Annotated in this window: 58 protein-coding genes and 4 tRNA genes (2 of these 62 cut by a window edge); 27 read left to right on the forward strand and 35 right to left on the reverse strand. The window is 70.7% G+C overall.

The window, feature by feature from the left end:
- Both AB0A69_RS16755 and AB0A69_RS16760 read left to right on the forward strand, forming a co-directional pair.
- On the forward strand, positions 1-89 hold the final stretch of the coding sequence (locus tag AB0A69_RS16755) for a DUF6463 family protein (protein WP_361421476.1). The gene continues 367 nt to the left of window position 1, outside the view; only the last 89 of its 456 coding nucleotides appear in the window; the start codon falls outside the window, past its left edge; it ends in the stop codon at positions 87-89.
- A 200-nt stretch (positions 90-289) separates the two neighbouring features.
- Positions 290-2,317, forward strand: coding sequence for a PIG-L family deacetylase (locus AB0A69_RS16760; RefSeq protein ID WP_361421688.1), 2,028 nt, complete (start codon positions 290-292; stop codon positions 2,315-2,317).
- A gap of 100 nt (positions 2,318-2,417) precedes the next feature.
- Here the strand turns inward: AB0A69_RS16760 and tuf are convergent, their stop codons facing one another.
- The 6 genes from tuf to AB0A69_RS16790 form a co-directional block, all read right to left on the reverse strand.
- Entirely contained in the window at positions 2,418-3,611 is a 1,194-nt protein-coding gene (gene tuf / locus AB0A69_RS16765) for an elongation factor Tu (protein WP_361421479.1), read from the reverse strand.
- A 148-nt stretch (positions 3,612-3,759) separates the two neighbouring features.
- Positions 3,760-5,886, reverse strand: coding sequence for an elongation factor G (gene fusA / locus AB0A69_RS16770; RefSeq protein WP_355361794.1), 2,127 nt, complete (start codon positions 5,884-5,886; stop codon positions 3,760-3,762).
- 38 nt (positions 5,887-5,924) lie between these two features.
- Complete coding sequence (rpsG, locus tag AB0A69_RS16775) at positions 5,925-6,395, reverse strand: 30S ribosomal protein S7 (protein ID WP_031076642.1); 471 nt, start codon at positions 6,393-6,395, stop codon at positions 5,925-5,927.
- 2 nt (positions 6,396-6,397) lie between these two features.
- Positions 6,398-6,769 (reverse strand): 30S ribosomal protein S12, encoded by a 372-nt coding sequence (gene rpsL, locus AB0A69_RS16780; protein ID WP_003948652.1) that lies wholly within the window; start codon positions 6,767-6,769, stop codon positions 6,398-6,400.
- 356 nt (positions 6,770-7,125) lie between these two features.
- Positions 7,126-8,136 (reverse strand): hypothetical protein, encoded by a 1,011-nt coding sequence (locus AB0A69_RS16785; protein WP_361421483.1) that lies wholly within the window; start codon positions 8,134-8,136, stop codon positions 7,126-7,128.
- A 174-nt stretch (positions 8,137-8,310) separates the two neighbouring features.
- Positions 8,311-8,796, reverse strand: a complete 486-nt coding sequence (locus AB0A69_RS16790) for a helix-turn-helix domain-containing protein (RefSeq protein WP_361421486.1) — start codon at positions 8,794-8,796, stop codon at positions 8,311-8,313.
- 210 nt (positions 8,797-9,006) lie between these two features.
- Between AB0A69_RS16790 and AB0A69_RS16795 the strand changes: the two genes are divergently transcribed.
- From AB0A69_RS16795 to AB0A69_RS16805, 3 genes are all read left to right on the forward strand, one after another.
- Complete coding sequence (locus tag AB0A69_RS16795; protein ID WP_361421489.1) at positions 9,007-9,387, forward strand: WhiB family transcriptional regulator; 381 nt, start codon at positions 9,007-9,009, stop codon at positions 9,385-9,387.
- 181 nt (positions 9,388-9,568) lie between these two features.
- Entirely contained in the window at positions 9,569-10,378 is an 810-nt protein-coding gene (locus AB0A69_RS16800; protein ID WP_361421492.1) for a hypothetical protein, read from the forward strand.
- Positions 10,375-10,608, forward strand: a complete 234-nt coding sequence (locus AB0A69_RS16805; RefSeq protein WP_361421495.1) for a hypothetical protein — start codon at positions 10,375-10,377, stop codon at positions 10,606-10,608. The genes AB0A69_RS16800 and AB0A69_RS16805 overlap by 4 nt, the downstream gene beginning before the upstream one ends.
- An 83-nt stretch (positions 10,609-10,691) precedes the next feature.
- Here the strand turns inward: AB0A69_RS16805 and AB0A69_RS16810 are convergent, their stop codons facing one another.
- Positions 10,692-10,985 carry a hypothetical protein gene (locus AB0A69_RS16810; protein ID WP_361421498.1) on the reverse strand — a complete coding sequence of 98 codons (294 nt, stop codon included), beginning with the start codon at positions 10,983-10,985 and terminating at the stop codon, positions 10,692-10,694.
- Positions 10,986-11,336: 351 nt separating this feature from the next.
- On the opposite strand from AB0A69_RS16810, the gene AB0A69_RS16815 reads away from it, so the two are divergent.
- From AB0A69_RS16815 to AB0A69_RS16830, 4 genes are all read left to right on the forward strand, one after another.
- Complete coding sequence (locus AB0A69_RS16815) at positions 11,337-11,738, forward strand: hypothetical protein (protein WP_361421501.1); 402 nt, start codon at positions 11,337-11,339, stop codon at positions 11,736-11,738.
- Between the two features lie 146 nt (positions 11,739-11,884).
- A complete protein-coding gene (locus AB0A69_RS16820) occupies positions 11,885-12,469 on the forward strand; it encodes a phage tail protein (RefSeq protein WP_361421504.1) in 585 nt (194 codons plus the stop codon).
- A 146-nt stretch (positions 12,470-12,615) separates the two neighbouring features.
- Complete coding sequence (locus tag AB0A69_RS16825; RefSeq protein ID WP_355361775.1) at positions 12,616-12,906, forward strand: hypothetical protein; 291 nt, start codon at positions 12,616-12,618, stop codon at positions 12,904-12,906.
- Between the two features lie 65 nt (positions 12,907-12,971).
- Positions 12,972-13,307 carry a hypothetical protein gene (locus AB0A69_RS16830; RefSeq protein ID WP_361421691.1) on the forward strand — a complete coding sequence of 112 codons (336 nt, stop codon included), beginning with the start codon at positions 12,972-12,974 and terminating at the stop codon, positions 13,305-13,307.
- A gap of 44 nt (positions 13,308-13,351) precedes the next feature.
- Here the strand turns inward: AB0A69_RS16830 and AB0A69_RS16835 are convergent, their stop codons facing one another.
- Positions 13,352-13,777 (reverse strand): DUF3592 domain-containing protein, encoded by a 426-nt coding sequence (locus tag AB0A69_RS16835; protein WP_361421508.1) that lies wholly within the window; start codon positions 13,775-13,777, stop codon positions 13,352-13,354.
- Between the two features lie 55 nt (positions 13,778-13,832).
- On the opposite strand from AB0A69_RS16835, the gene AB0A69_RS16840 reads away from it, so the two are divergent.
- The 9 genes from AB0A69_RS16840 to AB0A69_RS16880 all read left to right on the forward strand — a co-directional run bounded on the left by AB0A69_RS16840 (position 13,833) and on the right by AB0A69_RS16880 (position 21,650).
- Complete coding sequence (locus AB0A69_RS16840; RefSeq protein ID WP_361421511.1) at positions 13,833-14,519, forward strand: hypothetical protein; 687 nt, start codon at positions 13,833-13,835, stop codon at positions 14,517-14,519.
- Between the two features lie 21 nt (positions 14,520-14,540).
- Entirely contained in the window at positions 14,541-15,611 is a 1,071-nt protein-coding gene (locus AB0A69_RS16845; RefSeq protein ID WP_361421513.1) for a hypothetical protein, read from the forward strand.
- A gap of 51 nt (positions 15,612-15,662) precedes the next feature.
- Positions 15,663-16,922 (forward strand): hypothetical protein, encoded by a 1,260-nt coding sequence (locus AB0A69_RS16850; RefSeq protein ID WP_361421516.1) that lies wholly within the window; start codon positions 15,663-15,665, stop codon positions 16,920-16,922.
- Positions 16,909-19,281 carry a hypothetical protein gene (locus AB0A69_RS16855; RefSeq protein WP_361421519.1) on the forward strand — a complete coding sequence of 791 codons (2,373 nt, stop codon included), beginning with the start codon at positions 16,909-16,911 and terminating at the stop codon, positions 19,279-19,281. Before AB0A69_RS16850 ends, AB0A69_RS16855 begins: the two co-directional genes overlap by 14 nt.
- Positions 19,278-19,514 carry a hypothetical protein gene (locus AB0A69_RS16860; RefSeq protein ID WP_361421522.1) on the forward strand — a complete coding sequence of 79 codons (237 nt, stop codon included), beginning with the start codon at positions 19,278-19,280 and terminating at the stop codon, positions 19,512-19,514. The genes AB0A69_RS16855 and AB0A69_RS16860 overlap by 4 nt, the downstream gene beginning before the upstream one ends.
- The gene (locus tag AB0A69_RS16865; protein ID WP_361421525.1) at positions 19,511-20,161 is read left to right on the forward strand and encodes a hypothetical protein; all 651 of its coding nucleotides are present in this window, start codon (positions 19,511-19,513) and stop codon (positions 20,159-20,161) included. Before AB0A69_RS16860 ends, AB0A69_RS16865 begins: the two co-directional genes overlap by 4 nt.
- A gap of 96 nt (positions 20,162-20,257) precedes the next feature.
- Positions 20,258-21,151 (forward strand): peptidoglycan-binding protein, encoded by an 894-nt coding sequence (locus tag AB0A69_RS16870; RefSeq protein WP_361421528.1) that lies wholly within the window; start codon positions 20,258-20,260, stop codon positions 21,149-21,151.
- A 12-nt stretch (positions 21,152-21,163) separates the two neighbouring features.
- On the forward strand, positions 21,164-21,400 hold the full coding sequence (locus tag AB0A69_RS16875) for a hypothetical protein (RefSeq protein ID WP_361421531.1): 237 nt from the start codon (positions 21,164-21,166) through the stop codon (positions 21,398-21,400).
- Positions 21,387-21,650, forward strand: a complete 264-nt coding sequence (locus AB0A69_RS16880) for a hypothetical protein (RefSeq protein ID WP_361421534.1) — start codon at positions 21,387-21,389, stop codon at positions 21,648-21,650. The genes AB0A69_RS16875 and AB0A69_RS16880 overlap by 14 nt, the downstream gene beginning before the upstream one ends.
- Positions 21,651-21,724: 74 nt before the next feature.
- Here the strand turns inward: AB0A69_RS16880 and AB0A69_RS16885 are convergent, their stop codons facing one another.
- From AB0A69_RS16885 to AB0A69_RS16925, 9 genes are all read right to left on the reverse strand, one after another.
- Positions 21,725-25,624 carry a DNA-directed RNA polymerase subunit beta' gene (locus AB0A69_RS16885; protein WP_361421537.1) on the reverse strand — a complete coding sequence of 1,300 codons (3,900 nt, stop codon included), beginning with the start codon at positions 25,622-25,624 and terminating at the stop codon, positions 21,725-21,727.
- 129 nt (positions 25,625-25,753) lie between these two features.
- Positions 25,754-29,239 carry a DNA-directed RNA polymerase subunit beta gene (gene rpoB / locus AB0A69_RS16890; RefSeq protein WP_355366724.1) on the reverse strand — a complete coding sequence of 1,162 codons (3,486 nt, stop codon included), beginning with the start codon at positions 29,237-29,239 and terminating at the stop codon, positions 25,754-25,756.
- Between the two features lie 527 nt (positions 29,240-29,766).
- Positions 29,767-30,156 (reverse strand): 50S ribosomal protein L7/L12, encoded by a 390-nt coding sequence (gene rplL, locus AB0A69_RS16895; protein WP_361421541.1) that lies wholly within the window; start codon positions 30,154-30,156, stop codon positions 29,767-29,769.
- Positions 30,157-30,270: 114 nt separating this feature from the next.
- Positions 30,271-30,801, reverse strand: coding sequence for a 50S ribosomal protein L10 (gene rplJ, locus AB0A69_RS16900; RefSeq protein WP_361421544.1), 531 nt, complete (start codon positions 30,799-30,801; stop codon positions 30,271-30,273).
- Positions 30,802-31,192: 391 nt separating this feature from the next.
- Positions 31,193-31,915, reverse strand: coding sequence for a 50S ribosomal protein L1 (rplA, locus tag AB0A69_RS16905; protein ID WP_361421547.1), 723 nt, complete (start codon positions 31,913-31,915; stop codon positions 31,193-31,195).
- A gap of 79 nt (positions 31,916-31,994) precedes the next feature.
- A complete protein-coding gene (gene rplK, locus AB0A69_RS16910; RefSeq protein WP_003956479.1) occupies positions 31,995-32,429 on the reverse strand; it encodes a 50S ribosomal protein L11 in 435 nt (144 codons plus the stop codon).
- A gap of 160 nt (positions 32,430-32,589) precedes the next feature.
- Positions 32,590-33,483: a transcription termination/antitermination protein NusG gene (nusG, locus tag AB0A69_RS16915; protein WP_361421551.1), complete on the reverse strand. Its 894-nt coding sequence runs from the start codon at positions 33,481-33,483 to the stop codon at positions 32,590-32,592.
- Positions 33,484-33,560: 77 nt separating this feature from the next.
- On the reverse strand, positions 33,561-33,839 hold the full coding sequence (gene secE / locus AB0A69_RS16920; protein WP_355366709.1) for a preprotein translocase subunit SecE: 279 nt from the start codon (positions 33,837-33,839) through the stop codon (positions 33,561-33,563).
- A 102-nt stretch (positions 33,840-33,941) separates the two neighbouring features.
- Positions 33,942-34,014 (reverse strand) — tRNA-Trp (locus tag AB0A69_RS16925).
- A 194-nt stretch (positions 34,015-34,208) separates the two neighbouring features.
- Here AB0A69_RS16925 and AB0A69_RS16930 point away from each other — a divergent pair.
- On the forward strand, positions 34,209-35,435 hold the full coding sequence (locus AB0A69_RS16930; RefSeq protein ID WP_361421555.1) for a pyridoxal phosphate-dependent aminotransferase: 1,227 nt from the start codon (positions 34,209-34,211) through the stop codon (positions 35,433-35,435).
- A gap of 134 nt (positions 35,436-35,569) precedes the next feature.
- Entirely contained in the window at positions 35,570-36,601 is a 1,032-nt protein-coding gene (locus AB0A69_RS16935) for an adenosine deaminase (RefSeq protein ID WP_361421558.1), read from the forward strand.
- 21 nt (positions 36,602-36,622) lie between these two features.
- Here AB0A69_RS16935 and AB0A69_RS16940 read toward each other — a convergent pair whose 3' ends face one another.
- The 6 genes from AB0A69_RS16940 to AB0A69_RS16965 form a co-directional block, all read right to left on the reverse strand.
- Positions 36,623-37,717 (reverse strand): UDP-N-acetylmuramate dehydrogenase, encoded by a 1,095-nt coding sequence (locus tag AB0A69_RS16940; RefSeq protein ID WP_361421561.1) that lies wholly within the window; start codon positions 37,715-37,717, stop codon positions 36,623-36,625.
- 85 nt (positions 37,718-37,802) lie between these two features.
- Positions 37,803-38,231: a MaoC family dehydratase gene (locus tag AB0A69_RS16945; protein WP_361421564.1), complete on the reverse strand. Its 429-nt coding sequence runs from the start codon at positions 38,229-38,231 to the stop codon at positions 37,803-37,805.
- Between the two features lie 7 nt (positions 38,232-38,238).
- Positions 38,239-38,691, reverse strand: coding sequence for a MaoC family dehydratase N-terminal domain-containing protein (locus tag AB0A69_RS16950; RefSeq protein ID WP_356645128.1), 453 nt, complete (start codon positions 38,689-38,691; stop codon positions 38,239-38,241).
- Between the two features lie 95 nt (positions 38,692-38,786).
- The gene (gene rpmG, locus AB0A69_RS16955; protein WP_003948671.1) at positions 38,787-38,951 is read right to left on the reverse strand and encodes a 50S ribosomal protein L33; all 165 of its coding nucleotides are present in this window, start codon (positions 38,949-38,951) and stop codon (positions 38,787-38,789) included.
- A gap of 93 nt (positions 38,952-39,044) precedes the next feature.
- Positions 39,045-39,117, reverse strand: a tRNA-Met gene (locus tag AB0A69_RS16960).
- Positions 39,118-39,163: 46 nt separating this feature from the next.
- Positions 39,164-39,236 (reverse strand) — tRNA-Thr (locus AB0A69_RS16965).
- A 269-nt stretch (positions 39,237-39,505) separates the two neighbouring features.
- On the opposite strand from AB0A69_RS16965, the gene AB0A69_RS16970 reads away from it, so the two are divergent.
- The 3 genes from AB0A69_RS16970 to AB0A69_RS16980 are packed head-to-tail and all read left to right on the forward strand — an operon-like array spanning position 39,506 to position 41,944.
- Positions 39,506-40,741: an amidohydrolase family protein gene (locus AB0A69_RS16970; protein ID WP_361421568.1), complete on the forward strand. Its 1,236-nt coding sequence runs from the start codon at positions 39,506-39,508 to the stop codon at positions 40,739-40,741.
- A gap of 34 nt (positions 40,742-40,775) precedes the next feature.
- Positions 40,776-41,432 (forward strand): SDR family oxidoreductase, encoded by a 657-nt coding sequence (locus AB0A69_RS16975; protein WP_361421571.1) that lies wholly within the window; start codon positions 40,776-40,778, stop codon positions 41,430-41,432.
- Complete coding sequence (locus AB0A69_RS16980) at positions 41,429-41,944, forward strand: GyrI-like domain-containing protein (RefSeq protein WP_361421574.1); 516 nt, start codon at positions 41,429-41,431, stop codon at positions 41,942-41,944. The genes AB0A69_RS16975 and AB0A69_RS16980 overlap by 4 nt, the downstream gene beginning before the upstream one ends.
- 68 nt (positions 41,945-42,012) lie before the next feature.
- Here AB0A69_RS16980 and AB0A69_RS16985 read toward each other — a convergent pair.
- Positions 42,013-42,094: transfer RNA gene (locus AB0A69_RS16985), tRNA-Tyr, on the reverse strand.
- Positions 42,095-42,267: 173 nt separating this feature from the next.
- On the opposite strand from AB0A69_RS16985, the gene AB0A69_RS16990 reads away from it, so the two are divergent.
- The 3 genes from AB0A69_RS16990 (at position 42,268) to AB0A69_RS17000 (ending at position 44,080) form a co-directional block, all read left to right on the forward strand.
- Entirely contained in the window at positions 42,268-42,756 is a 489-nt protein-coding gene (locus AB0A69_RS16990) for a YajQ family cyclic di-GMP-binding protein (RefSeq protein WP_361421577.1), read from the forward strand.
- A 146-nt stretch (positions 42,757-42,902) separates the two neighbouring features.
- Positions 42,903-43,409, forward strand: coding sequence for a methylated-DNA--[protein]-cysteine S-methyltransferase (locus AB0A69_RS16995; RefSeq protein WP_361421580.1), 507 nt, complete (start codon positions 42,903-42,905; stop codon positions 43,407-43,409).
- The gene (locus AB0A69_RS17000; protein WP_361421582.1) at positions 43,406-44,080 is read left to right on the forward strand and encodes an alpha-ketoglutarate-dependent dioxygenase AlkB; all 675 of its coding nucleotides are present in this window, start codon (positions 43,406-43,408) and stop codon (positions 44,078-44,080) included. Before AB0A69_RS16995 ends, AB0A69_RS17000 begins: the two co-directional genes overlap by 4 nt.
- A 14-nt stretch (positions 44,081-44,094) precedes the next feature.
- Here the strand turns inward: AB0A69_RS17000 and AB0A69_RS17005 are convergent, their stop codons facing one another.
- The gene (locus AB0A69_RS17005) at positions 44,095-44,364 is read right to left on the reverse strand and encodes a GlsB/YeaQ/YmgE family stress response membrane protein (protein ID WP_361421585.1); all 270 of its coding nucleotides are present in this window, start codon (positions 44,362-44,364) and stop codon (positions 44,095-44,097) included.
- Positions 44,365-44,450: 86 nt separating this feature from the next.
- Between AB0A69_RS17005 and AB0A69_RS17010 the strand changes: the two genes are divergently transcribed.
- Positions 44,451-45,665 carry an amino acid permease gene (locus AB0A69_RS17010; RefSeq protein ID WP_361421588.1) on the forward strand — a complete coding sequence of 405 codons (1,215 nt, stop codon included), beginning with the start codon at positions 44,451-44,453 and terminating at the stop codon, positions 45,663-45,665.
- A 242-nt stretch (positions 45,666-45,907) separates the two neighbouring features.
- On the opposite strand, the gene AB0A69_RS17015 is transcribed toward AB0A69_RS17010, so the two are convergent.
- From AB0A69_RS17015 to AB0A69_RS17060, 10 genes are all read right to left on the reverse strand, one after another.
- The gene (locus tag AB0A69_RS17015; protein ID WP_361421591.1) at positions 45,908-46,300 is read right to left on the reverse strand and encodes a YccF domain-containing protein; all 393 of its coding nucleotides are present in this window, start codon (positions 46,298-46,300) and stop codon (positions 45,908-45,910) included.
- Positions 46,297-47,160, reverse strand: coding sequence for a zinc metalloprotease HtpX (gene htpX, locus AB0A69_RS17020; RefSeq protein ID WP_361421593.1), 864 nt, complete (start codon positions 47,158-47,160; stop codon positions 46,297-46,299). Before htpX ends, AB0A69_RS17015 begins: the two co-directional genes overlap by 4 nt.
- Positions 47,161-47,311: 151 nt before the next feature.
- Complete coding sequence (mscL, locus tag AB0A69_RS17025; RefSeq protein WP_361421595.1) at positions 47,312-47,770, reverse strand: large conductance mechanosensitive channel protein MscL; 459 nt, start codon at positions 47,768-47,770, stop codon at positions 47,312-47,314.
- 40 nt (positions 47,771-47,810) lie between these two features.
- Complete coding sequence (locus tag AB0A69_RS17030; protein WP_361421598.1) at positions 47,811-49,349, reverse strand: NADH-quinone oxidoreductase subunit N; 1,539 nt, start codon at positions 49,347-49,349, stop codon at positions 47,811-47,813.
- On the reverse strand, positions 49,346-50,923 hold the full coding sequence (locus AB0A69_RS17035) for an NADH-quinone oxidoreductase subunit M (RefSeq protein WP_361421601.1): 1,578 nt from the start codon (positions 50,921-50,923) through the stop codon (positions 49,346-49,348). Before AB0A69_RS17035 ends, AB0A69_RS17030 begins: the two co-directional genes overlap by 4 nt.
- A 3-nt stretch (positions 50,924-50,926) precedes the next feature.
- Positions 50,927-52,927, reverse strand: a complete 2,001-nt coding sequence (locus AB0A69_RS17040) for an NADH-quinone oxidoreductase subunit L (RefSeq protein ID WP_361421604.1) — start codon at positions 52,925-52,927, stop codon at positions 50,927-50,929.
- Positions 52,924-53,337, reverse strand: a complete 414-nt coding sequence (nuoK, locus tag AB0A69_RS17045; RefSeq protein ID WP_361421607.1) for an NADH-quinone oxidoreductase subunit NuoK — start codon at positions 53,335-53,337, stop codon at positions 52,924-52,926. The genes AB0A69_RS17040 and nuoK overlap by 4 nt, the downstream gene beginning before the upstream one ends.
- Entirely contained in the window at positions 53,337-53,945 is a 609-nt protein-coding gene (locus AB0A69_RS17050; RefSeq protein WP_361421610.1) for an NADH-quinone oxidoreductase subunit J, read from the reverse strand. Before AB0A69_RS17050 ends, nuoK begins: the two co-directional genes overlap by 1 nt.
- Positions 53,942-54,586: an NADH-quinone oxidoreductase subunit I gene (locus AB0A69_RS17055; protein ID WP_361421613.1), complete on the reverse strand. Its 645-nt coding sequence runs from the start codon at positions 54,584-54,586 to the stop codon at positions 53,942-53,944. The genes AB0A69_RS17050 and AB0A69_RS17055 overlap by 4 nt, the downstream gene beginning before the upstream one ends.
- Positions 54,586-55,057, reverse strand: partial view of a complex I subunit 1 family protein gene (locus AB0A69_RS17060; RefSeq protein ID WP_361421616.1) — the 3' portion only. 497 nt of this gene lie beyond the right edge of the window; the window shows 472 of its 969 coding nt (coding positions 498-969); the start codon falls outside the window, past its right edge; its stop codon occupies positions 54,586-54,588. Before AB0A69_RS17060 ends, AB0A69_RS17055 begins: the two co-directional genes overlap by 1 nt.

Consider the following 55,057-nt stretch of genomic DNA (forward strand, 5'->3'; position numbering starts at 1 on the left):
GGCGGGACCGTGCGGCGCTGTCGGCACCGGAGCGCCGGGAGAGCCCTGAGGGGACCCGCCCCGCCCCAGGCAACCCCGCCCCCCGATAATCCGTCTAACCGACCGCGCGGCGCGCGGCTCCGCACCAGCCCCGCCGCCGCGATCGGGGACGACGTAACGCAGGCGGGGGCACCGCTGCGGGGGAAGCGGACGGGGAGCACGGCAAGTGAACGAGATACGGGGGGCGGGGCTGCGCCCTGCCATCGGGCGGGTGGCGACGAACGTGCGGCGGCGCGGCGTTCTGGCCGGCATGGCCGCCATCGGGGCGGCGGTCGCCGCCGGGGTCACCGGGTGCACCGTGCCCACGCCACGGCGCAGCGGGCCCACGGCCGATCCCGCGCCCGGGATGCCGATCACCAGCTCGCGGCGCGCGCAGCTGATGCAGATCGCCGCACACCCGGACGACGACCTGTACTTCATGAACCCGGACACCCAGCGGATGGTCGACGCCGGTGTCCCGCTGGTCTCCGTCTACGTCACCGCGGGCGAGCACGACGGCAAGAACCACATCCCCGGCCGCAAGGACATCCCCGCCGACAAGTCGGCGTACTCCTCGGCCCGGCACCAGGGGCTGCGGCAGGCGTACGCGCGGATGCTGGGACTCGACACGTTCACGCCGTGGCAGAAGGGCGTCCTCACCCTCCGCGGCGACCGGCGCGCCGAGATCAACACGCTGACCCACGGCAACCGCCGCGTCGAGCTGGTCTTCCTCAACCTCGCCATGCACGCCCCGCGCCGCTGGATGGCGCTCCCCAGCCTGTGGCACGACCGCCAGTTGGGCCTGCGGACCGTCGTCGCCGACGACTCCCCCGTACGCAAGGCCGACGACTACGACTACGACCGGCTCATCGACGTGCTCGTCGGGCTCATGGAGCAGTACCGGCCGACCGTCATCCACACCCTGGACCCGGATCCGGACATCCAGCACAGCGACGAGAAGACCCGCAAGAAGGACTCCGAGCAGCGGGGTTACTCGGACCACGCCGACCACACCGCCGTCGCCTCCTTCAGCTGGGCGGCCATGATCCGCTGGGTCGCGCACGCGACGGGGGACGGCGGCGCGATACCGGCCTTCGTGACGACGTCCTTCCGGGGCTACTACAACCGGCACTGGCCCAAGAACCTCCCCGAGCCCGTGCTGCGCGAGAAGGCCGCGCACCTCGTGCCGTACGGCGGCGACCCGGACTGGCAGTGCGGCAACAGCGGCGGCTGCGGCGACTACAGCGTCGGCGGCGTCCGCCCCCTCACCAACAAAAAGGGGTGGGTGCGGGCCACGCACTACCGCTACCCGGACCCCGGGCCGGTCGTCGTCACCGAGCCCGACGGACGGCTCGCCGTGTACGGGGTGCTCGGCCTGCGCGCGGTGCGCTGGCACGAGACCGCGCGCGGCAGCGGCCAGTGGGGCGAGCCGGACGACCTCGGCGGCGGGCCGCTCGCGCCCGGCCTCGGCTCGGCGGCCCTCAAGGACGGGCGGCGGCTCCTCTTCGGCCTGCGCTTCGCGGCGCTCGGCGGGCACGGCGGCCCGAACAAGCGCGAGATCGTGGTGCTGGAGCAGCGCACGCCGGGTGGGCCGTTCCTCCCCTGGCGCGGGCTCGGCAACCCCGAGCACGGCGACGACCGCGGGCGCCGGCTCGGCGTCCCGGTGGCCGTCACCGACGGCGGCGACCGGGTCCACCTCTTCGTACGCAACGCGGACAAGGGCGTCAGCACCCGCGTCCGGGAGCCCGACGGCAGCTGGGGGCCCTGGCGGGACCTCGGCGGCGAGGAGATCCAGGACGGCCTGGCGGCCGCGGCGGACCGCACCGGGCGCGTCCACCTCTTCGCCACCGCCCGCGACACGATCCACCACTGGGCGCAGACCGCGCCGGGCGGGCGGGTCACGTTCCGCCCGGACAGCGGTCTGCCCGCCTCCGGCGATCCGCTGGCGGTGGCGGCGGCGCCCGACGGCGGCCTGGAGCTGTACTACCGCGCGCCGACCAGCGAGAAGCTGACGGCGGTACGCGTCGACGGCGCGGCCCCGACCCGTATCGCCTTCGACGGGTACGGGCCCGTCGGCGCCGTCGCGACCCCCGAGGGGCCGGTGCTGGTCGGCAAGGACCTGCGGGGCCGCGTCCGGATCCGCACCGGCGGCGGACGGCTGTCCACCCGTACGCAGGGGGCCGTGGCCCTGGAGTCGGCGACGCTGCACGCCCACCGCGAGCACGGCGTCGTCGCGATCGGCCTCGGCGCGGACGCCCACCCGTGGACATGGGCGCCGGAGCCGCGTACCGAAGGCTGAGCGCCCAGCGCCGGATACGCCGAAGGGCCCCGCACCTCTCGGTGCGGGGCCCTCGGCTTGCAGCAGCTCTGCGACGAGCTACCAGGTCAAACCGTCAAAGTTACTTGACGATCTTGGTGACCTGGCCGGCGCCGACGGTCCGGCCACCCTCACGGATGGCGAACTTGAGGCCCTCCTCCATGGCGACCGGCTGGATCAGCTGGACGGACATGGAGGTGTTGTCGCCCGGCATGACCATCTCGGTGCCCTCGGGGAGGGTCACGACGCCGGTCACGTCCGTGGTACGGAAGTAGAACTGCGGGCGGTAGTTGTTGAAGAACGGCGTGTGGCGGCCACCCTCGTCCTTGGACAGGATGTAGGCCTGCGCCTCGAACTCGGTGTGCGGGGTGACCGAGCCCGGCTTGATGATGACCTGGCCGCGCTCGACGTCCTCGCGCTTGATGCCACGGAGGAGCAGACCGACGTTCTCACCGGCCTGGCCCTCGTCGAGCAGCTTGCGGAACATCTCGATGCCGGTGACCGTGGTGGTGGTCTTCTCGGTCTTGATGCCGATGATGTCGACGGTCTCGTTGACCTTCAGGACACCACGCTCGATACGGCCGGTGACGACCGTACCGCGACCGGTGATCGTGAAGACGTCCTCGATCGGCATGAGGAACGGCTTGTCGACGTCGCGCTCCGGCTGCGGGATGGCCTCGTCGACGGCGTTCATCAGGTTGAGGACCGACTCGGCCCACTCCGGGTCGCCCTCGAGCGCCTTCAGCGCCGAGACCTTGACGACCGGCAGGTCGTCGCCCGGGAACTCGTACTCGGAGAGGAGCTCACGCACCTCGAGCTCGACGAGCTCCAGGATCTCCTCGTCGTCCACCATGTCGGCCTTGTTCAGGGCGACGACGATGTACGGAACGCCGACCTGGCGGGCCAGGAGCACGTGCTCCTTGGTCTGCGGCATCGGGCCGTCGGTGGCGGCGACCACGAGGATGGCGCCGTCCATCTGGGCCGCACCGGTGATCATGTTCTTGATGTAGTCCGCGTGACCCGGGCAGTCGACGTGCGCGTAGTGACGCGACTCCGTCTGGTACTCGACGTGCGCGATGGAGATGGTGATACCGCGCTGACGCTCCTCAGGAGCCTTGTCGATCTGGTCGAAGGCCGAAGCCTCGTTCAGGTCCGGGTACTTGTCGTGCAGCACCTTGGTAATGGCGGCCGTGAGGGTCGTCTTACCGTGGTCGATGTGACCGATGGTGCCGATGTTGACGTGCGGCTTAGTCCGCTCGAACTTCGCCTTCGCCACGGGGGTCCTCCTGAGAGTGGTTCTGGTACGCCTTACTCATCGGCGCCAGGTGATCTTTGCTGGGTGGCCACCCGCCGGGAACTCTGCCTCGGGTTCGGGGCGGAGCCCCGGCGGATGGTGTCAAGCCTAAAGCGTGAACCGGTGAGAGTTACTCGCCCTTGGCCTTCGCGATGATCTCCTCGGCGACGTTCCGCGGAACCTCGGCGTAGGAGTCGAACTGCATCGAGTAGCTTGCGCGACCCGAGGTCTTGCTGCGGAGGTCGCCGACGTAGCCGAACATCTCCGAAAGCGGCACCAGGCCCTTGACGACCCGGGCGCCGGCCCGCTCCTCCATGGCCTGGATCTGGCCACGGCGGGAGTTGATGTCACCGATGACGTCGCCCATGTAGTCCTCGGGCGTGGTGACCTCGACGGCCATCATCGGCTCGAGGAGCACCGGGGACGCCTTGCGCGCGGCCTCCTTGAAGGCCTGCGAACCGGCGATCTTGAAGGCGAGCTCGGAGGAGTCGACCTCGTGGTAGGCACCGTCGAGAAGCGTGACGCGGACGCCCGTCATCTCGTAGCCCGCGAGGATGCCGAACTGCATGGCCTCCTGGCAGCCGGCGTCCACCGAAGGGATGTATTCCTTCGGGATGCGGCCACCGGTGACCTTGTTGACGAACTCGTACGAGGCGTCGCCGCCCTCGATCGGCTCGACCGCGATCTGCACCTTGGCGAACTGACCGGTACCACCGGTCTGCTTCTTGTGGGTGTAGTCCACGCGCTCGACGGCCTTGCGGATCGTCTCACGGTACGCGACCTGAGGCTTGCCGACGTTGGCCTCGACCTTGAACTCGCGCTTCATGCGGTCGACGAGGACCTCGAGGTGAAGCTCGCCCATACCGCCGATGACGGTCTGGCCGGTCTCCTCGTTGGTGTGCACCTGGAAGGAGGGGTCCTCCTCCGCGAGACGCTGGATGGCGACACCCAGCTTCTCCTGGTCACCCTTGGACTTGGGCTCGATCGCGACCTCGATGACCGGGGCCGGGAAGTCCATGGACTCCAGGATGACCGGGGCCTTCTCGTCGCACAGCGTCTCACCGGTCGTGGTCTGCTTCAGACCCATGACGGCGATGATGTCGCCGGCGCCCACCGACTCGATCTCCTCACGCTTGTTCGCGTGCATGCGGTAGATCTTGCCGATGCGCTCCTTCTTGCCCTTGACGGAGTTCAGCACCGAGGTGCCGGACTCCAGGCGACCGGAGTAGATCCGGACGAAGGTGAGCTTGCCGAGGTGCGGGTCGCTCATGATCTTGAACGCCAGCGCCGACAGCGGCTCGTCGTCGGACGGCTTGCGCTTGACGACCGTCTCCGCGTCCTTGACGTCGTGGCCCTCGATGGCCTCGATGTCGACGGGGGAGGGGAGGTAGCGCACGACCGCGTCGAGCAGGGGCTGGACACCCTTGTTCTTGAACGCGGTGCCACAGAACACCGGGGTGACCGTGGTGCCGGTGCCCTTGCCGGAGGCGATGGTGATACGGCGGATCGCGGCGTACAGCTGCTCCTCGGACGGCTCCTGGCCCTCCAGGTACAGCTCCATGATCTCTTCGTCGTTCTCGGCGACGGTCTCGACCAGCTTGCCGCGCCACTCCTCGGCGGCCTCGGCGTGCGTGGCCGGGATGTCGACGATGTCGTACATCTCGCCCTTGGCGGCCTCGGCGGACCAGACCAGCGCCTTCATGCGGACCAGGTCGATGACGCCCTTGAAGTCCGCCTCGGCACCGATCGGGAGCTGCATGACGATCGGCTGCGCACCCAGGCGGTCCGAGATCATGTCCACGCAGCGGTGGAACTCGGCGCCCGTACGGTCGAGCTTGTTGACGAAGCAGATACGCGGAACGCCGTAGCGGTCCGCCTGACGCCACACGGTCTCGGACTGCGGCTCGACACCGGCCACACCGTCGAACACCGTCACGGCGCCGTCGAGGACGCGGAGCGAACGCTCCACCTCGACGGTGAAGTCGACGTGACCCGGGGTGTCGATGATGTTGATGGTGTGATCGACGTCCTCGAGCGACCAGTGGCAGGTCGTCGCGGCGGACGTGATCGTGATGCCGCGCTCCTGCTCCTGCTCCATCCAGTCCATCGTGGCGGCGCCGTCGTGGACCTCACCGATCTTGTACGAAACGCCGGTGTAGAACAGGATCCGCTCGGTGGTGGTCGTCTTGCCCGCGTCGATGTGGGCCATGATCCCGATGTTGCGGACCCTGGCCAGGTCAAGCGAAGTGGTAGCCATAAGGCTTCAGTCTTCTCTCGGTCTCGATGTGGGTGCGACTACCAGCGGTAGTGCGCGAAGGCCTTGTTGGACTCGGCCATCTTGTGCGTGTCCTCACGCTTCTTGACCGAAGCACCGAGGCCGTTCGAGGCGTCCAGGAGCTCGTTCATGAGGCGCTCGGTCATGGTCTTCTCGCGACGGGCGCGGGAGTAACCCACGAGCCAGCGCAGCGCGAGCGTGGAGGCGCGACCGGGCTTGACCTCGATCGGCACCTGGTAGGTGGCGCCACCGACACGGCGGGACTTGACCTCGAGAGACGGCTTGACGTTCTCGAGGGCGCGCTTCAGCGTGATGACCGGGTCGTTGCCGGTCTTCTCGCGGAGGCCTTCCATGGCGCCGTAGACGATCCGCTCGGCGGTGGAGCGCTTGCCGTTCAGCAGGATCTTGTTGATGAGCGAGGTCACCAGAGGAGAACCGTAGACCGGGTCGATGATGACCGGGCGCTTCGGGGCGGGGCCCTTACGAGGCATTCTTACTTCTCCTTCTTGGCGCCGTAGCGGCTGCGGGCCTGCTTGCGGTTCTTGACACCCTGGGTGTCGAGCGAGCCGCGGATGATCTTGTAACGAACACCCGGCAGGTCCTTCACACGGCCACCACGCACGAGCACGATGGAGTGCTCCTGCAGGTTGTGTCCCTCACCCGGAATGTAAGCCGTGACCTCGATCCCGCTGGTCAGACGCACACGCGCGACCTTGCGGAGGGCCGAGTTCGGCTTCTTCGGGGTGGTCGTGAACACACGCGTGCAGACGCCGCGGCGCTGAGGGGAACCCTCGAGTGCGGGCGTCTTGTTCTTCTCGACCTTGTCCTGCCGGCCCTTCCGGACCAGCTGCTGGATCGTAGGCACTACTTCTCCGGTTTCTGTGTGCCGTGTAGTAAAGCTAACCTGGAACGTTGCCGACCCACGCGGTCGGGTGTGTCGAATACTGCGGACTTCCGCCGCGAGGCGGAAATGGGCGCAGATTGCGGTGGCCGATGCTCGACTCGCCGTGCGGTTGAGGACACGCACAGGAGCCCAGGCACACCCCAGGCACAAGGTCTGAGCGTACCTACCGTATGGACCTGGGTCAAAACAAATGACCTCGCCCGCCGGGCCCCGACCGCCTGCGCGAAAGCGCCTCGCCTCGGCGTCCGCCCGAACCCCGGTCCCGGCCGCCGGCCCGGCTGTGGGCGCGGGCGTGGGCGCGGGGGCTGCGCGCCGCCTCAGGGGTGGTCGCCGGGCCTCCGGCGGCGCGCCGGGAGCCGCGGGATCGTGGGGACGCGGGAGCTGCGCGACTTGGCGACGAGCTTGGGCGCGGCGGCCGCGGTACGGGCCTGGTCCGCAGCCTGATCCTGCGCATCGGCCTGGCGCTGCGGGCCCTCGCGGGTCGCGGACTCGGCGGCGGGCCGGCGCTGCGGGCCCTCGGCGGCGCGTGAGCCGGCGGCGTCTTGGCCCTGCGGGTGCTCGTTGGTGCCGGGCGCGTTCCCGTCCGGGGGCGGGCGGTGCGCGTCCTCGACGGCGTCCGACGGGGGCGGGACCTGGCCCTGCCCGTTCTCGCGGGGGTGCGGGCGCGGTGCGGCCGGGGCCTGGCGCTGGGTGGGGGGCTCGGCGGCGGGCGGGTCGGCCGGGGCCTGGCGGGCCTGGCGGGCTGGGCGGTCGCGAGGGTGCGCCGCCGCGTCCTCGCTTGTTGCGCGCGAGCGCGAAGCGGGCGAAGTGGGCGGAGAGACCGGGGCCGGGTCCCTTCCGGCGTCGCCGGACGCGCCGCCGCGCCCCCTCGGCCGCCGGGAGGCCGACGCGCTCGCCTCGGCGCCGGGGCCCGGGGACTCCGGGCCGGTTTCCGGTCGGCCCCCGGCGGACTCGTCGTCCGCCGCCGGGTCCTCGCCCTGGGGGAAGGGGATGACCGCCGCCTGGCCCGGCGTGCGGCCGACCAGCCGCAGGCGGCGGGTCTGGGCGATGCGGCGGGCCTCCTCCAGGACGGGTTCGTACTCGTCGGCGGCGTCGCGCCAGCCGTTGACGTACGCCTGGAACTCTCGGCGCGCCAGTTCCTCGCGCAGCAGCACGACGACCTCGTCGGGCGCGTGCCCCTCCAGGTAGCGACCGAGGGCGGCGAGCAGGGCCGGCAGGTCGGCGGCCGGTTCCGGAAGTCCGCGTACGGGGCCCCTGGCCCTGGTCGGCCCCGCCTCGTCGTCGCCCGGGTCGCCGGTCGGCCGGGAGCACCCCTCGCCCTCGACCATGACACTCTCTTTCGCAACCCGTCGCCGTTTCGGTTCCGCCGAAGACGCCGGTTCACGCTCCGCGCCGGCGACGCCCATACCTACGGCGGTGCCCCCGGAGGCTCGGCCGCCGCCGGGGCAATGAGCCTGCGAAATCGTGGGGACAGGCGCGAACAAGCTTACGAGAAAGCGGAGTCAGGCCTCGCGGACACCCTTCGCGTCCGCCTGCCGGGCCCCTGGGTGCCCCTCGCGCTCGGGGCGGCCGGCGGGCCACTCGGGGAGGAACTGTCCGGCCACCCGGATGAACATGTCGCGCTGGTCGGGCGGGATGCCCAGCCCGGCCGCGGCCTGTTCGAGGGTGAGGGCGGGGGCCGCCGACTCCTCGGCGGGCGGCACGTCACCGGACAGGCCGGGCAACGGCAGGTCCTCCTCGGTGAGTCTGCCGGACTTGATGAGCATGTCGCGGACCGGGACGCGCAGCACGTGGGCGAGGCGGCGCATGGTCTCCAGGTCCGGCATGCTCTGCCCCTGCAGGAGGCGGGTGATGGCCGCCCGGTGCACGCCGGCCTCGTCGGCGAGGCGGGATTTGCCACCGCCGCGCGGGCTGTCGATGTCGTACCCCTGCCGCCGGATCACCCCTTCGATCCAGGCCGTGAACTCTTCCAGTTCGCTGACGGACATGGGTACGCCCTCCCTTCGAGGCGGCCACCAGACTATCGCGCTTGCGCGCACTGGTTGCGCGCTTACACGCACGCAATTGTGAAGATTGCGTCGAGAAGTGGGTACGCCCCCTTTCACTTTTAGTTGCGCGCTCGCTCGCAACATGTCAGTGTGCTGCCTCGCAACATACGTTTCGCTCAAGCGTTCGCAGTGCATCAGGGGGCCACCGTCATGTCCGTACCGCCGTTCAACGCCCGTCCGTCGTCGTCATCGTCCGCCGCGGAGCTGCGGGAGTTCCTCGGGTGGCGGATGGACGCCGCCTGTGCGGGGCTGCCGCCGCAGGTGGTCTTCGCCCGGCGGCCGGCCGACGCGGCGCCGGCGCTGCGGGCGTGCGCGCGCTGCCCTGTGACGCGGGAGTGCGAGGAGGCCGTGGACCCCGCGCGTACGTGGTTCGACGGCGTGAGCGCCGGGCGGCTGTGGCACAACGGCCGGCCCGTGGACCTGAACCGGGGCAACCGTGCCCGCGCCCAGGGCGGCGCCCGTGAGGCCGAGGCCCTCGCGGCGGGCCCCGAGGACCACCGCATGCCCCCGCTCGACCAGGCCGCCGCCTGACCTCCGCCGCCGCGCAGGCCCCGCACGTACGTACACCACACGCCGCCGGTACGGCCGGCACCACCGGTACGGCCGGCACCACCGGGCCGGCAGCCACAGTCACTCACCACGTCCGCCACCGTCGTGTCGGCGGCCGCTCCACGTCGGCGCTCTCGCGGCGCCCCGCAGGAGGGAGCACTCCATGTCCGTCAGCCAGCCCACCACCCTCACCACCACCGCCGACGACGCCACCGCCGGCGTCGTACGGGATGCCGCACTGTGGACCGCCATGCTGGTCCGCCAGTTCCCCGAACTGCTCACCGAACTGGCGCCGTCGCCGAGCCGCGGCGGCGCGCCGACCCGTGACCGCCCGGCCCCCGGGGCCGCGCAGCTCGCCGCCCGCGCCGCCCGGCTGCGCGCCGAGCGGCAGGAGGCGCTGCTGAACGAGCAGCGCCACGGCCTGTCCGTACCGGGGCACGTCGCCTCCCCCATCCGCCTCCACGTGTCCGACGCGATCCGGGACATCACCGACGGTGTGGTGGAGCTGGAGGAGGCGGTGTACGACCGGCTGGGCCTGGGCCGGCCGCGCCGGGCCGACGTCGCGCAGCGGCTGCGGCGGATCACGGAGCTGCTCGGCCGCATCGGCTCCGACGCCACGCTCGCCGTCCACGTACGGGACGAGATGCGCCGCATGGCGAGGCGCTGCGCGCGGGAGCTGGGCGAGGCGGAGACGGTGGTGCGCGTGTCCGGGCGCTGCCCGTGGTGCGACTCGGTGTCGCTGCGGGCGTTCCCGACGAGCCGGGCCGTGGTGTGCGTCAACCCCGGGTGCCGGTGCGGTCTGCCGGACTGCGACTGCGTGAGCGACCCGGCGTTCCGGCACCTGTGGGCGGAGGACGCCTGGCAGCAGCTGGCCGAGGCGGCGGAGGGCGGCGTGGCGGAGATCGCCGCCCGCATGGAGGAGACGGCACCGGCGGCGGCGGCCGCGGCGGTGCGCGACGGAGGGGCCCGATGAGCCGTACGCCGATCACGTCCCGGATCCCGGTCCCGGCCGGAGCCGCGCTCGTCACCGGGCAGCTGGCCGCGCAGGAGGCGGGGGTCGTGCCCACCACCATCCGCAAGTGGGTGCAGCTCGGGCACCTGTCCCCCGCGGGGCGGCAGGGCAGGGCGCAGCTCTACCGGCTGGAGGACGTCTTCGCCGCCGAGCGCTCCGCGCGCCGCAAGCCGCGGCCGGTCCAGGCCTGAGCACGCATGACGACGCCGGGGCGGCCACTTCCTCAGAGGAGTGGTCGCCCCGGCGTCGTCGTGCGTATCGACGTATCGAGAGGTCAGCCGCGTTCCGCCGTGTCCGGCGGGCTGGGGATGCGCACCACGGACGCGTGCTGCACCTGCTTCGCGGGGGCGGGTGGCTCCGGGCTCAGCGTGGCCACCGCCTCCTGCCAGCCGCTGGAGAAGCCGCGCAGCTCGGCGTCGACCGTGAGGCGCGCGCCGACCTTGGCGATGACGGAACTGAGGGCGCGGCCGACCCCTCCGGTGTACGTCCCCGCCGCGGCGCTCTCCACGGCGACCTCGACGACGGCGGCGGCGACATCTGCCAGTCGGTCCTGCGAGCTGTTCCTCATCGGCCTTCACCGCCGGCGGCCCGCCCGCTCCTCGTGTTCGTCTCCTGCACGCCCCACCACTCCTCACTCCCGCCCGGGTGCTCCGTACCTTCCGCGTCCGCGTCCGCTCGTCCGCTCGACCCTGCTCCTTGCTCGAACTTATGTTCGGGTTAGCGAGCGTAGCGCAGATGAGGGGGGTCGCGGCGGACATACGGAGCGCGTCCCCCCGCAGCCGGGGGGAAGTTGGTTGCGGAGGCCGCGGGCCTCGATCACACTTGGAGCAGCGGCAGAGCTGCGCCCTCCACCAGGGCGGCGGTCCTGCCGCTTCGTGTTTTCCCGACTCTCCGACTCTCTCCTGAAGGGAGCGTCCATGTGAGCCCTCTCGCCTTCCCGGACGCGGAACGACTCGTGGTCGACCACCTGAAGAACCGGGCGGAACTGGCCGGTGTCGTGGTCGACAATCGGCCGCCCGCCGGGTTCGACGGCACCCAGAAGGCCGTCCTCGTCTCCCGCGTCGGCGGCGCCTGGGTGGACGACCTCCACCTCGACCAGCCGCTGCTCGACCTGGAGGTCTACGGGCCGGACAAGACCGCCGCCCACACGGTGGCGCTCACCGCGCGTGCCGCGCTGCTCGAAGCCGCCGGAACGGTGTACGGCGGCGCCTCCGTCACCGAGGTGGCCGAGGCGGACGGTCCGCGCTGGCTGCCCGACTACAACCGGCCGAACGGCAACCGCTACCTCTCGACGGTCCGGATCTCGATCCGCCCCGCGTAACCGGCCCGCGCAACCGGTCCGTACCGCGGGCCGCACCGCACCGGCACACCCCGCCGCGCGTCCCGCGCGGCCCACGAACAGGCCCTGTCGCACCCGCGGCGGGGCCTTCGCCATATCCCGCACCACCCTTCACCTGAGGAGTTCCCATGCCCGCCAACAACGGCAACCAGATCCGCGTCGCCGGCACCGGCCGCATCCTCGTCGCCGCCGCCGGCCCCACCGGCCCGGCCGCGCCGAAGCACACCGCCGACGAGTGGGTCACCGGCTGGACCGAGCTCGGCTACACCAGCACCGACGGCATCAAGTTCAACAAGAAGGACAAGATCGACCCGGTCGACACCTGGCAGTCGGTCAGCCCGGCCCGCTTCATCTACTCGGACCGCGACCTGACGGTGAAGTTCCAGCTCCTGCAGTTCAACAAGGACACGCTGCCGTTCTTCATGGGCGGCGGCTCGGTCACCCCGGTGACCGCCACCGGGGCCGTCGACACCTACTCGTACGCCATGGGCGCCGAGCCGCAGAAGGACGAGCGCCAGCTCGGCATCGAGTTCAAGGACGGCTCGGACGTCACATACCGCTTCATCGTCCCGCGCGGCCAGGTCACGGAGACCGAGGAGATCGGCCTGACCCGCACCGGCGCGCTGAAGCTCGGCATCACCTTCACCGCCCTCGCGCCCGAGGGCAGCTCCACGCTGGCGACCTGGATCATGAAGGACAAGTCGTACGCGTAAGGGCGCGGCGCTCCCCCGGCGCCCGCCCCTCCCCCACGCCGGTGTCCGGCGCGCGGTCCCCTGTGGCCGCGCGCCGGGCGCCGGCGCCTTCGTTTCCCCTCCCCCCTCCCCCCTCCCCCATCCCCCATCCCCAAAGGAGCCCACGCATGTCCTCCTTCAACGTCAACGCCGCCCGCGCCCAGCGCCTGGAAGCACTCGGCCGCGCCTGGAGCTTCGAGCTCGACGACCAGACGTTCCAGCTGCCGACCGAGCTGTCCCGCTCCACCGCCCGCAAGCTGCGCGAGCTCGACGACAACGACGTCGACGGGCTGCTGCGGCTGCTCCTGGGCGAGCAGCAGTACGCCCGCTTCGACCGCCTGGAGGTCACGATGCAGGACATCGCGGCCATCCTGGAGGCGTACGGCAAGGAGACCGGGCTCGGCCTGGGGGAAGGCTGAGCCTCGGCGTGCTCGTCGAGGAGCACGCCGAGGCCCTGGAGGCCGACCTGCTGCGCCACTACGGCGTGGACCTGCTCGACTGGCACCGCGGCCGGCTCTCCTCGCGCCGGCTCGCGGTGCTGGTCCGGCACATGCCGCGTGACAGCGCGCTCGCGCGCGCGACGCACGGCGAGGCGGCGGAGTGGGGCGTGAGCGACTACCTGCTCGCCGCCGCGGTGGACCATCTCGCCGAGTCCAACTGGATGTTCGCCACGGTCAACCAGGACGAGGACGCGGAGCCGCTGGAGTACCCGAAGCCGGTACCGCGGCCCGACGACGGCGACGGCGGGGAGGCCGAGGAGTCCGCCCCGCCGGAGGTCGTCGGCCCGACTCCGGAGGAGATCAGCCGCTTCTTCGCCTGACCCGGCCCGATGCGGTCCGCGGCCGCCGGGCAACCCGGTGCGCGTCAGCTCTCGAACATCCCGACGGCCAGAAAGGCGCCGCCGAGAATGCCCAGGACGAGCTGCACGAAGAGATAGGCGCCGATGCTCACACCCGCCCAGGGGACCGGGCGCCTCAACTCGTACTGAGTGCGCGAACGCTTCGGGCGCTTCGGGTCGTAGACCACGGACACCTTCCGGCCCCGCTCCGGGACCGGAAGGGGATAGGGCTTCTGCCGGTATTCGTAATGCGACATCCCGGCGCTGTCGACATAACGGTACGCGCACGCCCAAAGGCCGTTGTTCCGGAAGGCGCGATCGCACGTCGCTTCCACCGGCACCCCCTTGCGGCGCAAGCGCAGGTGCACATAGAGCGAAGCCGCGGCCACGGGCGCGACGACCACGGCGGGCGCAAGCAGCAGAAGCCATGCGATCCACGGTCCGACGGACATGGTCTCCCCGAGGAAACGGCGGGCGTCAACCTCCCGCAACGGAAATAGAGGAAAAATGCCGCAACAAGGATCAGATAAACCGGTACTCGGCACCCCGCCATGGATCGATCCCAATGAGTCGCTGCGCTACAAGGAGATGTACCGCGAGCTCAGCCACACTGTCAACGGCTTGGCCACGAGTCTGGCCGTCATCAAATTCGACGTCACAGCGCTCGCCCTGGGGCTCACCGTGGTGAAGGCGGATTTCACGCTCTTCAAGGTGGACGAGAAGGGCATGACCTTCCGCGGAAAGCAGATCGCCACCTTCCCGTGGGCCGACCAGAAAAAGCACCTGGAAAACCGCATCGAACAAGCGGAGAGAACGGAACACAGGAAACTCAAGGCGCTCAACGAGGAGGTGGAGAAGCTCAAGGCGATCCGTCAGCGCGTAGATGAGAAGAACACCGAGGCACGGGCGTCGAAGGACAAGACCGTCGTCTACGAGACGCGCGCCGAACTGAGCAAGCTGATGCGCGATGCGGAGCGCACCGAAAAGCGCATACGCGAGAAGGTGGCCGAACTCGGCAAGACGAACGCCTTGCAGATGAAGCTCAACCGGATCAAGGAAATGGAGAAGAAGGCGGAAGAGGCCCGTAAGAACGTGGCGACGGACGCTCGCAAGACTCGGTCGGAAATGAACGGCCTCATACGCGAGATGCGCTCGGTACAGAACGGACTGCGCAACTTGTCCGGCTCCCTCTGATCAGGAAAGGTGGCACCCGACGTGTCATTGACCAGCAAGCTGCGCAGTGCGGCTTCGGCGACCCAGCGGTTGTCCCAGGTACTGGCGCAGGGCGGCAAAGCCGTCTCCGGCATGAAGACTTCGGCCCAACAGGGCACCGCCGCCGTGGCGAAGCTGCGCGGCGGCGCCGACAAGGCCGGCTCGTCCCTCGGCAAGCTCCGCACCTCCGCCAACAACGGCAACAGCGCCGTCGGCAAGCTCCGGACCGGCCTGAACAACGCCAACACCTCCTTCGGCAAGGCCAAGGGCGGCACCGACAAGTTCAAGACCTCGCTCGACAAGCTCAAGGGCTCCGCCGACAAGGCGAAGAACGCCCTGCGTGACGTCAAGCGCCAGGCGGACGCCGTCGAGAAGTCCGTCGGCAAGGCCGGCAAGAACGCGGACAAGACCGGCAAGACCATGGGTGGCGGGCTCACCAAGGGCCTCAAGGGCGCGAGCCTGGCGCAGAAGGGCCTCAACCTGGCCATGGCGGCCAGCCCGTTCGGCCTCATCATGACGCTGCTCGCCCCGCTCATCGCCAAGTTCGTCAACGTCGACAAGATCGTCTCCGTCGTGACGAAGGGCTTCAAGGCCGGCATGAAGGCGATCCAGAGCGCCGTGTCCACGGCGATCGGGGTCATCACGCCGATCCTCAAGGGCGTCGGCAACGTCATGCTCGCGCCCTTCCGGGCCTTCGCCACCGCCATCAACACGATCATCGGCGCGCTCAACGGCTTCAAGGTCTCGATCCCCAGCTGGGTGCCGAAGTTCGGCGGCAAGAGCTTCTCCATGAACCTGCCGAAGATCCCCGTCCCCCACCTCGCCAAGGGCGGCATCGTCCAGCCCCGCAACGGCGGCACCCTCGCCGTGATCGGCGAGGCCGGCGAGCACGAGGCCGTCATCCCGCTCAGCAAGCTGGAGCGCATGATCGGCCCCGGCGGCGGCCGCGCCCAGATCGCCCGGCTCGCCGAGGCGGTCGAGCGGCTCGCCGACCGGCCCGTCCACGTCCAGGTCGACGGCCAGACCATCGCCCGCGCCGTCATCGCCGGCCACCGCCAACTCGCCCGCCGCTAGGTCGTGTCCGCACGGCACCGGTAGTCACGACCAAGGAAGGAGGCACGTCCCATGCCAAGGAATCTCTGGGTCGGCCTGCCCGGACAGCTCCGGGAGATCAGCCAGGCGGCCAGCGCCTTCGAACGCGGCGCGGACCTCGGCGTCTCCCAGTTCACCTCGCTCAGCGGTCAGATCACCACGATCGCGCCCAAGCGCGCCCCCCGCCGGATCAAGCTCAGCTTCGACCGGCTCTCGCAGGACGACGCGACGCACCTGGACCGGCTGGCCCGCCGCATCGACGGCCCCGGCCCCGTCGACCTGCTCGACCCGGTGGCCCGCAACCTGCTGGACCCGCTCCAGGCGGAGGGGCGCATCGCGACCACCAACCCGTACAACGTCTGGTACACCTCCGTCAGCGGCAGCGGCAAGCTCGAGCTGTCGACGGCCGCCGGGGCACAGCCCCAGACGTACGTCTGGAAGGCGGAGACCGCCACGGCGCAGCTCAACTGGCAGCGCCGGCCCCGAGCCGGCTTCCCCGTCGTGCCCGGCATGCGGGTGCGGTTCACCCTGCCGAAGTCGTGGCGGGTCGGCCCCTGCGCCACCCGCCTGCACTGGCGCGACGCCGCGGGCACCTACCTGTCGTCCGCGGCCGACACCGGGCACACCCTCGTGGCGACGGTCCCGGCGGGTGCCGCCCTGGTCACTCCGTCGGGCGTCGCGGGCGAGATCGGGACGTACGGTCTCGACGGCGCCGTCCTGACCATCGACGACGACCACGTGCCCACCGCCCCGGTGAACCTGCTCTCCGCCGACCAGGCCGCCGGCAAGGGCGCGCTGACGCAGTGGTCGGCGACGGGCGTCACCCTGTCGACGGACGCCTCGGGGTACGCGGTCGCCTCCCTGGCCGCGTCCACCGCCGGAACGCTGACCTTCGTCAACGGCACCCAGAAGGGGCACGCGCTGCCGCCGGGAGCGGGACTGGTCGGCCTGGTGCTGCCCGCCGCGGTCCGCACCCGCGCCCAGAGCTGCGCGCTCACCTTCCACGACACCGCCGGCGCGGTGCTGGCGACCGTCACCGGCTGGGCCCCGGCGGCCGTGCCGGCCGGCGCCACCCACGTCTCGGCCACGGTGTCGTTCGCCTCGGCGACCACCGCGTTCCAGTCGCGGATCGGCCCGGCGAAGCTGCTGCACATCGACCCCACGGTGCCCCAGCTGCCGGGCGACGGGTGCCCGGTGATGGCCGTCACGGCCTTCACCGACTCCCCGGCCCGCCCGCTGCCGTACCGCAACGTCTCCATCGAGCTGGCGGAGGTGGCCGGTGCGAGCAACTGACGAGAAGCTGACCGGCACCCTCCAGTCCGGCTCACGCGTCGCCCACCACACCACCCGCCTCGGCGGCCAGGACGTGTCCGAGCAGGTCCAGTCCTGGCAGCTGGAGCGCAGCTACAGCACCGACCTGCCGGACGCCATGCGCGCGTTCTCCGGCAGCTCGTCGGCGCAGCTGCAGCTCCAGCTGTCCGGCACCGGCGGCAAGTCGGCGCCCGCGCTGTACTCGCCGTGGGCGCCGCGCTCGACCGGCGACATCGCCCGTCCCGGCCAGTCCGTGGTCCACCAGTACGGCACCGACGCCGGCGTCCTGCCCGCCTTCCGCGGCACCCTGCGCAACCGGTCCGCCGCCTCCGGCACGGACACCGTGCAGCTGACGGCGCTCGACGGCGCGGAGCGGCTGCACGGGCCCGCGGAGCTGCCGAGGCCGTACGCCGGGTTCTACTGGCGGCGTCCGATGGCCACCGCCACCTGGTGCGTCGACGAGCTGCTGCGGCAGGCCGGCGTCCACTCCTGCCCGCCGCCGCGGTACCCGGAGTTCGACCCGGCCGCGCCGCTCACCCTGGTGTACGCCTCGCTGCACGGCGGGTTCGCCGCGACCTACGGCCAGCCCGAGGTCGTACCGGATCCGCGGCACTACAGCTGGACCCGGCAGGGCGCCCCGCACGAGATGGCACTCGTGCCGCACGCCGCCGCGCCGGACACCAACGCGATGACCGCCACCTGGTTCCCCCGCAGCCGGGTCACCGTCCCCGGCAGTCGGCTGTTCGCGGAGGCCTGGGTGAACAGCGCGGTCGGCTTCGGCAGCACCGTCGCCCTGGAGCTGGACCTCAACCGCACCGGCACCCAGACCGGCCGGCTGCGGATCGCCGTCGACTTCTCGACCGGCCAGGTGTTCATGCACTCCGGCACCCGGGAGGGCAGTGGCTACTACTACTCCTGGGGCGTCTCGGCGCTCAAGGAGAAGCCCGGTGTCTGGCACATCGGCGGCCTGTTCGACACCACGTCGACCGGGACGGCCGTCCTGCCGACCGTGCAGCCCTTCCTGACCGGCCCGGACGGGACGCACTACCCGTGCAACCCGGTCACCTTCACCCACCCGTCGGCCGAGCAGCCGGCCGCCGAGCTGTACCAGCTGCGGCTGGTGACGCAGCTCGCCGCCGAGGCGGTCCAGCTCACCAGCGGCCTGGCCGGCACGCCCACGGCCACGGAGTTCGCCCAGAAGACGTGGGTCAAGGAAGCCGAACTGGACGACGCGATCCTCCCGCTGTACGCGGTGCCGCGGGTGTCCGGTTCCCAGTGGGACGTGATCACGCAGATCGCCAAGGCGAGCATGTCGACGGCCGAGTTCGACGAGCGGGGCGTCTTCCAGTGGCGCAACTACACGCGCTTCGCGAAGGCCCCGACGGCCCCCGACCTGACCCTGACGTCGGTACGGGACATCGCGGCGCTCACCGTCACCGAGGAGATCGACGCCTGCCGCAACTACTGCGTCCAGCCGTTCAAGGACTGGTCGTCGGTGAAGGTCACCAGCGGTACGACGTACAACGACACCGTGGTGCGCGAGGTGCCCGGCAACAGCTCGGTGACGCTGAAGTACGTGCTCGCCGAGGAGGAGTTCGACGTCGGTCCGCCGAACGTCGACGACGACCAGAGCGTCGCCCCCGGCTTCTCGGTGCGCTTCGCGGCCTCCAACGCGGCCGGCGCGGACGCCGTCAAGGGAGCCGTGGACATCCTCGCGCGGCGGGAGGAGGGGTGTCTGGTCCTGCGGTTCACCAACCGCAGCAGCCGGCGCCTGTACACGGTGACGGAGGACGGCAAGCCGTCCGTCCACATCCAGACGCTCAAGCCGTCCACCGAGGCGGTCGAGCGGCAGGCGACCTCGTGGATCTCCGGCAGCACCAGCGAGAAGTACCACGGGCGCCAGGAGTTCTACGCCGAGGCCAGCGACTGGATCCAGGACTACCGGGCGGCACAGGAACTCGCCGACGCGATGCGGGTGGCGGGCCAGTACCCCGTGCCCGTGCTCGGCGAGGTCGAGGTGCTGTACGACCCGCGCATCCAGCTCGGTGACGTCGTACGCGTCGTGGACTCCACCGGCGCGGCGCTGGACACCTTCGCCTGGGTCGTCGGGATCAAGACCGGCTCCACGGCGCCCGGAACCGTGCAGCAGACCCTGACCCTCCGCGGCACCAGGACGAACGGGATTCCGGCGGACGCCGGGCTGACGCCCGACACCCCCTCCGACCGCACCCCCGTCCCGGCCGGTGCCACCTACGCGGACGTCGCCGCCGCCCATCCCACGCTGGGAGACCTCGCCGGCAGCGGTCTGACCTGGCGACAGGTCAAGGAGAGCGCGTCATGACCGACAACACCGACACCGCGGTGACCGAGGACACCCCACCGCCGGTGGAGATCAGCACCGAGGCCCCGGGGGACCCGACCCACCCCGTCGAGGTGCTCCTGGAGGAGCACCCCGTCACGCCCGCTCCCCCGCCCTCCGACCCGGAGGCCCCGGAGCCCGGACCCGAGCCCGACACCGCACCCGCCGCACCCGCCGCACCCGTCTCCGGCGGAGGCCAGGAGGAGATCGCATGACCACCCAGTACACCCCGCTCAGCAACCTCCCCTACCCCCAGCCGAGCGATCCCGCCGACCTGCCCGCGCACCTCCAGTCCCTCGCCCAGTCGCTGGACGGGCGGGCGGTGATGCGGTTCGGCACCGCCTCCGAGCGGGACACCAAGGTCACCGCGCCGGTGGCCGGGATGGTGGCGTGGATCGCCTCGCCGGGCCGCCTCATGTACTACACGGGCTCCGCCTGGGCGCCCGTCGGTCCGGTGCCGGTCTTCCGGGTCAACCTCGACGGCGGCAGCACCACCAGCACCACCTGGGCCGAGACCCTGACCGACGCCGTGGGCGACCCGATGAACGCCACGTTCACCGTGCCCGCCTCGGGCCAGGTCATCATCACCGTGGGCTGCTACATGCACGGCACCGCCACCGGTGTCGGCTGCTACATGTCGGCGAACGTCCGCAACTCCGCCGGAGCCGTGGTGCTCGGAGCCTCCGACGACAGGGCGGCGCTGGTCAACACCCCGAACCGGTCCTCCGTCTCGACGCAGTTCCTGGTCAGCGGCCTGGCCGTCGGTACGACGCACACCGCCACGCCCGCCTACCGGACGGCGAACACCACCAGCACCGGCAACTTCGACACCCGCTTCATCCGCATCGACCCGGTGATGTGACCCCCGCGGCCGCCGGTCCCGCTCCGCGCGGGGCCGGCGGCCCCCGGGCCCACCGGGCTCGCACGCCCCGCCCCCGCACGACGAGGAGACGTAAGCATGGCAGCTCCCCTCTCCCCCGACCGGCTCCTCGCCGCCCTGCGCGCCGAGGGCGTCCGCGTCGTCGAACACCCCGGCTGGCGCACCCGCAACCGGAACCACAAGGGCCCCTGGGGTCCGGTGCACGGCGTGATCGTGCACCACACCGTCTCCAGCGGCTCCGCCGCCTCCGTGGCGCTCTGCCGCGACGGTTACGCCGGCCTGCCCGGCCCGCTCTGCCAGGCCGTCATCGACAAGGAGGGCACGGTCCACCTGATCGCCAACGGCCGCGCCAACCACGCCGGGACCGGCGACGGCGACGTCCTGCGCGCGGTCCGGGCGGAGACCGCCCTCCCGCCGCCGGCCGACCAGGACACCGACGGCAACGCCCACTTCTACGGCTTCGAGTGCGTCAACCTCGGCGACGGCAAGGACCCCTGGCCCGCCGCCCAGCTCGACGCCATCGAGCGCGCCTCGGCCGCCCTCTGCCGCGCCCACGGCTGGTCCGCCGGCTCCGTGATCGGCCACAAGGAGTGGACCCGTACCAAGACGGATCCGCGCGGATTCGAGATGCGTACGATGCGCTCCCGCGTCGCCGCCCGGCTCGGGAAGCCGGCCGGCGGCCCGGCCACCCCGCCCCCGCCGGGCACCCCCACCACGCCGCGCTACCAGCCCTTCCCCGGCGCGTCGTTCTTCACCTCCGCCACCAGCTCCCCGGTGATCACCGCCATGGGCCGCCGGCTGGTCGCCGAAGGCTGCTCGGCGTACGCCGTCGGCCCCGGTCCGCGCTGGTCCGAGGCCGACCGCCGCAGCTACGCGAAGTGGCAGCGCAAGCTCGGCTTCACCGGCTCCGACGCCGACGGCGTACCCGGGCGCGCCTCCTGGAACGCCCTGAAGGTCCCCTACACCCGCTGAGGAGCCCCGATCATGACCGACGCCGCCCAGCGCACGGCCAGAACCATCCTCCAGTCCGCCGTCGGCATCGCCGTCGTCCTGCCCGCGATCGTGGACGCCTCCGGTGTCCCGGCGACCCTTCCCTGGGTCGCCGGCGCCCTGGCCGTCGCCGGCGGGCTGGCGCGGGTCATGGCCCTGGAGGCCGTACAGCGGCTGCTGCCGTCCTGGCTGAGCAGCCCCTCGCCGGGAGCCGCCGATGACCGAGACTGACCGGAACGACCCGGTCGTGGTCGCCCTCGAACTGGAGCGGCTGCGCGGCACGCTCGAAGCCGGGTTCGCCCGCGCCGACGGCTCGCTCGCCCTGCTGGTCCAGCGCAGCGACCAGACCGACAAACAGCTCGCCGACCACGAGGCACGGCTCGACGCGCTGGAGCGCACCCGCTGGCCGTTGGCCAGCGTCACGGCGCTCACCGCGGGCGCCGGCTTCACCCTCGCCCTGTGGCAGGCCGCCGGCCGCTAGCGGTCGGCCCCGGGAAACGCCGAAGGGCGGCCACCCCGTACGCAACGGGATGGCCGCCCTTCGGTCAACAACTCTTACTGGTTGTACGGACCGTAGTCGTAGTCCTCCAGCGGAACGGCCTGGCCGGAGCCCGTGCCGAACGGCGAGTAGTCGATGTCGTCGTAGCCGACGGCCGAGTACATCGCGGCCTTGGCCTCCTCGGTCGGCTCGACCCGGATGTTGCGGTAGCGGGACAGGCCCGTACCGGCCGGGATGAGCTTACCGATGATGACGTTCTCCTTGAGGCCGATCAGGGAGTCGGACTTGGCGTTGATCGCCGCGTCCGTCAGGACCCTGGTCGTCTCCTGGAAGGAGGCCGCGGACAGCCACGACTCCGTCGCCAGCGACGCCTTGGTGATACCCATCAGCTGCGGACGGCCGGAGGCCGGGTGGCCGCCTTCCTGGACCACACGACGGTTCTCGGACTCGAACTTCGACCGCTCGACGAGCTCGCCCGGCAGCAGCTCCGCGTCGCCGGACTCGATGATCGTCACGCGGCGCAGCATCTGCCGGATGATGATCTCGATGTGCTTGTCGTGGATCGACACGCCCTGCGAGTTGTACACCTTCTGGACCTCGCCGACCAGGTGGACCTGGACGGCACGCTGACCCAGGATGCGCAGCACGTCGTGCGGGTTGGTGGCACCCGCGGTGAGCTTCTGGCCCACCTCGACGTGGTCGCCCTCGGAGACCAGGACCTTGGCGCGCTTCGAGATCGGGTAGGCCGTCTCGTCGCTGCCGTCGTCCGGAGTGACGACGATCTTCTTCGTCTTCTCCGTCTCCTCGATCCGCACGCGGCCGGAGGCCTCGGAGATCGGGGCGACACCCTTCGGCGTACGGGCCTCGAAGAGCTCGACGACACGGGGCAGACCCTGGGTGATGTCGTCACCGGCCACACCACCGGTGTGGAAGGTACGCATCGTCAGCTGGGTACCGGGCTCACCGATGGACTGGGCGGCGATGATGCCGACCGCCTCACCGATGTCGACCAGCTTGCCGGTGGCCAGCGAACGGCCGTAGCAGAAGGCACAGGTGCCGACCGCGGACTCACAGGTCAGGACCGAACGGGTCTTGACCTCCTCGACGCCCGCGTTGACCAGGGCGTCGATGAGCACGTCACCCAGGTCGACGTTGGCCGGCGCGATGACCTTGCCGTCCACCACGACGTCCTCGGCGAGCATCCGCGCGTACACGGACGTCTCGACGTCGTCCGCCTTGCGCAGCACGCCGTCCTCGCCGCGCTCGGCGATCCGCAGCTTGAGACCGCGCTCGGTGCCGCAGTCCTCCTCGCGGATGATGACGTCCTGCGAGACGTCCACCAGACGACGGGTGAGGTAACCCGAGTCGGCGGTACGCAGGGCGGTGTCGGCCAGACCCTTACGGGCACCGTGGGTGGAGATGAAGTACTCCAGCACGGACAGGCCCTCACGGAAGGACGCCTTGATCGGACGCGGGATGGTCTCGTTCTTCGCGTTCGACACCAGACCACGCATACCGGCGATCTGCCGCATCTGCATCATGTTTCCTCGGGCACCCGAGTCAACCATCATGAAGATGGGGTTGGTCTTGGGGAAGTTCGCGTTCATCGCCTCGGCGACCTCGTTGGTCGCCTTGGTCCAGATCGCGATGAGCTCCTGCGTGCGCTCTTCCTTGGTGATCAGACCGCGCTCGTACTGCTTCTGGACCTTCTCGTCCTGCTCCTCGTAGCCCTTGACGATCTCCTTCTTCGCCTCGGGAACGACGACGTCGGAGATGGCCACGGTGACGCCGGAACGGGTCGCCCAGTAGAAGCCGGCCGCCTTCAGGTTGTCGAGCGTCGCCGCCACGATGACCTTGGGGTAGCGCTCGGCGAGGTCGTTGACGATCTCGGAGAGCTGCTTCTTGCCGACCGAGTAGTCGACGAACGGGTAGTCCTCGGGCAGCAGCTCGTTGAAGAGCGCGCGGCCCAGGGTCGTCCGCAGACGGAACGAGTCACCCTGCTGCCACTCGGGCTCGCCCTCCTCCGCGACCGGCGGGGTCCAGCCACGCGGCGGGACGGTGCCGATCGGGAAGCGGATGTCGACCTTCGCCTGGAGCGAGAGCTCGCCCATGTCGAAGGCCATGATCGCCTCGGCGGTGGAGTTGAAGGCGCGGCCCTCACCCTTGACCTCGCGCTCCTCCTCGTCCGTGGTGAGGAAGAAGAGGCCCAGCACCATGTCCTGGGTCGGCATGGTGACCGGACGGCCGTCGGCCGGCTTGAGGATGTTGTTCGAGGACAGCATCAGGATGCGGGCCTCGGCCTGCGCCTCCGCGGAGAGCGGCAGGTGCACGGCCATCTGGTCACCGTCGAAGTCCGCGTTGAACGCGGTGCAGACGAGCGGGTGGATCTGGATGGCCTTGCCCTCGACCAGCTGCGGCTCGAAGGCCTGGATGCCGAGGCGGTGCAGCGTGGGCGCACGGTTCAGCAGCACCGGGTGCTCGGCGATGACCTCTTCGAGGACGTCGTACACGACGGTGCGGCCGCGCTCGACCATGCGCTTGGCCGACTTGATGTTCTGCGCGTGGTTCAGGTCGACCAGGCGCTTCATCACGAACGGCTTGAAGAGCTCCAGCGCCATGGCCTTGGGCAGACCGCACTGGTGCAGCTTCAGCTGCGGGCCGACGACGATGACGGAACGCGCCGAGTAGTCGACTCGCTTGCCGAGCAGGTTCTGACGGAAGCGACCCTGCTTGCCCTTCAGCATGTCGCTGAGGGACTTCAGCGGGCGGTTACCGGGACCGGTCACCGGGCGGCCGCGGCGGCCGTTGTCGAACAGCGCGTCGACGGCCTCCTGCAGCATCCGCTTCTCGTTGTTCACGATGATCTCGGGGGCACCGAGGTCAAGGAGACGCTTGAGGCGGTTGTTGCGGTTGATCACGCGGCGGTACAGGTCGTTCAGGTCGGAGGTCGCGAAGCGGCCACCGTCCAGCTGCACCATCGGACGCAGGTCCGGCGGGATCACCGGGACGCAGTCCAGCACCATGCCCTTGGGGCTGTTGCTGGTCTGCAGGAAGGCGGAGACGACCTTGAGGCGCTTGAGCGCACGGGTCTTCTTCTGGCCCTTACCGGTACGGATGATCTCGCGGAGGCGCTCGGCCTCCTCCTCGAGGTCGAAGGACTCCAGGCGCTTCTGCAGCGCCGCGGCACCCATCGAACCGTCGAAGTACGTGCCGAAGCGGTCGCGCAGCTCGCGGTAGAGCAGCTCGTCGCCCTCCAGGTCCTGGACCTTGAGGTTCTTGAAGCGGCTCCACACCTCGTCGAGACGGTCGATCTCGCGCTGGGCGCGGTCGCGCAGCTGCTTCATCTCGCGCTCGGCACCCTCGCGCACCTTGCGGCGCACGTCGGCCTTGGCGCCCTCGGCCTCCAGCTCGGCCAGGTCGGTCTCGAGCTTCTTGGCGCGGGCCTCGAGGTCGGCGTCACGGCGCTGCTCGATCTGCTGGCGCTCGACGGAGACGTGGGCCTCCAGCGAGGGCAGGTCGCGCGTGCGGCGCTCCTCGTCGACGTACGTGATCATGTACGCCGCGAAGTAGATGACCTTCTCGAGGTCCTTCGGGGCGAGGTCCAGCAGGTAGCCCAGGCGGGACGGGACGCCCTTGAAGTACCAGATGTGAGTGACGGGAGCGGCCAGCTCGATGTGGCCCATCCGCTCACGGCGCACCTTGGCGCGAGTGACCTCGACGCCACACCGCTCACAGATGATGCCCTTGAAGCGGACGCGCTTGTACTTGCCGCAGTAGCACTCCCAGTCCCGGGTCGGACCGAAGATCTTCTCGCAGAAGAGTCCGTCCTTTTCGGGCTTCAGGGTGCGGTAGTTGATGGTCTCCGGCTTCTTGACCTCGCCGTGGGACCACTGACGGATGTCGTCCGCGGTGGCCAGGCCGATCCGCAGCTCGTCGAAGAAGTTGACGTCGAGCACTATGCGTCAATCCCTCTCAGGGTTTGAGTCTCAATCATGGTCTGATGGGCCCCCCACGCCCGCCAGGGCGTAGGGGGAGGGTCCGGGGGGAGGGTCCGGGACCTCACGAGGAGGCCCCGACCAGACCCGTCAGACCTCTTCGACGCTGCTCGGCTCGCGCCGGGACAGGTCGATGCCAAGCTCTTCCGCAGCGCGGAAGACGTCCTCGTCGGTGTCGCGCATCTCGATGGACATGCCGTCCGAGGACAGCACCTCCACGTTGAGGCACAGGGACTGCATCTCCTTGATGAGCACCTTGAAGGACTCCGGGATGCCGGGCTCGGGAATGTTCTCGCCCTTGACGATCGCCTCGTAGACCTTCACGCGGCCGGTGACGTCGTCGGACTTGATGGTCAGCAGCTCCTGGAGGGCGTACGCGGCGCCGTAAGCCTCCAGCGCCCACACCTCCATCTCACCGAAGCGCTGGCCACCGAACTGAGCCTTACCACCCAGCGGCTGCTGGGTGATCATCGAGTACGGACCGGTCGAGCGCGCGTGCAGCTTGTCGTCGACCAGGTGGTGGAGCTTGAGGATGTACATGTACCCGACCGAGATCGGGTCCGGGAACGGCTCGCCGGAGCGGCCGTCGAACAGGCGCGCCTTACCGGTCGGGAGCACCATGCGGTCCCCGTCGCGGTTCGGGATGGTGTGCTGCAGCAGACCGGCCAGCTCGTCCTCACGCGCACCGTCGAAGACGGGGGTGGCGACGTTGGTGCCGGGCTCGACCTTGTCGGCGCCGATGGCCTGCAGGCGCTGCGCCCACTCGTCCGCGAGGCCGGAGACGTCCCAGCCGCGGCTGGCGAGCCAGCCGAGGTGGATCTCCAGGACCTGTCCCGGGTTCATTCGGGACGGGACACCCAGCGGGTTGAGGATGATGTCGACCGGGGTGCCGTCCTCCAGGAACGGCATGTCCTCGATCGGCAGGATCTTGGAGATGACGCCCTTGTTGCCGTGACGGCCGGCGAGCTTGTCACCGTCGGTGATCTTGCGCTTCTGCGCGACGTACACGCGCACCAGCTGGTTCACACCGGGGGGAAGCTCGTCGCCCTCCTCGCGGTCGAAGACGCGGACGCCGATGACCTTGCCGGTCTCGCCGTGCGGCACCTTCAGCGAGGTGTCACGGACCTCACGCGCCTTCTCACCGAAGATCGCGCGGAGCAGGCGCTCCTCGGGGGTCAGCTCGGTCTCACCCTTGGGCGTGACCTTGCCGACGAGGATGTCGCCGGCGACGACCTCGGCACCGATGCGGATGATGCCGCGCTCGTCGAGGTCGGCGAGGACCTCCTCGGAGACGTTCGGGATGTCCCGGGTGATCTCCTCGGGGCCGAGCTTGGTGTCACGGGCGTCGACCTCGTGCTCCTCGATGTGGATCGAGGAGAGGACGTCGTCCTGCACGAGGCGCTGCGACAGGATGATCGCGTCCTCGTAGTTGTGACCCTCCCACGGCATGAACGCCACGAGCAGGTTCTTGCCCAGCGCCATCTCGCCGTTCTCGGTGGCCGGACCGTCGGCGAGGACCTGGCCCTCGACGACCCGGTCGCCCTCGGAGACGACGACCTTCTGGTTGACCGAGGTGCCCTGGTTGGAGCGGGCGAACTTGGCCAGGCGGTACGTGATGTACGTGCCGTCGTCGTTGGCGACGGTGATGTAGTCCGCGGAGAGCTCCTGGATCACACCGTCCTTCTCCGCCTTGACGACGTCGCCGGCGTCGGTGGCACAGCGGTACTCCATGCCGGTGCCTACGAGCGGGGCCTCCGCCTTGATGAGCGGAACGGCCTGGCGCATCATGTTCGCGCCCATGAGGGCACGGTTGGCGTCGTCGTGCTCGAGGAACGGGATCATGGCGGTCGCGACCGACACCATCTGGCGCGGCGAGACGTCCATGTAGTCCACGTCGTCGGGCGCGACGTAGTCGACCTCGCCGCCACGGCGGCGGACCAGCACGCGGGCCTCGGCGAACCGGAGCTCGTCGGTCAGCGGCGCGTTGGCCTGGGCGATGACGAAGCGGTCCTCCTCGTCGGCGGTCAGGTAGTCCACCTCGTCGGTGACCTGGCCCTCGACGACCTTGCGGTACGGGGTCTCGACGAAGCCGAACGCGTTGACGCGGCCGTACGAGGCGAGCGAACCGATCAGACCGATGTTCGGGCCTTCGGGGGTCTCGATCGGGCACATGCGTCCGTAGTGGGACGGGTGCACGTCTCGGACCTCGAAGCCGGCCCGCTCACGGGACAGACCACCCGGGCCGAGCGCGGACAGACGACGCTTGTGCGTCAGCCCGGACAGCGGGTTGTTCTGGTCCATGAACTGCGACAGCTGGCTGGTGCCGAAGAACTCCTTGATGGAGGCGACGACCGGCCGGATGTTGATCAGGGTCTGCGGCGTGATCGCCTCGACGTCCTGGGTCGTCATGCGCTCGCGCACGACGCGCTCCATACGAGCCAGACCCGTGCGGACCTGGTTCTGGATGAGCTCGCCGACGTTGCGCAGACGGCGGTTGCCGAAGTGGTCGATGTCGTCCGTCTCGACCACGATGGTCGAGCCGTTCTCACCGACGGTCTCGGTCTCGCCCGCGTGGAGCTTCACCAGGTACTTGATCGTCGCGATGATGTCGTCGACGGTCAGGACGCCGGCGTCCAGCGGCTCGTCCGCACCCAGCTTCTTGTTGACCTTGTAGCGGCCGACCTTGGCCAGGTCGTAACGCTTCGGGTTGAAGTAGAGGTTCTCCAGAAGCGTCTGGGCGGCCTCGCGCGTCGGCGGCTCGCCCGGGCGCAGCTTGCGGTAGATGTCGAGCAGCGCGTCGTCCTGGCCCTGGGTGTGGTCCTTCTCCAGGGTGGCGCGCATGGACTCGTACTCGCCGAACTCCTGCAGGATCTGCTCGGTGGTCCAGCCGAGCGCCTTGAGGAGGACGGTCACGGACTGCTTGCGCTTGCGGTCGATGCGGACACCGACCATGTCGCGCTTGTCGATCTCCATCTCCAGCCAGGCACCCCGGGACGGGATGATCTTGGCGGAGAAGATGTCCTTGTCGGACGTCTTGTCGATGGAGGAGTCGAAGTACACACCCGGCGAGCGCACGAGCTGCGACACCACGACACGCTCGGTGCCGTTGATGACGAAGGTGCCCTTGTTGGTCATGAGCGGGAAGTCGCCCATGAAGACCGTCTGGGACTTGATCTCGCCGGTCTCGTTGTTGGTGAACTCGGCCGTGACGAAGAGCGGCGCGGCGTACGTGAAGTCGCGCTCCTTGCACTCGTCGATCGAGTTCTTCGGAGGCTCGAAGCGGTGGTCGCGGAAGGTCAGCGACATCGACCCGGAGAAGTCCTCGATCGGCGAGATCTCCTCGAAGATCTCCTCCAGACCGGACTTGGTGGGGACGTCCTGTCCGGACTCCAGAGCCGCCTCGACACGAGCCTTCCAGGCGGCGTTGCCGAGCAGCCAGTCAAAGCTCTCGGTCTGCAGCGCGAGGAGGTTCGGAACCTCGAGGGGCTCCTTGATCTTTGCAAAGGAGATGCGCAGCGGGGCGGTGCTTGCGCCGTTGTTCGTATTCGCGGTCGAGGCGTTGCGCGAGGCGGCCAAGAGGGGGTCCTTCCGAGGGCTCGGACTCACTACGCGCGTACCGGTCCCTCACAGGACACGAGGACGAATTTCCCTGATTCAGCCAAAAGGCCTGGTCAGGACATTCGGTCTCTGTGCTCTTGCGAGGGTATGCCCCTGGTGACGGGCAGGGAGCAGCTAACAGGCAGCGCAAAGGGTCAGTGTAGCCACTTGGCCCACTGATGTCCAGGGCGAGTAAATCGCGACCCTCGTTCTTCTCAACTCCACGGCACCTCGCGCTGTCGGCGCACATCGATACTGCCCGTTCGCCCGTCGATCCATGCCTCGGATCCGGATCGTTGTGACGACGCGTCCTGAGAATTGCGCGCGGCGTGCGGTTCGTCAAGGCCCCCGGGTGAGCGGGGCGCACGGCGAAGATCACCATACTCTCCGTGGGGCTCAGCGCAAGACAGGCACCGCGGGTACGCCGAAGGGCGACCACCCGGCTGGGTGATCGCCCTTCGAAACGCCCCTGAGGGGCGTCAGAACGAGTCAGGAGACCCGCAAGGTCACTTGACCTCGACAGCCGCGCCGGCGGCCTTGAGGGACTCGGCAGCCTTGTCGGCCTGCTCCTTGTTGACCTTCTCGAGGACCGGCTTCGGGGTGCCGTCGACGAGGTCCTTGGCCTCCTTCAGGCCCAGGGAGGTCAGCTCACGCACGACCTTGATGACCTGGATCTTCTTGTCGCCGGCGCCGGTGAGGATGACGTCGAACTCGTCCTTCTCCTCGACGGCCTCGGCGGCGGCGCCACCAGCGGCACCACCGGCGGCGGCAACGGCGACCGGGGCGGCGGCGGTGACGTCGAACTTCTCCTCGAACGCCTTCACGAACTCGGAGAGCTCGATGAGGGTCATCTCCTCGAACTGCGCGAGCAGGTCTTCCTGAGACAGCTTCGCCATGATGGCGGTCCTTCCACTAAATCGGCTGGTGCCGGGTGTACATGTGAGGCGGGCGTACGTTGGGCCCGCTGCGACCGTCGCCCCTAGGGGGCCACGATCAATGCGCGAGCCGAATTACTCGGCACCGCCCTGCTCGGCCTGCTTGGCACGAAGCGCCTCCGCGGTGCGGACGAACTTCGAGGGAAGCGCCTGGAAGAGCGCGGCAGTCTGGGACTGCTTGCCCTTCATGGCGCCCGCCAGCTTGGCGAGCAGAACCTCGCGGGACTCGAGGTCCGCGAGCTTCTTGATCTCATCGGCGGAGAGCGCCTTGCCATCAAGGACACCGCCCTTGATGATCAGGTTGGGGTTCTCCTTGGCGAAGTCACGAAGACCCTTCGCCGACTCCACCGGGTCACCGGTGATGAAGGCAACCGCCGTCGGACCAGCGAACTGGTCGTCGAGCGAAGTGATCCCGGCCTCGTTGGCCGCAATCTTGGTCAGCGTGTTCTTCACCACGGCGTACTGGGCGTTCTCACCGAGCGAACGGCGCAGCTGCTTGAGCTGTGCCACGGTGAGACCGCGGTACTCGGTCAGCACGGCGGCGTTCGAGCTGCGGAACTTGTCCGTCAGCTCGGCAACCGCAGCAGACTTGTCGGGCCTCGCCATGAGCCTCGGCCTCCTTCCGGGTGATTCGGACCGCGTGGGCTGAAGGAAGGAGACTGGGCAAAACGAAACGCCCCGGCGCAGGCGCACGGGGCGTGACTCAACCGGCTGCGCTCATCGAGGAGCGGCATCCAGGAGTTCATCCACAGTCACCTGCGCGGGTCGTCCGCAGCTAGCGGATCCTTCGGCCACCGGACCCCTCGCGAGGGCACGGCAACGACCAGCGGTCTTTGGCTTCCTCGGAAGCGTACGCGAATGGTCCCTCGTCAAGCAAATCGGGCCGAACGGCTCACGGGCCCCGGTGGCCCCGGGCGCGAAAAAACCGGCCCCCGCCGCTCCGGAGAGCGACGGGGGCCGGCTTCTGCGTACGCGAGACCCGCGACGGCCGTCAGGATCAGACGGCGGCCGGGTCCTCCTCGACGAGGAGGTTGCGGGTGCGGTTCGGGTCCAGCGGGATGCCGGGGCCCATCGTGGTGCTCAGGGTCGCCTTCTTGATGTAGCGGCCCTTGGCGGCCGACGGCTTCAGACGGAGGATCTCCTCCAGCGCGGCGGCGTAGTTCTCGACCAGCTTGGTCTCGTCGAAGGAGACCTTGCCGATGATGAAGTGCAGGTTCGCGTGCTTGTCGACACGGAACTCGATCTTGCCGCCCTTGATGTCGGTGACGGCCTTGGCGACGTCCATCGTGACGGTGCCGGTCTTCGGGTTCGGCATCAGACCACGGGGGCCGAGGACGCGGCCGAGGCGGCCGACCTTGCCCATGAGGTCCGGGGTGGCGACGACGGCGTCGAAGTCCAGACGGCCCTTCGCGACCTCGTCGATCAGTTCGTCGGAGCCGACGATGTCGGCGCCCGCGGCCTCCGCGGCCGCAGCACGGTCACCGGTCGCGAAGACCAGGACCCGGGCGGTCTTACCGGTGCCGTGCGGAAGGTTCACGGTGCCACGGACCATCTGGTCCGCCTTGCGCGGGTCGACACCCAGGCGGAAGGCGACCTCGACGGTGCCGTCGAACTTGGTGGCGGCGGTGTCCTTGGCGATACGGACGGCCTCGAGGGGGGCGTAGTTACGCTCCCGGTCGACCTTGGCGTCCGCGCTGCGGAGAGCCTTGCTGCGCTTCACTTCTTCTCCTGCGTGGTTCAGGTGTGGAGTTGTGGTCGGGGCCAGCGCGGGCCCTCCCACAGAGGTCAAAGGGGGCTGATCAGCCCTCGACCGTGATGCCCATGGAGCGGGCGGTGCCGGCGATGATCTTCTCGGCGGCGTCCAGGTCGTTGGCGTTCAGGTCGGGCATCTTGGTGGTGGCGATGTCACGGACCTGGTCGCGCGTCAGCTTGGCGACCTTGGTCTTGTGCGGCTCGCCGGAGCCCTTGTCCACACCCGCGGCCTTGAGGATCAGCTTGGCGGCCGGCGGAGTCTTGGTGACGAAGGTGAAGGAACGGTCCTCGTAGACCGTGATCTCCACCGGCACGACCATGCCACGCTGCGACTCGGTCGCGGCGTTGTAGGCCTTGCAGAACTCCATGATGTTGACGCCGTGCTGACCCAGCGCGGGGCCGACCGGCGGAGCCGGGTTGGCCGCACCGGCCTGGATCTGGAGCTTGATAAGCCCCGTGACCTTCTTCTTCTTGGGAGGCATTGCTCTCTCCGGGTCCTAGTGAGAGTTTTCCAGCCGCCGTCCGGATCATCCGGATGGAGGCATACCGCACCACGATAACGGGTATGGCGGTGCGGCCAAAAACCGAGCAGGTCAGAGCAGCTGCGACAGCTGATCTGACCTGACCGGAAACCTGTGGAGGTTAGTTCTTCTGGATCTGGTCGAAGCTCAGCTCGACCGGGGTCTCGCGGCCGAAGATCTCGACGAGGCCCTTGACCTTCTTCGAGTCGGCGTTGATCTCGTTGATCGTGGCCTGGAGCGTGGCGAACGGGCCGTCGGTGACGGTGACCGAGTCGCCGACCTCGAAGTCCAGCACCTGGACCTCGACCTTGCGAGCCGGAGCCGGCTTGCCCTCGGCCTCGGCGGCCTCGCGGGCGGCCTTGGCCTCGGCCTCCGGGGCGAGCATCTTGACGATCTCGTCCAGGGTCAGCGGGTACGGGTCGTAGGCGTTGCCCACGAAGCCGGTGACACCGGGGGTGTTGCGGACGACACCCCAGGACTCGTTCGTCAGGTCCATACGGACGAGCACGTAGCCGGGCAGCTTGTTCTGCTTGACGTTCTTGCGCTCGCCGTTCTTGATCTGGACGATCTCTTCCTCGGGCACCTCGGCCTGGTAGATGAAGTCCTCGACGTTCAGCGAGACGGCACGCTGCTCCAGGTTCGCCTTCACGCGCTTCTCGTAGCCCGCGTAGGTGTGGATCACGTACCACTCGCCGGGCAGGCCGCGCAGCTCCTCGCGCAGGGCGGCGACCGGGTCGACGGGGGCCTCGGGCTCCTCGGCGGCCTCGGCCTCGTCGTCCTCGGCGGCCTCGTCCTCGACGGGCTCGATCTCGGACTCCTCGTCCGCCTCCTCGGCGGTCTCGACGTCGTCCTCGCCCTCGACGGCCTCGTCCGCGTCCTCGTCCTCGACGTGGAGCGCGGCTTCCTCGGCCGCCTCGCCGGCAGCGGCGTCCGCAGCTTCCGCCTGGTCCTCGTCGGCCGCCTCGACGACGTCGAGCTCGTCCTGGGCGGACTCGTTCAGGTTCGGGTCAGACACGGTGGCTGCTTCTTCCTGGATACAGATGGGGTGGAACATGCGAAAAGGGGCGCCGGGGTGGGCGCCCTCCGCGGGAATCAGCCGAAGACGTACTTGACTGCTTCCTGGAAGCCGAGGTCGATCACGGTCACGAGACCGATCATGACGACGACGAAAATGATGACGACGGTGGTGTACGTCGACAGCTGGCTGCGCGTGGGCCAGACGACCTTGCGCAGCTCGGCGACGATCTGGCGGTAGAAGAGCGCGAGACGGCCCAGCGGGCCCTTCTTGCCGCGCTTGCCGCCCTTGCGGTTCTTCTTGGGCGCTTCGTCTTCGGCATCAGGCATGTCGATGGAGCCTACGGCGTCCGTCACGTCTCTCACCTGATTCCGGGTCGGCCGTGCCGCGCCCGGGTGGAGCCGCACGGCGGTGCAATGACATACATACCTGCGCACACATCCTGGCGGTGTGTGTAGCAGGGCCGGAGGGACTTGAACCCCCAACCGCCGGTTTTGGAGACCGGTGCTCTACCAATTGAGCTACGACCCTTTGTCGTTCTCCCCCAACCTACCGCATCCGCGGATGTGGTCGGTGAGGGCCAACGAGCAGAGAGTGTACGTGGTCAGCGGCTCCGCGTCGAACAGATAGCCCCGGACACGGCCGCGGCACCCCCTGACGCACCGTCCGTCCGCACAGCGAAACCTGTGTACCGGGCCCCTCCGGGGTCTGGGACGATGGGCCGCATGAGCGCTGCAACCCCTCCCACCGAGCGCCGGGTATCCGCGCGCATCGGCGCGATCTCCGAGTCCGCGACCCTCGCCGTCGACGCCAAGGCCAAGGCCCTCAAGGCCGCCGGCCGCCCGGTGATCGGCTTCGGCGCGGGTGAGCCCGACTTCCCGACGCCGGACTACATCGTCGAGGCCGCGATCGAGGCCTGCCGCAACCCGAAGTACCACCGCTACACGCCGGCCGGCGGCCTGCCCGAGCTGAAGGCCGCGATCGTCGCGAAGACGCTGCGCGACTCCGACTACGAGATCGACGCCTCCCAGGTCCTGGTGACCAACGGCGGCAAGCAGGCGATCTACGAGGCCTTCGCCGCGATCCTCGACCCGGGCGACGAGGTCATCGTCCCGGCGCCGTACTGGACGACGTACCCGGAGTCCATCCGGCTCGCCGGCGGTGTCCCGGTGGAGGTCGTCGCCGACGAGACCACCGGCTACCGGGTGTCGGTGGAGCAGCTGGAGGCGGCCCGTACGGAGCGGACCAAGGTCGTCCTGTTCGTCTCCCCGTCCAACCCGACCGGCGCCGTCTACAGCAAGGAAGACGCCGAGGCGATCGGCCGCTGGGCCGTCGAGCACGGCCTGTGGGTGCTGACGGACGAGATCTACGAGCACCTGGTGTACGGCGACGCCACGTTCACCTCGCTGCCGGCCCTGCTGCCGGAGCTGCGGGACAAGTGCATCGTCGTCAACGGCGTGGCCAAGACGTACGCCATGACGGGCTGGCGCGTGGGGTGGATCATCGGTCCGAAGGACGTGGTGAAGGCCGCGACGAACCTCCAGTCGCACGCCACGTCGAACGTCTCCAACGTCGCGCAGGCCGCCGCCCTGGCCGCCGTCTCCGGCAGCCTGGACGCGGTCGCCGAGATGCGCACCGCGTTCGACCGGCGCCGCCAGACGATCGTGCGGATGCTCAACGAGATCGACGGCGTGGTCTGCCCGGTGCCGGAGGGCGCGTTCTACGTGTACCCGTCGGTCAAGGGTCTGCTCGGCAAGGAGATCCGCGGCAAGCGCCCCGGAACCTCGGTGGAGCTGGCGGCGCTGATCCTGGACGAGGCCGAGGTCGCGGTCGTACCGGGCGAGGCGTTCGGTACGCCGGGATATCTGCGGCTGTCGTACGCGCTGGGTGACGAGGACCTGGTGGAGGGCGTATCGCGGATGCAGAAGCTGCTGAGCGAGGCGCGTGACTGAACCTCCTCTCAAGAGTGGGTTGGCGGGCTCCGGCACTGTGCCGGGGCCCGCTTCTTCGTTCCCGCAAACACCCGATCGGTGAAAGGGGCCGAAAGGGGCTCCCACGCGGGCGGCGGTTTTGGCAAGATCCCCGAATGGAGCACGTACGAGATCTGCGGCTGCTGCCCAAGGCCCATCTGCACCTGCACTTCACCGGGTCGATGCGGCCCGCCACCCTGCTGGATCTCGCCGACAAGTACGGCGTCCACCTGCCCGAGGCGCTGACCGGCGGGGAGCCCCCGAAGCTGCGGGCGACCGACGAGCGGGGGTGGTTCCGCTTCCAGCGGCTGTACGACCTCGCCCGGTCGTGCCTGCGCGAGCCGGAGGACATCCGGCGGCTGGTGCGCGAGGCCGCGGAGGAGGACGTCAGGGACGGGTCCGGGTGGCTGGAGATCCAGGTGGACCCGACGTCGTACGCGCCGAGGCTGGGCGGGCTGATCCCCACGCTGGAGATCATCCTGGACGCGGTGGAGAGCGCATCGCGCGAGACCGGCCTCGGGATGCGCGTCCTCGTGGCGGCGAACCGCATGAAACATCCGCTGGACGCCCGCACGCTGGCACGCCTCGCCGTCCGCTACGCGGACCGCGGTGTGGTCGGGTTCGGGCTGTCGAACGACGAGCGGCGCGGCCTGGCGCGCGACTTCGACCGGGCGTTCGCGATCGCCCGGGAGGGCGGGCTGCTGGCGGCGCCGCACGGCGGCGAGCTGACCGGCCCCGCGTCCGTACGGGACTGCCTCGACGACCTGGGGGCGCGGCGCATCGGCCACGGGGTGCGGGCGGCGGAGGATCCGCGGCTGCTGCGGCGGCTGGCCGAGAAGGGCGTGACGTGCGAGGTGTGCCCGGCGTCCAACGTGGCGCTGGGCGTCTACGAGAAGCCGGAGCAGGTGCCGTTGCGGACGCTGTACGAGGCCGGGGTGCCGATGGCGCTGGGCGCGGACGACCCGCTGCTGTTCGGCTCGCGGCTGGCGGCGCAGTACGAGATCGCGCGCGTGCACCACGGTTTCACGGACGAGGAGCTCGCGGAGCTGGCCCGCCAGTCGGTCCGGGCCTCGGCGGCTCCTGAGGACGTCCGGGCGAAGCTGCTGGCGGGCGTCGACGACTGGCTGGCGGCCGCCCCGGGAGCGTGAGGGACCCGGTGAGCGGGGCCGTCAGAGGCTGACGCCGACCGTCACCGGTTCGTTGACCAGCGTGATGCCGAAGGCGTCCCGTACGCCCGCGACGACCTCGCGCGCCAGGGCCAGGAGGTCCTCGGTGGTGGCCCCGCCGCGGTTGGTGAGGGCGAGGGTGTGCTTGGTGGAGATGCGGGCGGGGCCGGAACCGTAGCCCTTGGTGAAGCCGGCCTTGTCGATCAGCCAGGCCGCCGACGTCTTGACGCGGCCCTCCCCCGCCGGGAAGGCGGGCGGGGTGACCTCCGGGCCGAGGCGGTCGTGGACGCGCGTGAGGAACGTCTCGTACGCGGCCTCGTCGAGGATCGGGTTGGTGAAGAAGGACCCGGCCGACCAGGTGTCGTGGTCCTCGGGGTCCAGGACCATGCCCTTGCCCGCCCGCAGCTTGAGGACCGTCTCGCGCGCGGTGGCGGCCGGGACGCGGTCGCCGGGCTCGACGCCCAGGGCGCGCGCCGTCTCGGCGTACCGGATCGGGGCGCTCATGCCCTGCGCGTCCTCCAGCTCGAAGCGGACGCGCAGCACCACGAACCGGTCGGGGTGCGCCTTGAAGCGGCTGTGGCGGTACGAGAAGTCGCACGCGGTGTTCGGGATGGTCACGGTCTCGCCGGCGCGGCGGTCGTACGCGACGACCTCGGTGATGGTGGCGGAGACCTCCTGCCCGTACGCCCCCACGTTCTGGATCGGCGTGGCGCCCGCCGAGCCGGGGATGCCGGCGAGGCACTCGATCCCCGCGAGGCCGGCCTCGACGGTACGCGCGACGGCGTCCGACCAGACCTCGCCCGCGGCGAGCTCCAGCCGCGTGCCGTCCAGCGAGAAGCCCTGGGTGGCGATGCGCAGGGCGGTGCCGTCGAAGCCCTTGTCGCCGATGACGAGGTTGGAGCCGCCGCCGATGACCAGCAGCGGCGTCCCGGCGGCGTCGGCCTCGCGCACGGCGGCGACGACCTCGGCGTCGGTCGTGGCCGTGACGAGGCGGGTGGCGGGGCCGCCGAGCCGGAAGGTGGTCAGCGGGGCGAGGGGGGCGTCGTGGAGTTCCTGCACGGCCCCAAGACTACGGGGGGCCACCGACAGCGAAGCCACCTCGCCCCCGGCGCCCTGGTCACCCGGGGGCCGGGGGCGAGGTGGCTGGGGCCTCGGGACCTCAGGGCCTCGGGGCCTCGGGGCCTCAGGCCAGCTGCACCACGGCGCGGGACATGCCGAGGACCTTCTGGCCCGCGCTCATCGCGGTGAGGTCGACCCGCACGCGGTTGTCGTCCAGCTTCGCGGCGACCTTCGCCGTGACGTCGATCACGGCGCCCTGGTCGTCGTTGGGGACCACGACCGGCTTGGTGAAGCGGACCCCGTACTCGACGACCGCGGCCGGGTCGCCGGCCCAGTCCGTGACGACCCGGATCGCCTCGGCCATGGTGAACATGCCGTGCGCGATGACGTCCGGCAGGCCGACCTCCTTGGCGAACTTCTCGTTCCAGTGGATCGGGTTGAAGTCCCCGGAGGCGCCCGCGTACCGCACCAGCGTGGCGCGCGTCACGGGGAAGCTCTGCGCCGGGAGCTCGGTGCCGACCTCGACCTCGTCGTATGCGATCTTCGCGGTCATCGTCGCCTCACGCCTCCTCGGCGGCCCGCGCCACCAGCTTGATCCACGCCGTCACGACGTGCTCGCCCGCCTCGTCGTGCACCTCGCCCCGGACGTCCATGATGTCGTTGCCCGCGAGCGACTTGATGGCCTCGATGGTCGAGGTGACCGAGAGCCGGTCCCCCGCGCGTACCGGACGGCTGTAGGCGAACTTCTGGTCACCGTGGACGACCCGGCTGTAGTCCAGGCCCAGCTGCGGGTCCTCGATGATCTGTCCGGCCGCCTTGAAGGTGATGGCGAACACGAAAGTCGGCGGGGCGATCACATCGGGGTGACCCAGCGCCTTGGCAGCCTCCGTATCGACGTAGGCCGGATTCGCGTCACCGATCGCCTCGGCGAATTCGCGGATCTTTTCCCGGCCGACCTCGTACGGCGCGGTGGGCGGATAGGTCCGCCCCACGAAGGACTGGTCGAGCGCCATGGGCTGGCTACCTCCTGCTGATGCTCCTGCTGACTGTGGTGACAAACGACACGAGGCCGCCCCCGGGTGGGGACGGCCTCGTGTACGAGCCTGATTCAGCGCGTTTCGCGGTGCGCAGTGTGCGCGTTGCAGCGCGGGCAGTGCTTCTTCATCTCAAGACGGTCCGGGTTGTTACGCCGGTTCTTCTTGGTGATGTAGTTCCGCTCCTTGCACTCCACGCAGGCCAGCGTGATCTTCGGGCGGACGTCGGTGGCAGCCACGTGAGTGCTCCTATGACGGACGGATGGACGGGTGAACGCAAGAAAGAGTAGCCGATCGAAGGACCGACCCTGCAATCGGCTACTTTCAGTAAGTAGCGGTGACCGGACTTGAACCGGTGACACAGCGATTATGAGCCGCTTGCTCTACCGACTGAGCTACACCGCTGTGATGCTGGATCCCCTCGCCCGAAGGCGAGGATCACCGACACCAGAGCCCCAATACGGAATCGAACCGTAGACCTTCTCCTTACCATGGAGACGCTCTGCCGACTGAGCTATTGGGGCGAGCGATGAAGACATTACACGGTCGGCTGCCGTTCGCCCAAATCCGATTCCGGGCGACGCGGCGACTGCCGACTCCCCCGCCACGTACGCCACTCGCGCCCCACGCCGGTACGACTATTGCGCTCCTCCTCGAAGCCCTGCGGAAGGGCCCCTAGGCTCGCCTCACGCTGCGTGATCTTGCGCGTACTCGCGTACCGACGACCGATGTCCGGGTCGCGCCCGAGCCCCCCGCCAGGAGCGCCAGAAGCGCCAGGAGCCAGAGGAGCCAGATGTCCTCCGACAGCCAGCAGCCGCACCCACCCGAGGGCGCCACCGCCGACGCCACCACGCTGCTGCTGTGCGGCGCCCGCCTCACCGACGGCCGGGCCGTCGACGTACGGCTCGCCGGCGGGCGCATCGAGGCCGTCGGCACGGCGGGCAGCCTGCCCGCCGCCGGCACCGCCCGGGTCGATCTGAGCGGCTACGTGCTGCTGCCCGCGCCCGCCGAGCCGCACGCGCACGCGGACACCGCCCTGAGTGCCGACTCCCCCGGCCCCGTGTCGTACGCCACCGAGGACGTCCAGCGGCGTGCCACCGAGGCCGCGCTGCTCCAGCTCGGCCACGGCGCGACCGCCGTACGCGCGCACGTCCGGATCGGCGACGTGCAGGGCCTCGGGCCGCTGGAGGCGGTCCTCCAGGCGCGCCGCTCGCTGCGCGGGCTGGCCGACCTGACGGCGGTGGCCGTGCCGCGGCTGCTGACCGGCGTGGCGGGCGCCGACGGGCTGGCGATGCTGCGCGACGCGGTGAAGATGGGCGCCTCCGTCGTCGGGGGCTGCCCGGACCTGGACCCGGACCCCATCGGGTACGCGGAGGCCGTGCTGGAGGTGGCGGCCGAGCACGGCTGCCCCGTGGACCTGCACACCGACGGCGACGACCCGGCCCGGCTCGCGCGGCTGGCCGCGCTGGCGGGCGGGTTGCGGCCGGGGGTCACCATCGGCCCCTGCGGGGCCCTGGGGCGGCTGCCGCGGGACGCGGCGGCCCGGGCGGCCGACCGGCTCGCGGCGGCGGGCGTGACGGTCGTGTGCCTGCCGCAGGGCGGCTGCGCGGGGACGGAGGTGCGCGGCGCCGCGCCGGTACGGCTGCTGCGGGCGGCCGGGGTGCGGCTGGCGGCGGGGAGCGGGGCGCTGCGGGACGTCGCCAATCCGGTGGGGCGGGGCGATCCGCTGGAGGCGGCGTACCTGTTGGCGTCGCAGGGCGGCCTGGGCGCGGGTGAGGCGTACGCGGCGGTGAGCGGGTCCGCGCGGGAGGCGATGGGGCTGCCCGCCGTGCGCGTGGAAGCGGGTTTCCCGGCGGAGCTGCTGGCGGTGCGCGGGGAGCGGCTGTCGGGCGTGCTGTCGCTGGCGTACAGCCGGATCGTGGTGCACCGGGGGCGGGTGGTGGCGCGGACGAGCGCGGTGCGGGAGTACTGCGACTCGGCCGCGGCGCTCGAACTGCCGCGCCAGGGGCGGCCGGACGCCCGCCCCTGAGCGGTTTCGGCTCCGGAGTCGTACGGTCGAGAGCATGCGCATTGTCATCGCTGGAGGACACGGTCGGATCGCCCTGCGACTGGAGCGGCTGCTCTCGGCCGGCGGGCACGAGGCCGCGGGGATCATCCGCGACCCGGAACAGGCGGACGCGGTGCGGGAGGCCGGCGCCGAACCGGTCGTGCTGGACCTGGAGTCGGCCGCCGTCGACGAGGTCGCGGAAGTGCTGCGCGGCGCGGACGCGGCGGTCTTCGCGGCCGGCGCCGGGCCGGGCAGCGGCGCCGCGCGCAAGGACACCGTGGACCGGGGCGCGGCGCAGCTCTTCGCGGACGCGGCGGAACGGGCCGGGGTACGGCGCTTCGTACTCGTCTCGTCGATGGGCGCGGACGCGCGGCGGCAGGGGGACGAGGTCTTCGACGCGTACCTGCGGGCGAAGGGCGCGGCGGACGACGACCTCCGGTCGCGCTCGGGCCTGGACTGGACGATCCTCAAGCCCGGCATGCTGACGAACGACGCCGGTACGGGGCTCGTGCGGCTGGAGGCGTCCACCGGGCGCGGTCCGGTGCCGCGCGACGACGTGGCGGCGGTGCTGGCCGAGTTGGTGGAGACACCGGCGACGGCGGGCCTGACGTTGGAGCTGGTCGGCGGGTCGGTGCCGGTGGCGGTCGCCGTCAAGGCGATCGCGGGCGAGTGAGCGGCGCGGGGCCCGGGCGGCGCGGGCCCGTGGTGGAGGAGCGGCCCGAGCAGCCGTACGTCTTCCTGCGCCGCTCCGTGACGATGGACCGCTTCGCCGAGGTCGCCGACCGGCTGCCCGAGCTGGTGGGGTGGCTGGCGGCGCGGGACATCCCGCGGGCCGGGGCGCCGTTCTTCCGCTACAACACGGTCGCTGCGGAGGGCGGCGCGTGCGAGGTGGAGGCGGGCATCCCGGTCGCTTCGGCCCCGGAACCGGAGGGCGACGTCGGCGTGGCCCTGCTGCCGGCCGGCCGCTACGCGACCCTGACCCGCGTCGGCCACCCGGAGGGCCTGCTCGCGGCGGTCAGGACCCTGCTGGAGTGGGCGCGGGAGCAGGGGCTGGAGTGGGACATGCGGGTGGTGGACGGCGTGGAGCGGTGGGGCTGCCGCATCGAGTCGTACCGCACGGACCCGCGCAAGGAGCCGGATCCGGCCGAGTGGGAGACGGAGTTGGCGTTCCGCCTGGCGGACTGAGGCCCGCGAGGGCATGTGAAAACGGCCCCTGATCTCGCGTTTCCGCAGATCAGGGGCCGTTCTTCCTGTGGCGGCGCCAGGATTCGAACCTGGGTAGGCTAAGCCGACGGATTTACAGTCCGCTCCCATTGGCCACTCGGGCACACCGCCATGGGATGTCGCCGTGGAGAGGTCCGCTTCTCGGCGGTGCTCCGTGGCAACGACGTAAACAATACCTGATGCCGACGGGTGCTTCGCCACCGGTTTGATCAGCAGGTGGGGTGGGTGCGGGTGACTAGGCTTTGGGGGCACTGATACGCACCCGACCCAAGGAGCCACAGGACATGGCCGACTCCAGTTTCGACATCGTCTCGAAGGTCGAGCGGCAGGAGGTCGACAACGCCCTCAACCAGGCGGCGAAGGAGATCTCCCAGCGCTACGACTTCAAGAACGTCGGGGCCTCCATCTCCTGGTCCGGCGAGAAGATCCTGATGCAGGCGAACTCCGAGGAGCGGGTCAAGGCCATCCTCGACGTGTTCGAGTCCAAGCTGATCAAGCGGGGCATCTCGCTGAAGTCGCTGGACGCCGGTGAGCCGCAGCTGTCCGGCAAGGAGTACAAGATCTTCGCGTCGATCCAGGAGGGCATCTCCCAGGAGAACGCCAAGAAGGTGGCGAAGATCATCCGCGACGAGGGCCCCAAGGGCGTCAAGGCGCAGGTGCAGGGCGACGAGCTGCGGGTCAGCTCGAAGAGCCGTGACGACCTGCAGGCCGTGATCGCGCTGCTGAAGCAGCAGGACTTCGACTTCGCGCTGCAGTTCGTGAACTACCGCTGAGCCGCCGCTGACGCCACCCGGCCCGGGCTTCGTGTCCGATTTCCGCCAGCGGCCGGGCCGGTGCCGCGCCCAGACTGGCGGTCGGAGCCCCTGCCCGGCAGTCAGGAGCGGGCCGGGGCCGAGCGCGAGGAAGGGAAGACCGAGCCATGACGGTGTACGCGTACGTCGACGGGCCGCTCGGCGCGATGCTGCTGGTCGGCGAGGAGACCGGCCCCGAGGGGGCCGGTACGGCGCTGGTCTCGCTCTCGCTGCCGGAGCAGAAGGGCGGCGCGGTCGTCCGGGACGGGTGGCGGCACGCGCCGGAGGCGTTCGAGGGCATCGCGGCGCAGCTCACGGCGTACTTCGCCGGCCGGCTGACGCGCTTCGACGTCCCGTACGCCGACGGGGCCGGCACGGACTTCCAGCGGCGGGTGTGGCGGGCGCTGGAGGACATCCCGTACGGCGAGACCGTGACGTACGGCGAGATCGCCGCACGGGTCGGCTCCCCGGGGGCCGGGGTACGGGCCGTGGGGACGGCGATCGGACGCAACCCGCTGCTGGTGGTGCGGCCCTGCCACCGGGTGATCGGCGCGGACGGGGCGCTGCGCGGGTACGCGGCCGGGCTGGGGCGCAAGGAGCGGCTGCTGGGGCTGGAAGGCGCACGGACGCGGTGACGGACGGCGCCGACGGGCTCTTTCCGCTGCGGCGCGAACGGACGGAGGTCGCGCCGGGGGCCGTGCACGTGCCCGGGTGGCTGCCGGTGGAGCGGCAGCGGGAGCTGGTCGAGGTGTGCCGGGGCTGGGCGCGCGGGCCGGTGCCGATGCGGCACACGGTGCTGCCGGGCGGTGGCGTGATGTCCGTCCGCACGGTGTGCGTGGGCTGGCACTGGCAGCCGTACCGCTACAGTCGCACCGCCGACGACGTGAACGGCGCCCGCGTGGCGGAGTTCCCCGACTGGCTGGCGGAGCTGGGGCGGGCGGCGCTCGTGGCGGCGTACGGGGACGAGGGCGGGCACGGCGGCTACGCCCCGGACACCGCGCTGGTCAACTTCTACGAGCCCGGGGCCCGGATGGGCATGCACCGGGACCGGGAGGAGCGGTCCGGCGCCCCGGTGGTGTCGCTGAGCATCGGGGACCGTTGCGTCTTCCGGTTCGGGAACACCGAGACGCGTGGGCGGCCCTACACGGACGTGGAGCTGGTGTCGGGCGACCTGTTCGTCTTCGGCGGGCCGTCGCGGTTCGCGTACCACGGGGTGCCGAAGGTGTACCCGGACACGGGCGACCCGGCGGCGGGGCTTCCCTCGGGACGGCTGGACATCACCCTGCGCGAGACCGGGCTCTCCTGAGGGCGTCGGGCGGCTCAGCGCGAGTGGGAGTGGCCGAACAGGATGCGGTAGGCGATCAGCAGCACGAGTGAGCCGCCTATGGCCGCCGCCCAGGTGGCTCCGTCGTAGAACTCGTTGGTGATCGGCCGGTCCAGGAAGCGGGCCGACAGCCAGCCGCCGACGAAGGCGCCCGCGACGCCGATGAGGGTGGTGCCGATCAAGCCGCCCGGGTCGCGGCCCGGGAGCAGGATCTTGGCGATGACTCCGGCCAGCAGCCCGAGGACGATCCAGCTGAGGAAGCTCATGCCGGGAACCTGCCTTTCATACGGTGTTGTCGTGGAGGACGCCGGGGGCGCCGGGGAAGGTTGCGGACGTCAGTAGGGTGCGGCACATGACACGGGAGTTGCGGCGGTCGCTGGGCGTCTTCGACGCGGTCGTCATCGGGTTGGGCTCCATGGTCGGGGCCGGGATCTTCGCGGCCCTGGCACCGGCGGCCGGAGCGGCCGGCAGCGGGCTGCTCGCGGGGCTCGCGCTGGCCGCGGGCGTGGCGTACTGCAACGCCATGGCGTCGGCGCGCCTCGCCGCCCGCTATCCGGCGTCGGGTGGCACCTATGTGTACGGTCGCGAACGGCTCGGTCCTTTCTGGGGCTTCCTGGCCGGGTGGGCCTTCATCGTGGGCAAGACCGCGTCGTGCGCGGCGATGGCGCTGACGGTCGGCGCGTACGTGTGGCCGGGGCAGGCGCACGCGGTCGCGGTCGCGGCGGTGGTGGCCATGACCGCCGTGAACTACGGGGGCGTGCAGAAGTCGGCGTGGGTGACGCGCGCGATCGTGGCGGTGGTGCTGGCGGTCCTGGCCGCGGTGGCGGTCTCCTCTCTCGGGTCGGGGGCCGCGGACTTCGGGCGGCTCGAGCTGGGAAGTGACGCGTCGGTGGGCGGTGTGCTCCAGGCGGCGGGTCTGCTGTTCTTCGCCTTCGCGGGGTACGCGCGGATCGCCACCCTCGGCGAGGAGGTCAGGGACCCGGCGCGGACCATCCCGCGGGCGGTCCCGCTCGCGCTGGGCATCGCGCTCGTGGTGTACGTGGTGGTGGCGGTCTCCGTCCTGTCGGTGCTGGGCGCGCGGGAGCTGGCCGGGTCGGCGGCCCCGCTCGCGGACGCGGCGCGCGCGGCGGGGCACGGCTGGCTGGTCCCGGTGGTGCGGGTCGGCGCGGCGGTGGCCGCGCTCGGCTCGCTGCTGGCGCTGATCCTCGGTGTCTCCCGGACGACGCTGGCGATGGCCCGCGACGGGCACCTGCCGCGCACCCTCGCCGCCGTCCACCCCCGTTACCAGGTGCCGCACCACGCGGAGCTGGCGGTGGGCGCGGTGATCGCGTTGGTGGCGGCCACGGCGGATCTGCGCGGGGCGATCGGCTTCTCGTCGTTCGGGGTGCTGGCCTACTACGCGATCGCCAACGCCTCGGCGTGGACCCTCGGTACCGGCCGCATCCTGGCGGTGGCGGGCCTGGCCGGGTGCGCGCTGCTGGCGTTCGCCCTGCCGGTGTCGTCCGTCCTCGCGGGGGCGGCGGTACTGGCGGCGGGCGCGGTGATCTACGCGGTGCGGCGCGGGTAGGGCCCGGGCGGGGCGGCAGAGCTGCGGGGTCCCTGCCGGGCGGCTCCCCGGTGCGGGTTCGGGCGCGGGCGGCGCGAGTGCGGCCCGTCGCGCGGCCGCGCTGAGGGCGGGATAGCGCGCGGCCGCGCTCAGGTCCGGGATATTCGGGGCGCCCAGGCCCCGAAGTCGTACGCGTGTTCCGTCATGGCTCCATGGTGCACCACACCACTGACAATCGGTGACGACGCCGTAACGCCCCGGCGTCAGCGGGCCGTGAAGGGCTGGTCCGTCGGGACGATCTCCTTGCCCAGCGGCAGCAGCGAGACCGGGATCAGCTTGAAGTTCGCGATGCCGAGCGGGATGCCGATGATCGTGACGCACAGGGCGATGCCCGTGACGATGTGGCCGATCGCCAGCCACCAGCCCGCCAGCACCAGCCACAGCACGTTCCCGACGCAGGACGCGGCGCCCGCGTCGCGGCGGTCCACCACCGTCTGGCCGAAGGGCCACAGGGCGTACAGGCCGATGCGGAAGGCGGCGATGCCGAAGGGGATGCCGATGACGGTGATGCAGAGCAGGAGGCCCGCCGCGAGGTAGCCGAGGCACAGCCAGAAGCCGCTCAGGACCAGCCATATGAGGTTGAGGATCGTCTTCACGGGCGGCGACCTGCCATCTGTTCGAGCCGGGTAATACGTTCCGCCATCGGCGGGTGGGTGGAGAACATCCGGGCGAGCCCCTGGCCCGGCCGGAACGGGTTGGCGATCATCATGTGGCTGGCGGTCTCGATCCTGGGCTCCGGCGGCAGCGGGAGCCGCTTGGCGCCCGCCTCCAGCTTGCGCAGGGCGCTGGCCAGGGCCAGCGGGTCCCCGGTCAGCTGGGCGCCCGAGGCGTCCGCCTCGTACTCCCTGGAGCGGTTGATGGCGAGCTGGATGACCGACGCGGCGAGCGGACCCAGCAGCATGATCAGGAGCATGCCGAACAGGCCCGGGCCCTCGTCGTCGTCCGAGCGGCCGATCGGGATCAGCCAGGCGAAGTTCACCAGGAACATGATCACCGAGGCGAGCGCGCCGGCCACGGACGAGATCAGGATGTCGCGGTTGTAGACGTGGCTGAGCTCGTGGCCGATCACGCCGCGCAGCTCGCGCTCGTCGAGGATCTGGAGGATTCCCTCGGTGCAGCAGACCGCCGCGTTGCGCGGGTTGCGGCCGGTGGCGAAGGCGTTGGGGGCCATGGTCGGAGAGATGTAGAGCCGCGGCATGGGCTGGCGGGCCTGCGTCGACAGCTCGCGGACCATCCGGTACAGCTGCGGCGCCTGGAACTCGCTCACCGGGCGCGCCCGCATGGCGCGCAGGGCCAGCTTGTCGCTGTTCCAGTACGCGTACCCGTTGGTGCCGAGCGCCACGAGCAGCGCGACGTACAGGCCCGTACGCCCGAAGAGGCTGCCGATGAGGATGATGAGTGCGGACAGTCCTCCGAGGAGTACGGCGGTCCTCAGCCCGTTGTGCCGGCGGTGCACGGTACGCCCTCCAAGTGGTGCGGTAGGGGAACCCTTGCTGGTGCTGGTCCTCGTCCACCGTCCAGTGGACCCTCCCGTACTGGTCAACGCCAGGCGGGAGTGGCGGGTTCCCTTGCGCGCGGGGGGCGGTGCGCTCGGCCGTTCGGGTGACTCAGCGCGGGGCCGGCATCAGACCGGCCTTGGCGAGCGCCTCGGGAACGGGCTGCACCTCGCTGGTGCAGTGGCGGCAGCGGCTGGCGATGGCGGGGATCTCGGAGTAGCAGCGGGGGCAGTCGCGCAGGGCCGCCTTGATGTCGAAGGGCTCGTCCCGCTTGAAGCGGCTCTGGATCTTCATCATCGGGACCACGACGCCGAAGTACAGGACGGCCGCCGTGATCAGGAAGGCCAGGATGGCGCTGACGAACAGGCCGTACGGGAACTTCGCGCCCTCCACCGAGAAGGTGGCCTTGCTGTAGTCGCCGATCGAACCGGTGGCGAGGCCGATGAGCGGCACGATGAAGGCGTTGCTGAAGGCCGTGACGACGGCGGTGAAGGCGGCTCCGACGGCCAGACCGATCGCCATGGAGATGACGTTTCCGCGCAGGACGAAGTCCTTGAAACCGCTCAGCACGGTCGTGCTCCTGGAGGTGGTGGGGGGATCGGGACGGGGATCAGAACAGGGTGCTCGCGGCGAAGCGCAGCACCAGCTGGGGGTAGCCGGACAGCAGGACGCCGCCGAAGGCCGTCAGGCCGATGGCGAAGGTGATCGGCGCGGTACCCGCCGCGCGGCCCGCCACGGCCGTCTCCGGGACCGCGGCCCGCGCCTCCGGGGCGCGGAACAGCACCGCCGTCCACTGGAGGTAGTAGTAGAGGCCGATCACCACGTTGACGCCCATGACGACGGCGAGCCAGCCCAGGCCCGCGTCGACGACCGACTGGAACACGGTCACCTTGGCGAACAGGCCGATGATGCCGGGCGGCAGGCCCGCCAGGCACAGCAGGAAGAAGCCCATGGCGAGCGCGGTGAGGGGCCGGGTCGCGTACAGGCCCCGGTAGTCGGAGATCCGGTTGAGCGGGTGCGTACGCGCCACCAGGACGGCGACCGCGAAGGCTCCGAGGTTCACGACGGCGTACATCAGGGCGTACGAGACGGTGGCGCCGATCTGGTCGTCGCTGGAGTACGCGGCGGCCGCGATCGGCACCAGGAGGTACCCGGCCTGCGCCACGGAGGACCAGGCCAGCAGCCGGACGGCGCTCCACGCGCGCGTGGAGACCTGCCGCAGGGCGGCGACGTTCCCGACGGTCATGGTCAGCGCGGCCAGCACGGACAGGGCCGGGCCCCAGACGTCGGCGTACGAGGGGAAGGCGACGACGGTCACCAGGATGAGGCCGGTGAAGCCGACCGCCTTCCCGACGACGGAGAGGAACGCGGCGACGGGCAGCGGTGCGCCGACATAGGTGTCCGGCACCCAGAAGTGGAACGGCACGGCGGCCGTCTTGAAGGCGAAGCCGACGAGGGTGAGGGCGACGCCCGCCTTGGCGAGGGTGGCGAGCTGGGCCGGGGTGTCGTCGATGCTCTGGGCGATCTCGGTCAGGTGCAGCGTGCCGGTCGAGGCGTACACGAAGCTCACGCCGAGCAGGGACACGGAAGTCGCGGTGACGGAGGACAGGAAGAACTTCAGCGCCGCCTCGCCCGACATGCGGTCGCCGCGCTTGAGGCCGACGAGCGCGAACGCGGGCAGCGAGGCGACCTCCAGGGCGACGATCAGGGTCGCCAGGTCGCGTGAGGCGGGCAGCAGCGCGGCTCCGGCGGCCGAGGAGAGCAGCAGGAACCAGAACTCGCCCGCGGGGAGCTTCTCCTCGGTCTCCGTCAGCGACAGCAGGGCGGTCAGGAGGGCGCCGCCGAGCACCAGCAGCTGGATGACGAGCGTGAAGTGGTCCGCGGTGTAGCTGCAGGCGTCGGAGTCGGTGGTGAGGCAGAAGGTGGAGCGGTCGCCCTTGCGCAGCGGCGCGAGGGCGGCGAGCGCGACGGCGAGACCGGCGAGGGAGATCCAGCCGAGGAGGCGCCGGCGGTCCTTCGGTACGAAGAGGTCGGCGACGAGCACGGCCAGGCCGGTCACGGCGGCGATGGTGGGCGGCGCGATGGCCGCCCAGTCGACCGACTGGACGAGGTGGGCTGTGTTCGCGGTGCTCGCGGCTGCGGCGGTCACGACTTGCCTCCTGCGAGGAGCTTCTGCACGGCCGGGTCGGACAGGCCGAGGAGGAGCGCGGGCCAGAGGCCGGCGAGGACGGTGAGGACGGCCAGCGGGGTCCAGGCGGCGAGCTCGTAGGGCCGGATGTCGGCGATCGGCGGCCGGCCCTCGGCGGGGTGGGCGCCCATGCAGACCCGGCGTACGACGACGAGGAGGTACGCGGCGGTGAGCAGCGTGCCGAAGGCGCCGATGGCCATGAAGGTGAGGAAGGCGGGGCGGTTGAGGCCCGCGGCCGGCTGGAACGCGCCGAACAGCGCGAGCATCTCGCCCCAGAACCCGGCCAGCCCCGGCAGGCCGAGGGAGGCGACGGCCGCGAAGGCCAGCAGGCCGCCGAGGCGCGGCGCGCGGCCGTAGAGCGCGGCGCCGGTCTGCTGGGCCAGGGCGTCGAGGTCGGTGGTGCCGGTGCGGTCCTTGAGGGCGCCGACCAGGAAGAAGAGCAGGCCGGTGATGAGGCCGTGGGCGATGTTGGCGAAGAGCGCGCCGTTCACGCCGGTAGGGGTCATGGTGGCGATGCCGAGGAGCACGAAGCCCATGTGGCCGACGGAGGAGTACGCGATCAGGCGCTTGAGGTCGCCCTTCGCACCGGAACGGGCCAGGGCGAGGCAGGCGAGCGATCCGTAGATGATGCCGGCGACGGCGAAGCCCGCGAGGTACGGGGCGAGGACGTGCATGCCGTCGGGCGTGATCGGCAGGGCGATCCGGACGAACCCGTACGTACCCATCTTCAGCAGCACGCCCGCGAGGAGCACGGAGCCGACGGTCGGGGCGGCGGTGTGGGCGTCCGGCAGCCAGCTGTGGAGCGGCCACATCGGGGTCTTCACGGCGAGGCCGACACCGATCGCGAGAACGGCGATGACCTGCACGGACGTGGTGATGTCGCGGCCGTTGTCAGTGGCGAGTGCCACCATGTCGAAGGTGCCGGCCTTCAGCCCGACGAGCAGCAGGCCGAGCAGCATGACGACCGAACCGAGCAGCGTGTAGAGGATGAACCGCCAGGCGGCCTGGCGCCTGCCCTCGCCGCCCCAGCGGGCGATGAGGAAGTACATCGGGATGAGGACCATCTCGAAGGCCAGGAAGAACAGCAGCAGGTCGAGGACGGCGAAGGTCGCGAGCATGCCGGACTCGAGGACGAGCAGCAGGGCGACGAACGCCTTGGGGGAAGGGCCCGCGGGCAGCTTGAAGTAGCTGTACAGCGCGCAGAGGAAGGTCAGCAGCGCGGTCAGGACGAGGAGGGGGAGCGAGATGCCGTCGGTACCGAGGTGGATCCGCACGTCGAGCGCGGGGATCCAGCTGATGTCCGTCGTGGCCTGCATCTTCGACGGCTGGTCGTGGTCGAAGCCCAGCAGGAGGACGATCGCGGCGGCGAGGACGGCGCCGGTCACGGTCACGCCGTGGCGGAGGACGGCCTGGTCCGGGGACTTCCCCTTCAGCCCGGGCGGGGCGGGGAGGAGAGCCGCGGCCGCGCCGATGAGCGGGCCGACGACGATGAACGCGAGAAGGAACTGCATCACGGATTCGCTGATATCGATCACGGCTCACGCTCCGGCGGCGACGAGTACGGCGGCGATCGCCAGGACGACGGAGCCGGCCAGCAGGACGCTGAGGTAGGTCTGCACATTGCCGGTCTGGGCGCGGCGTACGGCCCGGCCGAGCAGGTGCGTGCCGCCGCCCGCGCCGCGTACGTAGGTCTCGACGACCTCCCGGTCGAGGAAGCTGACCAGGGAGGCGGCGGCCCGGACGGGGCGTACGAAGAGGGCGGAGTAGACGGCGTCGAGGCGGAAGCCCGCGGCGGCGTGGCGGTGCAGCGGGCCGAGCAGCAGGCGCCCGGGGTCGGCGGGGTCGGGGGCCGACGCGATATCGCCGTAGGCGGCGGTGTGGGTGGCGATGGCCTCCTCCTCGGAGACGGCCGGCTGCTCCTGGGGGTGGGCGGCGACCGCGCCGAGCGGGGTGGCCGCCGCGGTGCGCACCTTGTGTGTCGCTGCGCGCCAGGCGGCGTAGGTGACCAGTCCGCCGACGAGCGCGATACCCGTGCCGAGCACCGCCGTGGTGACGGTGGGGGTGAGGGCCTGGCCGTCGAACCAGCCGCTCAGGTAACCGGTGGTGAGGCCGAAGGCGAGGGACGGGACGGCGAGCACCCACAGGACGCCGTTCATGACGAGCGGCTGGCGGCCGTGATCGGGGGCCTCGGTGCCGCGGCCCCGGAAGGCGAGCAGCCACAGGCGTGTCGCGTAGGCGGCGGTGAGGAGGGCGGTGATCAGACCGGAGACGAGCACGATCCAGCCCGCCCAGGCGGGGGCGGCGGCCCGGTCGCCGAGAGCGGTGTGCTCGGCGGCCACGAGCACGGCCTCCTTGGAGAAGAAGCCGGCGAAGGGCGGGATCGCGGCGAGCGCGAGCAGCGCGACCGTCATCGTCCAGTAGGCGTCGGGGATGCGGGCGGCAAGGCCCCGCATGCGGGACATGGCGGCCAGGGAGTTGGTCCCGGCGGCGTGGATGACCACACCGGCGGCGAGGAAGAGCAGCGCCTTGAAGGCGCCGTGCGACAGGAGGTGGAAGACGGCGGCGCCGCGGTCGCCGACGGCCAGGGCGCCCGACATGTAGCCGAGCTGGCCGATGGTCGAGTACGCGAGCACGCGCTTGATGTCGTCCTGGGCGAGGGCGGCCAGACCGGAGCCCACCATCGTGACCGCGGCCATCACGGCGAGCACGGTCATGGCCGCGGCGGAGGCGGCGAAGAGCGGGAGGAGGCGGGCCACGAAGTAGATACCGGCGGCGACCATCGTCGCGGCGTGGATCAGCGCGGAGACCGGCGTCGGGCCGGCCATCGCGTCGGGCAGCCAGGTGTGCAGCGGGAACTGCGCGGACTTGCCCGCCACACCCGCGAGGAGCAGCAGCGCCACCAGAGTCGGGTGGTCGATGCCGTCGGCGGCGACGGCTCCCAGGATCCCGGTGATCCGGAACGTGCCGGCGTCGGCGGCCAGCGCGAAGAGGCCGATGAGGAACGGGACGTCGCCGAGCTTGGTGACGAGGAACGCCTTCAGGGAGGCGGCCCGCGCCTCGGGGGTCTCCCAGTAGTGGCCGACCAGGAAGTACGAGCAGATGCCCATGATCTCCCAGCCGACCAGCAGCACCATCAGGTCGCCGGAGTAGACGACGAGCAGCATCGCGGAGGTGAAGAGGGAGACGAGCGCCGCGTACGAGGGGTAGCGCGGGTCGTCGCGCAGGTAGCCCGTCGAGTAGATCTGCACACACGACGCGACCACGCCGACCAGGACGGCGGCGAGGACGGCGAAGCCGTCCAGGTGCAGGGCGAGCTCGATGGGGACCGAGCCGGTCGGGGTGAGCTGGGTGGCCGCGTCGATCGGCCGGCCGCCGCCCTGCCGGGCGGCGACCAGGACGGCCACCACGAGGGCGGCGAGCGTCGGCAGGACGGCGAGCGGGCGGACGAAGCCGGGCGCGGTGCGGCCGAGCAGCAGCCCGGCCAGGGCGCCGAGGAACGGGAGGAGGGGTACGAGGACGGCGAGGGTCGTGGTGGTCACGCGGTGGCCTCGGCCTTCTCGTCGGGGACCTCGCCGGCGGCGTCGGAGGCGGCCTCGGAGGCGGCCTCGTCCAGGGCGTCGTCGGGGGCGTCGTCGGGACCCGGCGTCTCGGCGTTGTCGCGGAGCTTGTCGATGTCGGAGGTGCCGCGGTTGCGGTAGACCATCAGGACGATCGCCAGGCCGATGCCGATCTCGGCGGCGGCGATGGCGATGGTGAAGAGCGTGAGCGCCTGGCCGGCGTGCAGGGTGTCGCGGAGCCAGACGTCGAACGCCACGAGGTTGAGGTTGACGGCGTTGAGCATCAGCTCGACGGACATCAGGACCAGGATCGCGTTGCGACGGGCGAGGACTCCGTACAGCCCCGTGCAGAAGAGCAGGACGGCGAGGACCGCGGGATAGGCGAGGTGCATCAGCGCTGCCCCTTCCGGTCGGTCGCCCGGCCCGCGGCCGGGCCGGTGGCCCGGCCGGGCGCGGCACCGTCGCCCGCCCGGTCCTTGCGGGACAGGACGATCGCGCCGACGAGCGCGGCGAGCAGGAGGACGGAGAGCGCTTCGAAGGGCAGGACCCAGTGCCGGAAGAGGATCGTGCCGGAGACCTTGGTGGAGCCCTGGACGGGCCCGTCCAGGTCGATCCAGGTGGTGCGGAACGCGTCGACGACCACCCAGACGAGGGCGGCCGCCGCGGCGACGGCGACCGCGAGGGCGGCAGGGCGGTTGCCCGAGTCGGCGTCCGGGGAACGGCCGATGGGTGCCTTGGTGAGCATGAGACCGAAGAGGAGGAGGACGACGACGGAACCGACGTAGATCAGCACCTGCACCCAGGCGACGAACTCGGCGGTGAGGAGCAGGTACTCGACGGCGATGCCGCCGAGCGCCACCACGAGCCACAGGGCGGCGTGCACCAGCTGCTTGGTGGTGACGGTGACGACGGCCGCGCCGAGGGTGACGATGCCGACGAGGAGGAAGGCGATCTCGACGCCCGTGGGCGACAGGAAGCCGTGGGTCGCGGCGAGGCTCACTCGCTGCCTCCCGCGGTCCCGGGCGCCTCGGGCGCGTCCGTGGTCTTGGTCGTCTCGGACGTCTCGGGCGTCTCGGGCGTCTCGGCCTTCTCCGCTGCCTGGGCCGCCTGGGCCGCCTGGGCCGCGGCGAGCTTCTCCGCGGCCTTGCGGGCGGCGGCGATCTCCTTCGGCTCCTCCGCGCCCGGGTCGAGGGCGGGCGGCTCCGGGACCGTCCACATCCACTCGCGGAGCTTGTCCCGCTCGTGCGTGAGCTCGTGGATGTCCGTCTCCGCGTACTCGAACTCCGGCGACCAGAACAGCGCGTCGAAAGGACACACCTCGATGCAGATACCGCAGTACATGCACAGTGCGAAGTCGATGGCGAACCGGTCGAGGACGTTGCGGCTGCGCTCGCGCCCGCCCGGCGTGGCGGCGGGCATCGTCTCCTTGTGGGAGTCGATGTAGATGCACCAGTCGGGACATTCGCGGGCGCACAGCATGCAGACCGTGCAGTTCTCCTCGAACAGCCCGATCACGCCGCGGGTACGGGGCGGCAGTTCGGGCTGGGCGTCCGGGTACTGCGCGGTGTGACTCTTTTTCGTCATCGTGCGCAGCGTGACGGCCAGGCCCTTGGCGAGGCCGGATCCGGGAATCGGAGGCATCAGGGGTTCACCACCTTGACGATGCCGGTGAGGGCGATCTGGGCGAGGGCGAGCGGGACGAGCGTGGTCCAGGCGAGCTTCTGCAGCTGGTCCTCGCGCAGCCGCGGGTAGCTCACGCGCAGCCAGATCACGATGAAGGCCAGCACGGCCGTCTTGAGCAGGGTCCAGAGCCAGCCGAGCCCCTCGGCGCCGAACGGCCCGTGCCAGCCGCCGAGGAAGAGGACGGTGGTCAGACCGCACAGCACGACGATGCCGGCGTACTCGGCGAGGAGGAACAGCGCGAAGCGCAGGCCCGTGTACTCGGTGTACGCGCCGAAGATGATCTCGGAGTCGGCGACCGGCATGTCGAAGGGCGGGCGCTGCAGCTCGGCGAGGCCCGCGACGAAGAAGACCAGCGCGCCGACGATCTGCCACGGCAGCCACCACCACTCGAAGGCGTTGACGATGCCCGGGAGGGAGACGGTGCCGGCC

The sequence above is a fragment of the Streptomyces sp. NPDC045431 genome, from assembly GCF_040646655.1.
GTDB lineage: Bacteria > Actinomycetota > Actinomycetes > Streptomycetales > Streptomycetaceae > Streptomyces.

Coding starts and splice junctions, on each gene's coding strand:
- AB0A69_RS16835 (WP_361421508.1), bottom strand. CDS start 13,777: ATGTCCGTCGGACCGTGGATCGCATGGCTTCTGCTGCTTGCGCCCGCC.
- AB0A69_RS16860 (WP_361421522.1), top strand. CDS start 19,278: ATGACCGACAACACCGACACCGCGGTGACCGAGGACACCCCACCGCCG.
- AB0A69_RS16850 (WP_361421516.1), top strand. CDS start 15,663: ATGCCAAGGAATCTCTGGGTCGGCCTGCCCGGACAGCTCCGGGAGATC.
- rplL (WP_361421541.1), bottom strand. CDS start 30,156: ATGGCGAAGCTGTCTCAGGAAGACCTGCTCGCGCAGTTCGAGGAGATG.
- AB0A69_RS16810 (WP_361421498.1), bottom strand. CDS start 10,985: ATGAGGAACAGCTCGCAGGACCGACTGGCAGATGTCGCCGCCGCCGTC.
- AB0A69_RS16790 (WP_361421486.1), bottom strand. CDS start 8,796: ATGTCCGTCAGCGAACTGGAAGAGTTCACGGCCTGGATCGAAGGGGTG.
- AB0A69_RS16825 (WP_355361775.1), top strand. CDS start 12,616: ATGTCCTCCTTCAACGTCAACGCCGCCCGCGCCCAGCGCCTGGAAGCA.
- AB0A69_RS16995 (WP_361421580.1), top strand. CDS start 42,903: ATGACGGTGTACGCGTACGTCGACGGGCCGCTCGGCGCGATGCTGCTG.
- rplJ (WP_361421544.1), bottom strand. CDS start 30,801: ATGGCGAGGCCCGACAAGTCTGCTGCGGTTGCCGAGCTGACGGACAAG.
- AB0A69_RS16795 (WP_361421489.1), top strand. CDS start 9,007: ATGTCCGTACCGCCGTTCAACGCCCGTCCGTCGTCGTCATCGTCCGCC.
- rplK (WP_003956479.1), bottom strand. CDS start 32,429: ATGCCTCCCAAGAAGAAGAAGGTCACGGGGCTTATCAAGCTCCAGATC.
- AB0A69_RS16785 (WP_361421483.1), bottom strand. CDS start 8,136: ATGGTCGAGGGCGAGGGGTGCTCCCGGCCGACCGGCGACCCGGGCGAC.
- AB0A69_RS16930 (WP_361421555.1), top strand. CDS start 34,209: ATGAGCGCTGCAACCCCTCCCACCGAGCGCCGGGTATCCGCGCGCATC.
- AB0A69_RS16880 (WP_361421534.1), top strand. CDS start 21,387: ATGACCGAGACTGACCGGAACGACCCGGTCGTGGTCGCCCTCGAACTG.
- AB0A69_RS17005 (WP_361421585.1), bottom strand. CDS start 44,364: ATGAGCTTCCTCAGCTGGATCGTCCTCGGGCTGCTGGCCGGAGTCATC.
- AB0A69_RS16975 (WP_361421571.1), top strand. CDS start 40,776: ATGCGCATTGTCATCGCTGGAGGACACGGTCGGATCGCCCTGCGACTG.
- AB0A69_RS16800 (WP_361421492.1), top strand. CDS start 9,569: ATGTCCGTCAGCCAGCCCACCACCCTCACCACCACCGCCGACGACGCC.
- AB0A69_RS16805 (WP_361421495.1), top strand. CDS start 10,375: ATGAGCCGTACGCCGATCACGTCCCGGATCCCGGTCCCGGCCGGAGCC.
- AB0A69_RS16840 (WP_361421511.1), top strand. CDS start 13,833: ATGCCGCAACAAGGATCAGATAAACCGGTACTCGGCACCCCGCCATGG.
- AB0A69_RS17010 (WP_361421588.1), top strand. CDS start 44,451: ATGACACGGGAGTTGCGGCGGTCGCTGGGCGTCTTCGACGCGGTCGTC.
- nuoK (WP_361421607.1), bottom strand. CDS start 53,337: ATGCACCTCGCCTATCCCGCGGTCCTCGCCGTCCTGCTCTTCTGCACG.
- AB0A69_RS16865 (WP_361421525.1), top strand. CDS start 19,511: ATGACCACCCAGTACACCCCGCTCAGCAACCTCCCCTACCCCCAGCCG.
- AB0A69_RS17055 (WP_361421613.1), bottom strand. CDS start 54,586: ATGCCTCCGATTCCCGGATCCGGCCTCGCCAAGGGCCTGGCCGTCACG.
- AB0A69_RS16870 (WP_361421528.1), top strand. CDS start 20,258: ATGGCAGCTCCCCTCTCCCCCGACCGGCTCCTCGCCGCCCTGCGCGCC.
- fusA (WP_355361794.1), bottom strand. CDS start 5,886: ATGGCTACCACTTCGCTTGACCTGGCCAGGGTCCGCAACATCGGGATC.
- AB0A69_RS16875 (WP_361421531.1), top strand. CDS start 21,164: ATGACCGACGCCGCCCAGCGCACGGCCAGAACCATCCTCCAGTCCGCC.
- rpsG (WP_031076642.1), bottom strand. CDS start 6,395: ATGCCTCGTAAGGGCCCCGCCCCGAAGCGCCCGGTCATCATCGACCCG.
- AB0A69_RS16990 (WP_361421577.1), top strand. CDS start 42,268: ATGGCCGACTCCAGTTTCGACATCGTCTCGAAGGTCGAGCGGCAGGAG.
- AB0A69_RS16820 (WP_361421504.1), top strand. CDS start 11,885: ATGCCCGCCAACAACGGCAACCAGATCCGCGTCGCCGGCACCGGCCGC.
- AB0A69_RS16950 (WP_356645128.1), bottom strand. CDS start 38,691: ATGGCGCTCGACCAGTCCTTCGTGGGGCGGACCTATCCGCCCACCGCG.
- AB0A69_RS16970 (WP_361421568.1), top strand. CDS start 39,506: ATGTCCTCCGACAGCCAGCAGCCGCACCCACCCGAGGGCGCCACCGCC.
- AB0A69_RS16935 (WP_361421558.1), top strand. CDS start 35,570: ATGGAGCACGTACGAGATCTGCGGCTGCTGCCCAAGGCCCATCTGCAC.
- AB0A69_RS16945 (WP_361421564.1), bottom strand. CDS start 38,231: ATGACCGCGAAGATCGCATACGACGAGGTCGAGGTCGGCACCGAGCTC.
- AB0A69_RS16760 (WP_361421688.1), top strand. CDS start 290: ATGGCCGCCATCGGGGCGGCGGTCGCCGCCGGGGTCACCGGGTGCACC.